The organism is Haloferax elongans ATCC BAA-1513, assembly GCF_000336755.1.
GTDB classification, from domain to species: Archaea; Halobacteriota; Halobacteria; order Halobacteriales; family Haloferacaceae; genus Haloferax; species Haloferax elongans.
The window spans coordinates 1-57,671 of the sequence record NZ_AOLK01000002.1; the positions used below are offsets into that span (position 1 = coordinate 1).

The following is a 57,671-nucleotide window of genomic DNA, read 5'->3' on the forward strand; positions in this document are numbered from 1 at the left end:
GCGAACTCTTCAGAAAACCCGGTCGAGAAGCACTCAAACACGCTGTCAAAGCGACTCTCTGAAATCAACAATCTGCTACACATGAGCGTTGCGACTATTCTTGGACAGACAGACAGCTCCGAACCCAGAGCTTGTGGACGCGATTCGTCGGGTTGTAGTTCCCCACGAGAGCGGTGCGCAGGGATGTAGCGCGCGCTCGGACTGAGCGCTGCACCACTCTCAGCCCCGAGAAAATCGCAGCCAAGCGATTGAGGCCTCGAGTCGAACGTTATGTTTGGTCGAGTATCTGCTCCCACAACCCCGGCAGGTCGTCGATCTGCTGCCACCCGGCGGCTTCGTCGATGTCTTCGTCGACGACCGTAATCTCGGTGAAGTAGTCGTCAAGCACTTCGGCACGCTCCATCGCTAGCGGCGGGGCACAGTAGTCCTCCTCGATCCAGACTGCCTCTCCACTCGCCGGGTCGAATCGTGCGTTCTCTAACGCCGTCGTCATCGCGCGGCCGAACGGCTCCATCGCTTCAATCTCACCGCTTTCGAGTCGGTCTTGGAGGTCTAGGAGTCGCTCGTGCTTCGGGCGGACTCGAACGAGTTCGACATCACCTCACCGGCGACCTCTGGAAGTGGCGCACCCCACGAGACATGGGTGGCCAATTAAACTAATCATTCCCTCCCAGACTGGCTGAATTGGGGAGTGTCTCCAGCGCTAAATTTGTTACCAATTCTATAATTCAGAATATTTAACAAGTAGCGCTTTGATTGGACAAGCGATGACAGGTCGAAAACCTGGAAGTAAGCGTCGTACTGTACTTCGAAATCTCGCAAGTATCGCTACTGGGTCGGCTCTGTTCGCTGGTACTGTCGGAGCAACAAGCAAGCGCCAGCAGAAGGCTGAAACTACGGAATTTGGGGAACGCGTTCCATTTGGACAAGCCAAGAAAGTTGCGACGGCTGCTCGTCAACGATATGCGCACCGGGCGTATCAGTCATGGAAGGGCGCCACGGTTGGGAAGCCACGGAAGTTCTTCACCAAAATCAAACTGAACACACGCAAGCAGTACGTCCCGACAGCCTACGTTTTCCCCGTCCGCAGTTCTCACAGTCCCGTAGGTTACCTCACTATCTCGGCCCGCAAGAAGTGGTCCCCCGTTCTTGAAGCAAGTACTGCTGATCCGCCCGGGTTGGATGAGCACTCCGTGAAAAATATGGCACGTCAGCAAGGAGAACGTCCCACTGGAACATACCTCTACCGAGGAGCAACAACCTACAGTGTTGAACTTGAGTCTGGAAAACAACTCTATCTCAACACTGGTCTAAAAGAAGGGATGACGGCTGAGACACCTCAATTAGAGGTCGAAAAGCACGGAGAGAGTGTCGAAAGCCAGTGGTCGACAGCAGATACAATTCCAACTGGCGATGTCCAGATTCAGGGTAGCTACGGGATAGTCAATGGCATTGAGCCGTGGGATGCTAACGGTGGCTCCGGATCCCTTTCCGGTAGCGACGAGGGTGGGGCAGATACGTCCGTCCCCGAACTCTACGGCAACACACCAGACAAGTGGGAGGAGTGGGACGGGTGTGCACCGTTCGCAGGTGCACAAATCCTCATGTATCACGAAGGTATCTCAGTTTCAGACATTGAGCAACGTGAAGAGATAGCTGACCGGCTTCACGTCTTGATGGAAACTGACCCTGACGGGTGGACAGGATATCGAATGCCGCGTAAGGGGATCACAAAATATCCAACCAGTGAGGTCGAGCATGACTATACAGGTCATGATGAACTGTGGCTCTCAAAAAAGATGTTCCGCAATGAGATCGACGCTGAGCGGCCATTTATGCTGAACATTCCGAGTAACAAGGGTGTGAAGAGCGATGAGAAATCGTATACGGGCCACACTGTTGTCGTCCACGGCTATTACGAGAGTGACAATGGATTCGATGTGATCCATTACAACAGTTGGAACACGAACGAGCACAGGATGCAGTTCGGAAACTGGCCCATCAACACGTGGGGGACACGGGTCGTCCACTAACAATACACCTCCAAACCTACATTCTGTAACAAGTTTTCACTATGACACCACCCCAATCAGGACCACGTGACCTCAGCCGCAGTAGTGTAAAATACGTGGGCATTGTGTGTGTCGCTACAGTTCTCGTCCCGGTGCTCTTCGTCCTCGTAAGCCTCGCTTTTACCCCTGCCCCACTTTGGCTGTATGATAATCGACTCATCGCGGCACTCGCAGTGCTGTTGGCTGCCGGTGCTGGCTATTGGAGTGCGCGAACCATTGGGACGGCCCGTGCAGCGGGCTGGACTGCACTCCTCATCTGTGTGGCTGGGAGTGTTGTTGGATGGGTCACAGTCCATGCATTCGGAGTCTGACCACGTGTTCAGTCCGACCCTTCAGGAAGACGGGGTTGGTGGGGCCACCGGGCACAGCTGCCATATGTGTAGACGTAGCTAGGGCACCGTCTAGATAAGGAACGAGCAGGTCGAAGAGTTAGTTTCCTATGCTACTCTCAAACCTGCTCAAGGGACTTTAGACACTGCTACGATTGAATGTTGGCAGCGTGAGCGGACGGCGACGTGACGAGACGCGTTGCGTCTCGTTCGCATCTCGCATAATCAGAGATTCTGCGGACTCATCGGAAACCGCTGGTTTCCGAGACACCAGAGATCAGAGGTTTCTGGGGACGCCCGTCAGGGCGTTCGCCGACCGCTCACGCTCCCACGTTTCTGCTCAATCCGTCGCAAAGCACTCGCTGAGCAGGTCTGAGAGCATCGTCCCAAACTAACTCAATGACCTGCTCATTCCTCACACTGGCTTAACTAGACAGTGCCAATATCTGATTTCCCCACCACCGTGAGTAAGGCATTTATTCCAAGCCGTATTATGAACAATATGACGCAAAAAGTACGAACCATTATCTCTGGGACTGCTGCTCTACTGCTGGCGGCAGTAGTAGCATGGGGCTGGTTTGAAGGAGTTCAAATTCCAGAATTGGTAGTTGTCAGCGCATACATGATTGTATTTCTTGGGGCCGCAGTATCCTCAGTTTATAACGCAATTCCGAATTACAGAAACATTGCGTTCATTATTGTTGGTGTTGTCAGTGTTTTCTTGTATTTATTTGTATCAGCTAGTAATCTTCTCCTTTTAGCAATTATTCTTGGAATGGCACATTTATTGGATTTTCTGTATCTCATGAGAAAAAGAAAAATTGGCACTAACTGAAATTTATGATGGTCTTGTTCAGAACTAGTATTTAGCAAAGGACAGAACGTGTCATAGAATTCTCCTCATACCCTGAGCATCTCCCGTCCCGGGTTGTCACCTTGTTCGTCGTTGGGTTCGTCCCTGGCTTCCTGTATACTCAGAATCGGACGTTTTCGCCGATTGTTGCTACGGGAGGACTGTTGGGGGGGTAACCGCTTTCTCGACGTGGCAAACTGTTCAGGCTGGAGCCACGCCGGTGGACCCAACCCCCTTCGGATGGTACATGCTGTTCTGGATTGGGGTTCTGGTTCTCGACGTTGCCCTTGGTAGCGTTGAGTTCTGGATGCGACGTTCGCCGAATAGTCAAAATACGATCCTGAGTCCTACCGGATCGGCGTGGCAACGGCGGATGGCGCGCTGTACGTTTCTCACCGCGACATCGGTGGTCTGGCGCGACTCTCAACTGGGTGACACGAGGTTATAATTTATACCTATATCTCATATCTATACTTTCTAGCTATAGTATAGTCCCCCGGAGTCGTAGCATGTCGTCGTCGAGTGGGGCGTTCGAGACGTCAGTGTCGTTTCAGTCACATCCAGTCGAACAGCGTGTCTCGCAGTGACCGGTGGAACTTACGCATTGGACGTTCGTAGTCTCTCCTCATGACCGAATCCCCGTTCGACGTAACAATCCGCGTTGCCACCGTCAAGAAAGCGGAGGCGTTCCCCGAAACGAACAAGCCGAAGATGGTCAAACTCTGGCTGGACCTCGGCGACGAGACGCTTCAATCGGCGGCCCAACTCGGTTACCATCACGACGTCGACGAACTCGTCGGGTTGCAGGTGCTCTGTGCAACGAACCTGGGTTCAGTTCGGATTGCAGGCTTCAAATCCGAGGCGTTGACTGTGGGCGTCCCTGGTGACGATGGCAATCCCGTCCTCGTCACTCCCGAGAAGGAGGTACCGGCCGGTGGGGCGCTTTATTGAACGGGAGCCCTACAGCTGACGACACCGGTTCTCCCTGGTCTGCAACGGGTGGGCGCCTAGCTGTTCCACTGCCACGAGTACGACAAACTACTCGTCGCGTCGTCGGATGCCGTGCTGGTGGTCGCCGTGGTGTCGCCAGTCGCCGTCGTGTTCGTCGATGCCGACGTGGATGTTGTGTTTGTCGAGTTCGTCGAGTTCGTTCCGGTGGTTTTCGTCGCCGGCACTGGTGACCCGGTCTCTGCGGTGACCGTCCCGCTCGTCACCTCACCGAGTGGTGCTTGGATGGCGTAACTCGGCGTCTCGATTTGAATCGTGCTCTGTGCGTCCACTTGGACGAACCGAAGTTCGAGCGTGTACGACCCATCCGAGTCGATTTTGGTCGCTTCGACTTGGCCGGTCCGCGGGTGGAACGCCCAGACCGTTCCGTTCGCGTCACGTTGGCTCGTCGTCCCCTCGATGGTGCGCACATCGTAGGTGTGGCTGGTGTCGCTCCCCGCGAGTGGGTAGTCCCGGTCGAGCCAGGCCTCGTAGCCTTCGTCGATAGCGTACACCTCTTCGAACCCCGCGTTGAGCAGTGCTGCCGCGCGAAGGGAAGACAGGAAGTGCGGGCATTGACAGTAGGTGACGACGCGGTCTGCTTTGTTCCAGTCTTCCGTGGGGTCGTACGCTCGACCATCTGGTGCGGAACTGAGGACCGAGCCGAAGATGTGGGACACGTCGTGGTTGGTCTCGCTGCGTGAATCGACGAATCGGGCTTCTCCTCGCGCATACCAGTAGTAGGCGTCTTCGATTGGCACGAGTGGAACTTCGACGGACGTCTCGTCTATCTCGCGGACGACCGTGTCGTACGAACTCGTGTCGATTGCCCGCTCTTCCGGCACGGTGTCGAACTCCGGTGGATACCCGTCAGCGGGGTTGGTATCCTTCGGCAGGTCGTCACCCTTTCGCGGGCCCTTCTGTTGGTCCTGTGGAGTGGCGGTTGCCGTATCTGTCGATGTCGTCGAATTCGTCTCGGTCGCCGTCGTAGCCTCTGTCGTCTGGCGTTGCTCGGCCGCGCCACCCGAACAGCCAGCGAGTCCTGCGAGTGTTGCTGCACCGGTCAGTTGGAGGAACCGCCTCCGGTTCGACTGTCGTTCTGACATCGACAGGGCATTGCGCTCAACTGGTGTTTATTATTTTTAGAGTAAGGAAATCACCCCTCAGGGGCCGAAATTGTCCCGCACAGATGCTGATAGTTCACTTTCACGAAACAGATGTCGTCAGGCCGTTTGTCTCACGTAGCGTTTTTCCCAGCGCTGACGATTCCTGACCGCTTCGCGTCCCTCTTCTGTGAGGGAATACTCGTTCGTCCGGCCATCCCGACTGCCTTTGTCGATGAGACCACTGTCCACGAGTTCGTTCAGATTCGTGTAGACCCGCCCCGCAAGGAGACTTCGCCCCTGGGTCTGTTCGAGTTCCGATTTAATCGCTTGCCCCGAAGACTCGTCCATCCCGCTCACAACGAAGAGCAAATCGCGTTGAATCGCGGTCAATTTGTGTACATCCATGGTTGCCGACACGGGTCCGTCACACATGAACCACCCAGATTGTTGCCCCGGTTAAAGGACTCTATAAGCTCTGAAACTATCGTTATCGAGCAATTACTCCCCACCCAACCACTGTCGACCCCCGGTTCTAGCCTCCCGATAGTAATGGTGGTGCCTGCAAATCATAGACGTGGGTCGACACACACCGTCCCCCCTCCGGTACGTGCCGACCTGCGAACTGGGGCTGTCGGGGTGCCGGAGCCTGCCCCTGCGCGTGGGTGGGCTACTCTCCCCTCCCGTTTCTTCTCCTTACTGATATCATAGTAAGGAATGCGGAGTTCTTCGTCCGAACCATGTTTGGAACCAGCGGTGTCCGTGGAACAGTCGGCGAAGACATCACAGCGGAACTTGCAGTCGCAATCGGCCGTGCGCTCGGGAGTGAAGGATACGACCGCGTCGTCGTCGGACGCGACGCACGAGAGAGTGGCGTCGTCTTCGAGCATGCACTCGCGGCCGGGCTTCTCGAATGTGGGTCTGACGTTATTCGCGTCGGAACACACCCGACACCGACTGTCGCGCGGGCTGCCGAGTGGTTCGACGCCGACGCCAGCGCCGTCGTGACCGCCTCGCACAACCCGCCAACCGACAACGGCGTGAAGCTATGGACGAATTCTGGCCGTGCGTTCGGCACTGACAGACGGAACGCAATCGAGCGCCGTGTTCGGGAGTCGGACTACGAACTTGCGGCCTGGGACGGCGTCGGCAGCGAACGACACCGAGACATCGGCGACCGCCACCGACAGGCGCTCCGCGAGAGTATCGACTTGGAAGAGTCCCTCTCGGTCGTCGTCGATATCGGAAACGGAACCGGACGACTCACCGCAGATGTCCTCGCCGACCTCGGCTGTTCGGTCACGACGTTCAATGGACAGCGCGACGGGCGGTTCCCCAGCCGACCGAGTGAACCGACCGCGGAGACGTGTCACGACCTTCAGACCCACGTTGCCCTGACCGGCACAGACCTCGGAATCGCCCACGACGGCGATGCAGACCGGATGATGGCGGTCGACGAGTACGGAACGTTCGTCGACGGCGACACACTCCTCGCGTTGTTCGGGCGGGAAGCGGCCACTGAAGGCGACCGAATCGCAGTCCCCGTAAATACGAGTCTCGCGGTCGACGACGCACTCGCGACGGTCGGTGCAGACGTCGTTCGAACCCGCGTCGGTGACGTGTTCGTCGCCGAGAAGTGCGCCGAACCGGACGTGGTCTTCGGTGGAGAACCCTCCGGTGCGTGGGTCTGGAGTAGCGAAACGCCCTGCCCCGACGGCCCGCTCGCGGCCTGTAAGCTCGCCGAACTCGTCTCGAAACGAGGGTCGTTAGGCACGCTTGTCTCCGAAATCGAGACCTATCCCCTCCGGCGCGAAAGCATCGAGACCAATGACAAAGCCGGCGTCCTCGAACGTGTCGAGACGCTCGTTCGCGAGCGGTACGACGACATCGACGACCGCGATGGCGTCCGTGTCGCAACTGACAGTGGCTGGTTCCTCGTCCGTGCGAGTGGGACACAACCCCTCGTCCGCGTCACCGCAGAGGCACGCACCGAGAGTGATGCGGACGACCTCTTCGACGAGGCGATAGGAGTCGTCGAACAGGCGACACAGTTGCTCTCAGTGTAGATACTCCCCGCACCGCCACGCTCAACCCGGGTTCTCCGCACTTCTAACCCATTCTGATGGAATGCTAATATCACACATGGGTATTTCAATGCTGTCCATATGAAGACTGAATTTCACACTCTAGTGTATTGTACATCTAATTGAAGATTCATGGAGCCTAGAACAACTCGCCGAAACATACTGACTGCCGCTGGCGGACTCGCCCTACTGGGCACGGTCGGTACTCGAACTGCAACTGCCGGATTCAGCCCGGGAGTCGTCGGAACTGCACCCACGCTGAGCGACCGTCTCCACCCGACGATGGGGACGAACGACACCAACCCGACGCTCGTCGTCTACGTGAACCTCCTCTCGGAGGAATCGCAGTACTTCGTCCAGCACAACCTCGAAGACATCGTTCGCGAGTACGTCCTCACCGGCGACCTCAACGTCGAACTCCGGTTCCTGTCGTACCAGCCCGGGTCGCCAGACTCCTATCTCGTCGGCGACGACGAGGGTGAGGCCCGTGCTTCTCGTGCCGCCTATGGGGTCTGGGACGTCGAACCGGAGAACTTCTGGCCGTTCTTCGAGTTCATGTTCTGGAACTTCACGACCAAGACCTACACCCACGCCCGGCTGGAGTCCTCCATGGACCAGGCGGGCGTTCGGAACATCACGAAGATTGCAAACCGCGCGTACAGGGGGCGATACAACAGTCTCGTCCGTGCGGCGACCGAGGAGGCTGTTCGGTACGGCATTTCGGACGTGCCCCGAGTACGCCTGCTTCGGGACCACAAACACGGAAACTACGCGGATATCCTGGGCTGGACCCAGACGCGCTTCGACAGAGTCTCCGATGGGAGTGTCGAGATTCACCCGCTCCTCCCGGACACGAAATACGAGACGCCCGTGTACGTCATCGATTCGGGGAAACCCGGTCCCACGGCGTTCGTCGTCGGCGGGATGCACGGTGAAGAGCCACAGGGGTACATCGCCGCCGCACACATGACTCGGTTCCGCCCGACCGGTGGCAAACTCGTCGTGATTCCGCATGCGAACCGGCCAGCGGTCGATATCGCTGCGCGATACACCGAAGACGGCGATCTCAATCGCCAGTTCCCCACCGGGTCGGACCCGACCAGCACGCTCGCGCAGGCTATCTGGGACGAACTCCTCGCGCACGACCCCGATGTCGTCGTCGACCTCCACAGTTCGAGCGGTATCTACAAGCACGACGGAAAAGTCGGACAGGCCATCTTCCCGACTCGTGCGACCCCACAGAACGCGGTCGACGCCTGCGACCTCGCCAACGACCACTACATCGAGCTGTCTGACTACCCGTCGTACTACGACTTCAAGTGCGGAAACACGCTCGATGGGTCTCGACCGCTGTTCATCCACAAGGTGTACGGCGACCTGCACCTCCCGGGATACCTCGTCGAGACGACGCGAAAAGAGACTCACATCGAAGATGCGGTCATGTGGGGGGTCGCTCTCGCCCGCGACCTGCTGTGGCGACACGACGTCCTCCTCGGATGAACCGCACCTACGACGGTCCTAAATTCTCCAACAGTCGGGTTTTCTACCGTCCCAGCCGCTTATATTGCGTATAATAAGGCCGTTCGTTCGACTACGTCAGTCCATGCAGGCTATCGTACTCGCTGCCGGCAAAGGCACTCGAATGCAGCCCCTGTCGAACGAGGTTCCGAAGCCGATGCTGTCGGTTGTGGGGCGTCCAATTGCGGCCCACACGGCCGACGCCGCGGTCGAAGCCGGTGCCGACGAACTCGTGTTCGTCGTCGGCTACGGTGAACAGACCGTTCGGGAGTTCTTCGGGGAATCCTATCAGGGAGTCCCAGTCTCCTACGTCGTCCAGGACGAACAGCAGGGAACTGCTGACGCCGTCCGAGCGACGAGCGACCACATCGACGGCCCGTTCGCGGTTCTCTACGGAGACAACCTCTACGACCCCGAGGGAATCTCGCGACTGTTCGAGGAAGCGCCCAGTATCGCTTCGTTCCGCGTTCCCAACCCCTCGAACTACGGTGTGTTGAGCGTCGAAGACGGTGCAGTCGCGGAAATTATGGAGAAACCCGATGCGCCACAGAATGACCTCGTAAACGGCGGTGCGTACGTCTTCCCCGAGGACGCGCGCGACATGCTCGATGTCCCGCTGAGCGAGCGCGGTGAGCGTGAACTCACCGACGTCCTCGACCGAGTCATCGCGGAGTTCACCGTCACTCCTGTCACTCTCAGTCGATGGATGGACGTCGGCCGACCGTGGGAACTCCTCGAAGCGAACGAGTGGAAACTCGGAACTGTGGAACGCCGCGTTGAGGGCGACGTCAGCGGGAACGCAACCATCCAGGGGAGCGTCGTCGTCGAAGAGGGAGCCACCATCCGCGATGGGAGCGTCGTCGAAGGACCAGCGTACATCTCCGAGGGTGCGACCGTCGGGCCGAACGCCTACATTCGGGGCTGCACGTACGTCGCACCCGACGTGTACGTCGGACACGCCGTCGAAGTGAAAAACAGCGTGCTCCTCGAACGGACCACTGTCGGCCATCTCTCGTACGTCGGTGACAGCGTCGTCGGGCGTGACGTGAACTTCGGTGCTGGAACGAACGCCGCAAACCTTCGTCACGACGGCGATGTCGTGTCGATGACAGTGAAAGGCGACGATGTTCCGACTGGTCGGAAGAAGCTCGGTGCCATCGTCGGCGACGGTGTCAAGACGGGAATCAACACCTCGCTCGACCCTGGCGTGAAACTGTCATCGGGTGCACGAACGAAACCCGGAGAAGCCATCTATCAGGACCGCTAAGGTCGTTTTACCGTAGTAGATTCTTCTCGAAGTAGTTGTCCGGTCGGACCCCGAACTCCCGTCGGCGCAGAAACAGCCCGGCTGGGTTAGAGGTTCGAGAGAAGTTGCTCCGGTGGACAGAGCACGTCGTTCGGCGTCAGGAGCGACGTATCGACGGCGGAGTTCATCCACGTCGTGATGTCGTTGATGCGGAGTTTGACTCTGACCGGGAGTTCGTGGATTCTGGGGTACCCAGGGAAGAGTTTGCGGTCGAGTTCGTTCTCTGCGTACTGGGCGTCCATGTCCGGCCACGGCGTGCTGAACGGCTCGATACCGGGGAGTTTCCGTCGCAGGAACTTCTCTATCTGGTTCTTCCTGAAGGAGTGGTGCGGACGGTCAGGCGGGCGATGTCGGAAGATGTCTGGGTTCAGCTTCCGCATGGCCTCCTTCATCGTCTCCGTGTTCCGCTCTTCGGGCGGCGTCTTCAGGTGCCAGTCGATGAGTTCGGCGTCGGCCGCGACGAACGACTCGATGTAGTTGTCGGAGAGCTCGAAGTGGAACGGAAGCGTCGGCTGGTTCTGGATTCCGACGAGTGCGATGCTGTCGTAGATGTTGTCGTAGCGGTTCGACCACTTGTCGAGTTGCTCGTGGACGACCTCGTCGATGAACCCCATGCTCGTGTCGAACTCGTCGTAACACTCGGGGAAGACGTGGTCACACGCCGGGTGATAGCCGAACTTCGACGACAGCACCTTGGTCGGGTCGGGGTTCGGGTCGAGACCCTGAAGCGGGAACTTGTTCCCCAAGATGTCGACGACGTTCCGGGGGAGAAAGTGCCCCCGAAGGAGCGTGTCGAAGAACAGGCCGTGGAAGACGGTGTCGGCGTCGAGCTTCCCATCGCACCCCGCGTGGTGGACGTGGACTGATTCTCGCGTCCCGAGGCAGTACTTGATGACGCTCTCGTCGACGTTGAGATAGTCCTCGTTCGCGACGAGTGTCTCGTGGTCCGCGCCGTACTGGTTCGCGATGTTCCGGGCGACGACGACTTCTGGATGGTCCGGCGTCCCGAGTGTGTAACACACGTCGATACCGGGATGCTGCGCGACGATTGTCCGCGAATCGTAGCCGCCGCTCAGGAGGACTCCCTGTTTCCCCGGATAGTTCGACCGACGGGTGATGGCACGTTCGAGCCGTGCTGCGAGTTCGTCCACGTAGTCGAATTCGTCGGGGCCTGCCGGGTCGTAGATGAACCGAGACAGGGTTCCAGCCTCGTCGGTGGTCAGGAAGCCGTCGAACGGGACGGCGTTGAGTTGGTCGAAGACGGTTCGTTCGTCGACGACGACCCCCATGTGGACGTATTCGAGCAACCCACGTGTGTCGACGTCCGTGTGCGGAACCGCAGAGACGACTCGTCTCGGGTTCGTTCCGAAGACACGACCCCTCGGCGTGTCGGCGTAGAAACACTGCCACGTTCGAATCGGGTCGGTCGCAACGATTGCGTCGCCGTCCAGTTCGACGAACACGAGGAACGACCCATTGAGTTCCGAGAACGCATCGCGGCCGATTTCTTCGTATCGGTCGAGTGTGTACTCGGCGACCGGGGTCGAAACGTCGTCCGGGGGGAAGACCTCACCCCAGAGGACGCAGTAGCCTCGCTCGTCGCTGTAGGTCGCCGACCGACCGGGGAAGCCAAGCGCAGGGTCGCGAATCGCGACCGTCGCGTTTTCACCCGCACCGACCCAGTCGAAACTCGACCGTGAGGCGAGTTCGTCGAACGCGCCGTCGTCTTCGAGGACGCCAAACAGTTCTTTGTTCATCGTTCGGAGATTCGATATTCGGTCGAGTTCATTCGACGGTGACGCTCTTTGCAAGGTTCCGTGGCTTGTCTATCGCGCGGTCGAGTTCGGTCGCACAGTAGTACGAGAGCAACTGCAACTGGACGTTCGCCAGGAGGTTCGAACAGACGGGATGCATGTCGGGGACCGAGAGGTGCGCGTCGGCCGTATCCACGATTTTGTGGTTCGGTGGCGAGACGGCGACAATCGGTGCGCCGCGCGTCTGGGCCTCTTTGGCGTTCGTCACCGTCTTGTCGCAGTCGTCAGCACAGACTGCGAACACCGGCGTCCGGTCGGTGACGAGCGCGAGCGGGCCGTGCTTGAGTTCGCCCGATGCGAATCCTTCAGCGTGTTCGTAGGTGATCTCCTTGAACTTGAGCGCCCCCTCCTTGGCGACCGAACAGCCGAGTCCGCGGCCGATAAAGAAGTACGCGCTCTTGTCGAGATGTTCCTGAGCCAGGTCGGCGGCGTCGCTCGACTGGAGGATTCTATCGACAGCGCTGGGGAGCGCTCGCAGGTCCGAAAGCAGTTGCCCGACGTTGTTCACGCGGGTCGCCGTCTCGTTGACGCGAGCGATGTGCTGGCTGAGCATCGTGAGCATCACCGCTTGCGAGGAGAACGTCTTCGTCGCGGCGACGCCGATTTCGGGACCGGCACGGATGTAGAGTGGTTCGTCCGCTTCGCGTGCGACGGTCGACTGCACGACGTTCGTCACGGCGAGCGTCGAGGCTCCCACGTCGTTTGCCTGCCGCAGTGCTTGGAGTGTGTCGGCCGTCTCGCCGCTCTGGGTTACTGCGACGAACAGTGTGTTCTCCGGCGGCGTTCCGGTGTTGACGTCGTATTCGCTGGCGCGAATCGCACGCGCCGACACGTCACACCGGTTCAAGATGCCCGACCCGAAGAGGGCGGCGTGGTACGAGGTTCCGCACCCGACGAGGTGAACGGTGTCGATACCGGTGAGGTCCAAATCCACGTCGAGGTCGGTCACGTGCTCGTCGGCGTCGATTCGTCCCTCGATGGTCTTCTGCAGCGACGTCGGTTGGGTGTGAATCTCCTTGAGCATGAAGTGGTCGTACTGGCCCTTGCCGGTCTCATCGGGTTGCCAGTCGACCTCTTGTACCTCGCGCTGGACGTGCTCGTCGTTCTCGTCGACGATGTCGACGCCGTCAGTGCGAACCTCGACGGTGTCACCGTCTTCGAGGTAGACCACGGTGTCGGTGTAATCGAGGAACGCCGGCACGTCGCTCGCCAGGTAGTAGCCGTCTTCCTCGACGCCGAGGACGAGCGGCGACCCCTGTCGGGCAGCGAAGATGGAGTCGTTTTCGTCGACGACCACGGCGATTGCGTAACTCCCTTCGAGGTCTGTGACCGTGTGCTTGAACGCAGCGAGCGGTTCGTTCCCTCGGTCGAGGTAGTACGCGATGAGGTTCGGAATGACCTCTGTGTCGGTGTCGCTCGTGAACTCGTAGCCCTCAGAGAGCAGTATCTGCTTGATAGACTCGTAGTTCTCGATGATACCGTTGTGAACGACCGCGACGCGGTCGCTCTCGTCGGTGTGGGGGTGTGCGTTCTCGTCGCTCGGCGGTCCGTGCGTACTCCACCGGGTGTGGCCGATGCCGAGCGTCGCACTGCTCTCGACGGTGTCGATGGTGTCTTTGAGTTCCGAGACCTGACCCGAGCACTTCCAGACGTCGAGTCCGTTCCCGTTTTTGACTGCGACCCCAGCCGAGTCGTAGCCGCGGTATTCGAGCTTTTCGAGCCCGGTCACGAGCGGACCGAGAGCGCGGTCAGCGCCGACGTGCGCGATGATTCCACACATTTCAGAACACCGCCATGTGGGTGTCGGCGTCTCGACTGTCGTGCGTAACCGAGGGCGTCGAATGGCGCGGTTCGATTGCTGTCGTCTCGTTCGAGTGTTGGGTCCGACGTATCATGGTTTCGGGGTGCCAGTGGGCGAGAGGTTGCCCTTGCAAACCCCCATGTGCTGAAAGTCCCATTACTATAGACGCGCTAAGCCGCGGCTTCGACGCCGAAACCTGGCGAATTCGCGACGAGTCGGACGAGACACACATTTGGCAGTGCGTGCTCGTAGACCCCCTGATTTTCACACTTTACGCTCCCTGGAAACAGTCGAAGGACGGCTTACAGTACTGATAAAATACCGTCACAGCACGTGTTTGGTGTGTCGCGGGCGAGGAGCACCTTCGTCGCGCTTTGTGGGTGCGCTGGGTAGTCGAAACAGAACCACGCCCGGCGAACTGACGGTCTCGGTCAGGGGACCGGACGCGTACAAATCGTGACGTGGCCGTTCGAGTAGACGTAGTTCGTCGCCCCCGGACACACCTCGGTCTTCGATGGATTCAGATTCCGAACCGACTCGGTCTGATTCCGCTCGAAGTACGACGCGCTTTCGGATTGGTACGACCGATACGCCGTGATTCCCTGTGGCATCGGTTTGCCGTCGCTTGTGGGCAGCGGTTCGGCAGGGTAGGCATCTGTTCGCTCCCACACCGTTCCGTACGGGAGGTCGGTGTACAGTTCACCGCCTTCACCAGTCGGGCGAGCCGAGCTGAACGTCTCTACTGCGGCGAGTTCTTGGTCAGTGTACGAGAGGCGTTCGTGCTGGTCGGTGAACACTGGACTGTCCATCGCCCCGTCGTTCGACATAATCATGACGTTCGGGTAGACCAGTGTGAAGAGGAGTAAGACGACGCCGATGACCTTGAGTGTGGTTCGGTTGGCGAGGTGCCGAAATCCGACGACGCCGACGATAGCGAGCAGGGCGTAGAGGAACCCGACCCATCGGCCCGGGACGAAACTCTCGATTCCGAAAAGCGGGAGGCCGAGCACGACGAACAGCATCGTGACGATACTCCCGACGAAGGTGTACGTCGTCTGGTTCGACCGCGACCGCTTGAGTACCGTGAGACAGCCAATGACACCGGCGAAGAGCAGTAGCAGGAACCCCGCTTCGGTGACGTACGTCGATACCTGTGAGAGGAACGTCGGCCCGGCGCTCCCGGTCGTGCCGGATGCACCGGTCGAGCCACCACTTCCACTGACTCCAGTCAAAAACCCGGCGTTGAACAAGTTCACGTAGAAGTAACTGAGCACCGTCTCGAGGAAGGTATCTCCCTTGTACGGAGTCAACGACCACGTAAACACGATGAGCCCGAGGTTGAACACCACGAGTCCTGCGAGATTCACTGGATTCGACCCACCACCTGTAAACGAGAGGGGGTCGGGATTCTCGGTGAAGAAGTCGAATCGGAGGAGAATTTGAGCGAGGAAGCCCGAGATGAGAAGCACCAACATGATGAACGACGACACCTGGTGGGTGAGGATGACGGCGGTGCTGAACAGCACGAGCAGTCCGAAGTCACGCCATCGTTCGCTCGCGTGCGTGATTCGGACGAGGCTGTAGAGACATGCGAGGAAGAACACCAGCCCCATACTCGTCGGGATGAGATGCATCCCCCAGCGGACCACCTGGTCGCCCATCGCGTAGAGCGTGGTCGCGACGAGTGCCCAGCGAAGCGGGACGAGGAGCCGCGCAGTCCCGTAGACGAAAAGCGGGATGAGCGGCATCACGACACCGAGAGAGAGGTACAACCCGTTCCGAAGCGACACGTCGAGCAGGTTCGTCGCCGCGGCCGTGACAAGGTGGAAAAGCGGCGAGGCGTAGTACTTGACGTCGCTGATTGCAGCCAGCGAATCCGCTTCGAGTACCATCTGGACGAACGTCGTGTGCGACCAGATGTCGATTCCGATGTACCCAGTCGTCGTGTAGAGCGCAGCGAATCGGACGACGAACGAGTACACGAGGATTTGGGTGAGGAACACGCTCGGGCGGAGTTCTTCGGCCGGTGAGAGGAGTATCTGGCCGAGCAGCACGGCACCGACTACCCCACCGACTTGCAGGAAGAGGACACTCCGTTCGCCTTGCTTGACGGCGATGACGAGTATCGCGGCCAGCCCCAAGAAAATCCCAGCAGACAGGAGTCTACTGATTGATGGTGCCAGTGTTGGAAGACCAGTTGTCGTTCCTGTCCCTCGGGCTGCGAGCAGATACAGTACACATCCCGTCCCTAGTATGAGCGGCAGCGTCACGATGAAAATCTGTGACGACAGGAACCGCAGTGGGAACAGTCCGATGGCGAGTACGAGACCAACGACTGCCGTGAGTACGTCGAGCTCTGCCTGTTGCAATCGACCGTATAGTGATGAGAGTAGGTTCATATGTAACGAATACGCGCGCCCGAATCGGCGTTCGATGCCGACTCGGGACTGCAATTAGATTGTCGTCGTCTCTCTGCCGCTGGTGGAGAGCACGTCCTGATAGTTTTGCGTCGCGTGGACGCCCCATTCGATGTCAACCTCGGGGAGGTCCTGTCCGAGGGCGTACTGGACACCGAGCGCCGGCATATTGACCCCTGCGTCGATGCAGGCTGAACTAGACCTAGAGACACGGGGACTGAGTTCGAAGAGTTTCGGGTGCCCGGTGGCGTCCTGCTTGAATCGAAACGTGGCGTTGTATTCGATGCCGAGTGCCGAACTGAGTTCTCGCGCATACCGGATGAGGCTCGGGCACTCCTCGATGGTGCTCTCGAAGCGTTCTCGGTCGCTGGTCTCATCGTGAGTGCGCGAAACCGCCACTGGAACGTCGTCCGCTCCGGCGAGCACGTCGACACAGTACTCCTTACCGGGCAGGTATTCCGTCACGACGAGGTTCGGAAACTCGGCCGTCTCTTCGAGGACTGGGAAAGCGTCGTCTAGGGTTGTCACGAGACTGCTGGGCGTCTTCTCCGCCACGGTATCTGTCTGGTCGGCGTCTGGGTCGAGAATTCGAAGCCCGCGCATCTCGCTTTCGACTGGTGGCTTGAAGCAGACGCTCCGAGTGGGATAGCCGAGTGCGTAGACTGCGTCGATGAACTCTTTGGACGTCGAGACGCGGTAAAACTCAGGCGTGATTGGGAGACACTGCTTGACGAGTGCGCCATAGAGTTCCCCGCTATCGCACGCAACAGCGAGCGTGTCCGGGTCGGAGACCATCACTTCGACTCCGAGTTCTTCGAAGGTGTCTGTGGCCTCTGAGAGCGGTCGTAGTTCCGATGCGACGAGTGGAAGCAAGACATCGACTCCCTCGCGACGAGCAATCTCCGCTACAGTCGGGATGAACTCGCCGCTATCGGCCGTCGGTACAGTAGCCGCCGTATCGACGAGACGAAATCCGCACGCATCTGGGTCGGTATCGACACCGACGATACGGGCGTCGAACGCGTCGGTCTGGCGGAGTACACTGATGATGCCCGACGTGGCGGGGTATCCCACGCCGGTCACCAGCACGGTCACGCCGTCGTCCCGACTCGAAGGCCGAGTGGTATCCAGCAGTGTCATCGGCAGATGTGGGTCCCCGGAGGGTCCTTATTATATAGTCGATAAGAAGCGTGAGACAACGAAACTCGGTGCAATTGCAGAACGTCGCGAGAATCCGCGACCCGACAATCGTCAGGGGACGCTCCCCGGAAGTAACCAGGAGATGCTCCCCGGCGGTCGCTAGGAGACGCTACCCGGCAGTCGCCAGGATGCGCTGGACGACAACGTCCGTCGCATCGACTTTCTGCCCGAGTAGTGCGCGCCGACGCCCGTCCCAGTCGATACCGGGCGATTCGAGGATTTTCACCGCCTGCTTCGCTGCGTGTTCGTTTCGTCGCTCGCCGTGGAAGCCGAACAGCAGGTCGAACGAATCGAGGTCACGCATGAGTCCGGGATTCGCGCTGTGGACGTACACAGTCGGCGTTCCGAGCACCGCGCTCTCTGACGCCATCGTCCCGCTTTCCCCGACGAAGAGGTCGGCAAAGGCGAGCACGTGATGGATGAGGTGCGGCTCGATGTTCATCCCATAGCCATCGAGTTCCGGAGGTAGCGCGTCGTCTTCGGCTGAGACGAGGACTTCTGCCCCCGTGTCTTCGATTTGTTCGACTAACGCAGACAGACTGTCGAGTCCTTCGTCGCCGATGTCGTGTGCTGCACCCCAACTGACCAACCGGAGGACGGCGTACGTGTCGTCCGGGTCGACCGGGAGGTCGTCGAGGGCCGACGGATCGGGTTCGAACTGGTCCGGGTGGAGGTACGCCAACTCGTGATAACTCGGGTACTGATAGTGGTTCGGCCCCGCGTCGTCGTGGTAGCAGTCGGGCGTCACGATTTCGTCGGCGAAGGGGAACGTCAACGTGTTCGACAGCGTCGCGTGCTCCGTGTCGGTGAAGACGACACACCGTGCGTCGACGAGTTGGGCGACGTGCGACGCTTCGAAGCCGCCGATAGCCGCAATCACGTCCGGGTCGATGGCTTTCGCGTCACGGTAGAGCCGGTACTCGATTGCGAGCGTGGACAGCGCGACGCGCGGCAGCGACCCGCCACGAGACCCGAGGACGTCGTAGTCGATGTCGTACTCGTCGAGCAGCGACAGCGCCACGTCCTTGTCGAGCGCCCGAACGTGAACCTCGTGGCCGCGGGCGTCGAGTTCCTCGATTGCGTGTTTGAAGAAGTGGACGTGAGCAGGATGCTGAATCGTGATGAGGATGTCCATTGTCAGTGTCTCACAACTGAGCGTACTGGAAGCCGTAGTTGGTGGCGTTCTCGCCGTCGAAGACGTCCGCGACGTCGATCATCACCGGGTCGGTCCCGAGCGCGTCGGCCATCTCTCCGAGGTCGTAGTCGACGAACTCCTCGTGTCCGGTGGCGACGACGACGCCGTCGTACGCCTCGAAATCGACGGTTTCGACCACGTCGATACCGAAGACCTCTCGGGACTCCGCCGGGTCAGCGTGCGGGTCGTAGCCGACACAGTCGATGTCGAACTCTTGGAGTTTCTGCACCATCGTATCGACTTCCGAACTTCGGATATCACCCACACCGGGCTTGTAGGCGAGTCCGAGCACGAGCAATCGCGTCTCGTTCAGCACGCGGCCCGAGTCGTTGATGGTCTTGACCGTCTTTCGGGCGGCGTGGACGGGGACGTACTCGTTGATTTCACGGGCCTGCAACACGAGCTTCGGTGAGAAGCCCTCGCGCTTGGACCGGTACGTGAGGTAAAACGGGTCGACAGGGATGCAGTGGCCACCGACGAATCCCGGCGAGTACCCGTCGTGGAAGTTCCACTTGGTGCCTGCCGCTTCGAGCACGTCCGACGTCGAGAGGTCCATGTGGTCGCACGCGATGGCCAGTTCGTTGACCAGTGCGATGTTCATGTCGCGTTGGACGTTCTCGATAACTTTCGACGCCTCGGCCGTCTCGATGTCCGGTGCGCGGTGGATACCCGCATCGACGACACTCTCGTAGAGGGTTGCGAGGTCCTCGCGAACGTCGTCGGTGTTCGCGCCGACGACCTTGACCACGTCGCGGACGCCACGACCGGTGTCACCGGGCGAGGCGCGTTCTGGCGAGTACCCGACGAATATGTCTTCGCCGACAGTGAACGGTGACGTCGATTCGAGTGCGGGAACGAGCACGGACTCGGTCGCACCCGGGTAGACGGTCGATTCGAGGACGACGGTGGTTCCGGGCGAGATGTACTCGCCGATAGTCTCACCGGCCGACTCGACGAACTGGAGGTCGGGGTTCTCCATGCTGTCGACCGGTGTTGGGACCGTCACGATGACGAAGTCGGCATCAGAGATGTGCGCCGGGTCCGTGGTGAACAGCACGTCGGACTCCGAGACGCCCTCGTCGGTCACGTCTCCAGTTGGGTCGGTCCCGGCGTCGAGCGCGTCGACCTTCGATTGGTCGACGTCGTAGCCGATGACAGACTTTCCGACGCGGTCGAACTCGATGGCCAGCGGCAGGCCCACGTATCCGAGTCCGACGATACAGACTGTCTCAGTCATGGAGACCGATTCCTTCGTAGACGACGTTTTCGTGGTCTCGGTACGTAGTTGCGGCCTGTCGTCCGTCGACGAAGACGACGGGACGTGACTCGTGGCTGAGTGCCGGAATATCGATATCCTCGAACGCCTCGTGGGCTGTCACGAGAACGACGGCATCGACCGTCAGGTCGTCCGTATCGACATCGTCGACGATAGTCGCACCCGCGTCCTCGAAGGCGCTCGTGTCGTCGAGAATTGGGTCGGTCGCGAGCACGTCCACACCCACCTCTGCGAGGTGCTCGACGATGGGGAGCGCTGGCGCTTTTCGAATCTCTTTCACACCGGCGCGATAGGTCAGTCCGAGGACGAGGACAGAGGCGTCTTCGGGGTCGACACCCAGTGTCTGCAGTTCGTCGAGTGCCGACTGGGCCGTAACGTGCGGCATCCCGTCGTTTACGTCCCGTGCGGTCTGCATGAGGGGTGCGTCGGTCTCGAACTCGTTGATGAGGAACTGCGGGTAGTAGGGGATACAGTGCCCGCCGACGCCAGCACCCGGCGTGTGTAGCTCACAGAACGGTTGGGTGTTGGCCACGTCGATTGCCTCGGTCACGTCGATTTCGAACTCGTCGGCGTGGGTGGCCAGTTCGTTCGCGAGCGCGATGTTGACGTCGCGGTAGACGCCTTCGAACACCTTGACAGCCTCTGCTGTCGTCGTGTCCGAGACAGTGATAACCTCGTTCGAGGAAATCTGGTCGTAGACGAGCGCCGCAGCGCGGGTGCTCTCTTCGTCGGCACCGCCGACGACCTTCGGGTATGCGCCCCGAATATCCTTGAGGGCGCGACCGGAGGCAGTTCGTTCTGGGCAGAACGCGAGACCGAACTCGCCGAGTGAGAGGCCGCTCTCGGCTTCGAGCGTCGGCAGGAGAACGTCACGACACGTCCGGGGCGGAAGCGTCGACTCGAAGATGACGAGGTCGCCCTCGTCGAGTCCTGACGCGATGTCGTTGGTGACGGCTTCGATGACCGAGAGGTCTGGATGCCCTCCGTCGTCGACGAGCGTCGGGACGATGACGACGTGGATACCCGCTTCGGCGGCAACGTCGCGTGGCTCGGTAGCCGCCGCGAGCGCGTCGTCTTCGACGAGTTCGCCGACGAGTTCGTCGAGGCCGGGTTCGCCGACGATGTGGCTTCGCCCGGCGTTGATTCCCTCGACTACGTCAGGGTCGATGTCGGCACCCGTCACGTTGCCGGTCGTTTCGGCGTACACGGCGGCGAGTGGCAGACCCATCTTACCGAGTCCGTAGACGCCAACGGGAACGTCACCGGAGGTGAGGGCAGTAATCTGTTCATCTTCGGGGCGGGTGGAACCGTACAGGCGTGTGGCGGAGACGTTCGAACTCATATCGAATTTTCTCCCTGTAACTTCGGTGGGAGTGGGCGGTGTTCAGCGGGCGCTCCAACTGCGAGTGTCTCGGGTGGAACGTCCTCGGTGACGATGGCTCCGGCGGCGACGAACGCGTCCGCTCCGACAGTTACGTCGGGGAGAACCGTCGCGTTCCCGCCGATAGAGGCTCCGTCTTCGAGGGTCGGGCCAGTCATCTCGACGTCCTGTCGAACTGGGTACGGGTCGTTCGTCAGAACTGCACCGGGACCGACGAAGACGTTGCTTCCGATGGTGGTGTTGGTCGGAACGTAGACTCGACTCTGGAGGCTCACATTGGACCCGATGACGGACGTTCCATCGATAACGGTCTTGGTTCCGACGACCACGTCGTCACCGATTTCGGTGTCTTCTCGGACGAGCGCGTCGTGGCCCGTGATGAACCCATCACCAATGTTCACGTCGCTGTAGATTATCGTCCCCGAGCGAATGCGGGCGTCGTCGCCGATGACAGTCTGGTCCGGGTCATCACCTGCAGCGTACCCGATAGTGACGTCGTCGTCGATATCACATCCAGCTCCCGTGACGTACATCCTCATGCAGACGTCGAACTCGCAAGCGCTTCGTCTTCGTCCTCGTCTCTGGGCAGACTACTACTCCCGGTCGAACGGAGCGTGGTGACGACGACGAGCAGTGCAACGAGTATCGCGGCAAGTTTGGTTTTCGTGCGCATAAGTTACCTCCGCGGACCGCCGTGGCCCGCGATTCGAAATTCAGGTCACGCGAAACGGCCATTATTATCGGGCGGATAAGGTGGCTGGCCACCCACGGTCGCGCGATATTTGGGACTCGATAGTGTGTCCGCCGGGCCACCCCGGACTGAGAGTTCGCGATGTATCGAACTATCGCCTCTCGAACGGGTGAGTCGGGAATTCAGAACTGACTTATCAGCCGCGTAAGCTCCGTGATCCGGTCTTTTTCGACCGTGAACGGTCGCCTCCATTTTTGAGCACGGAACGACAAGCCGCGGGCGATGAAGTCGTCTCACCGTCGCTGGACGCTCGATTTGTTCCTCGTCGTCGCGGGGTCGGTTGCCGCACTCGCGGTCCTGCTTCTCGACGTCTCTGGGTCGGTCGTCCGGAGTCTGTTCGTCGTCCCGTTTATCGTCTTGTATCCGGGGTACGCGCTCATGGCTGCTGCCTTCCCCGAGCGACGTTCGGACGTCGACTCGGACACGATGCCGAAAAAAGAGACACTGACGCGACCGACGCCTCACACTGCGGGGCTCCTCTACCCTGTTCGGCTCGTTCTCTCGGCGGCGTCGAGTCTCGCTATCGTCGGCGGTATCGCCCTTCTCACGAACTTCCTCGGGTTGGGGTTTTCTGCAATCAACACCAGTCTGGGTGTGTTCGCGGTGACGATGGTGCTGACGGCCAGTGCGTTCGTTCGCCGCGCGATGCTTCCGGCCGAAGTCCGAAGCGGGCTCCCGCCGTTTTCGATTGCGTACTCAAGTGCAGCGACGGCCGCGGGCCACATCAAGTCACCACTCTCCACCGAGCCCCGAGACTCGCCGGTCCCACTTCTCGTCAACGTCCTCGTGGTTCTGAGCGTCGTCGCGTTTCTCAGTAGTGTGGGCTTTGCGATGGTCGAAACCCAGAACCCCGAGTCGAATTTCACCGAAGTCTATCTCGTGACCGAAAACGGCTCGGAGTACGATGCGAGTGACTACCCTCGAACACTCTCTCAGAGGGACGAGACGCCGATAACGCTCGCAATCGAGAACCACGAACACCGGACAGTAACCTACACGGTCGTCACCGAGATTCAGCGACTCGAGCGCACGAACAATAGTTCGCGGGTCGTCGAAGAACGCGAACTCTCTCGAACAGAGCGTCCGGTCGAAAGCGGTGAGACGGCCTATCTCCAGCGTGACGTGCGGCCGACGTTGTCTGGTGACTCGCTGCGACTCGTCTTCTTCGTCTACGCCGGTGAGGCTCCCGACAACCCGGACCGAACGTCTGCCTACCGAACGGTACAACTCATGGTCGACGTCGGTGACGACGCCACCGGACAGTCGAGCCGGTCGCAGAATACTGGAGGCGCGCGTAGCTGATGTGGCCGTGGGAGCACTTGCTCTTCGGGTACATCTGGTATTCGATACTGAACCGCACCCTGTGGCGAACACCAATCACTGACGGAATTGGACTGACTATCGCTCTCTCTACGCAGGCCCCTGACCTCGTCGACAAGCCCCTCTCGTGGACGCTCGGCCTCGTCACGAGTGGCTACGGGCCAGCACACTCGCTCCTGGTCGGTGTTCCGGTAGTACTCGTCGTCGCAGGACTCGCGTGGACGCGAGACAAAGCACGTGTGGGGGTCGCGCTCGTCGCTGGGTATTGTTCACACCTCGTCGGCGACGTACTCGCCCTTCGCGCGAATGGCCCTATCGTTGGTCGCGTGCTGTGGCCGCTCGTCACCTACGAACCGTACGCCAGCGACCTCGGGTTCGTAGAGCGATTCGCCGTCTATCTCGTGACGTTCGTCGCCCAGATGACGGCCCCTGAAAACACGGTTCTCGTCCTCGGATACGTCGCTCTCTGTGGCGCTGTCGCCGTCCTTTGGATTCTAGATGGAACGCCGGGACTCCGATGGGCCAGACGTATTGTTACCACGAATCGATAGATGGGTGTCACCGAGTGTCGTAAAAACTAAGCGAATCGGAGCTACTCTTCAAGTAAATACTATTCAACTGTCCAGAGATTTCGTAGTAACAACTGAATAATACGATAGACGCCAAAAAAGTTCAAGACACAGAGGTAGAGACAGTTCTCCAATGCAAGACGAGAGTGGAAACACAGACCGAACTATTTTATCACGGAGAAAATTACTCGCGGGAATTGGCGGGTCGGTCGCAGCGACCTCATTTTCGAGGAAGGCAACGGCGGACGGTGAGTGGATAAACGTCGTCGACGCCGGTGCCGACCCGACCGGGGAGGAATCGATTTCTCCAATCTTGGACGCCCTCACGACTGAGGACGGTACGACGTTCTACTTCCCGGAAGGCGAATATTTGATGGACGATATGTTCCGCCACGTCGGCTTCAACGGGTTCGAACTCCGTGGCGACAACGCGACTATTGTCCCCGCACCCGATTACGATGGGCGGTGGCTGTTCAAGTTAGGGACGTACGAGGAACCTGGTGAAGACCTCTACATCGAGGGGTTGACGTTCGACTTTTCTGCCGACGAGACGGGTCTTCGCGTCGTCCAAGCACAGGTCAAGGACGACCTCCTCGTTCAGGACTTGGCAGTCACCGGTAGACACGACAGCGGGAAGTACGGACCTTTTTGCTTCGACGTCACACACCCGGATGGTATCGGGTCGATAGAGAACGTTCGGCTTCCAGACGGCGGGGAGTTCTCCGAAAACACGCCGGGTGATATCAACGTTGGACCGACTGGGATTCTCGTCTCGCAGTACCACGAGGGAAAACTCTGGGTCCGTAACTGCGATGTCGGGCCATGGCCGGACAACGGACTCTACTGTTCGACTGAGACCGGGCGGGTCGTCGTCAAAGGAGGGCTGTTCAAGAACAGTAACATCACGAGTATCCGACTCTCGGGTGACTACAGCTCTATTCACGATGCGACAGTCATCGTGGACAACCAGCGTGACAACGATACCAACCAGCGTGCCATCCGGCTCGATGGTGGTGCGTACAACTGGGTCGAAAACACTGACGTCTATCTGAAACAGCCCAACGGACGCGCAATTAGCATCCAGAACGACGTCAAGTGGGCGCGGATTCAAGACTGTCGCGTCGTCGTCGAGGACGGCGCACCGACACGGGCGATTTGTGTCTCACCACAGGCGGGGAAAGTCGATATCCTCAACAGTGAAATCGAGTTCAACGCACCCGGGCAGGCACTCCACCTCGAAGGACCGAGCAGTGCAGACGCTGACCCAGTGTACGTTCTGAAGACCACTATCACCGGGAGCGGCGACGGCTCGCACGGCCGCCATGCAGTTCGTGCAGAACGCGGAAACTGTCTGTTCGACCGTCTCGATATCGAACAGACCGGAGACGACTATCGGCGTGGAATCAAGATTCTCGGAGACGGGTGTACGCTGAAATGGGGTGACTACAACACGACGCACATCCCCATCGTCAACGACGCTGACGAGACGACGTTCCACGGTGTCTCCGCTCGCTCACTCGACGGCGACCAGGGAATGAAGATTCTCGATGGATCTTCCGGCGTCGAACTCACAGAATCGACAATTCACAACGGAATCTGGGAAGACGGAGAGGTCAGTGTGACCTACGACGGGAATTGGTACCCTGAGCGATAGGACGACGACTATTCGAATGGCGACGGTTGGGACGTTTGGTTCGTCAGGGTACTACCCGGTGCTTCGACGAGTCACGATTACGGTGCTAACGTCGCTTCGACGAGCCGTGAGATAGCACGGCGAATTCGCTGTGAGACCCCCGACTTCGAGATACCGAGGCGGTTCGCAATCTCGCTTTGTGACTCCGTCCGTGGGACGTCGAAGTACCCGTTTTGATACGCCACGACGAGTGCCTCGCGCTGCCCCGGCAGGAGAACCGTCTCGGCCCCGATGTCGGTCTCTCGTGCGACGTGGAGGCGTTTGACGTGGAACGTGATGTTCTGGTCGTGGTAGTGTGATTGGATTCGATGGAGTGCCGAGTGAACTGGGAGGTGCATCTGGACGTGCCACGAGTTTTGGTCGTATTGGATGGAAATGAGCCGAACACCCAACTGCGTCGTCTCTGGCGGAACGAGCGGGACACCTCCCGAGGTGAGCACTTTGAATCTGTGGTCCTCACCAATCGACCCGAGATACGCTGCGCTCTCGACTGTCGGGTCAGAATCGAAGTCAGCTAGCAACGACGAGACGTCACCACCCTCGGCGGTCACGAACACGCAGTCCCACCCCTGGCCCTCGGTGGGTTGGTACTCGAGTTCGAGTGGTTCGGGGCGCTCTGTAGTAAACGACGACAGAACCAGTTGTGGGTCTTCGAAGAGAATCTCCAAATAAATCGGCCGGGGATCTGACGCGGGTCCCTCGTTCATCGATAGTCCGTTATCTCGGTGCGATAGGGGTTATTATGTAGATGATAAGGGTCTAAGCTGGGTGAGACGACGAACGCGCCCTCGACGTCAGTTCGCGGCACTCCCGACTACGGTGCACATAATAACGGCACCCAGACCACCACACTTCGGTACCTCTCCCGACCACAATGTACAAAGACAACTCAATCGCCGTCGTCGTACCAGCGTACAACGAAGAGGGATACGTCGGAGCCGTCATCGACACGATGCCTTCGTTCGTCGACGTCGCGTACGTCATCGACGACGGGTCCACAGACGGGACGTGGGACGAAATCGTGAGCCACGCCGAGGCGTTCAACGCCGAACACACGCCGGAATCGCCCGCCTACGACGACGTCATCGTGCCGATTCAACACGAGGAAAACCGCGGTGTCGGCGGCGCACTCAAGACCGGGTATCTCCAGGCGCTGGAAGACGAGGTCGACATTACGGCGGTGCTGGGTGGTGACGGCCAGATGGACCCAGACGAACTCGCGAAGTACCTCGACCCAATCGCCGAGGGAGACGCTGACTACGCCAAGGGCAACCGCTTCATGAAGCGTGAAGACCTCGAAGCGATGCCTAGTTTCCGCCTCGTCGGTAACTCGATGCTCTCGTATCTGACGAAGATTGCCAGTGGCTACTGGAAGACGATGGACCCGCAAAACGGGTACACGGCAATCTCGTACGAGGCCCTGAAGGAGGCCGATATCGAGAACATGTACGAGTACTACGGATACTGCAACGACCTCCTCGTCAAACTCAACGTCGAAAATCTCCGCGTTGCCGACGTGGCGTGTTCTGCCGAGTATCTCTACGACGACGACTGGAAGAGTCATATCGACTACGGTGAGTACATCCCACGCGTCTCTGGCATGTTGCTCCAGAACTACTTCTGGCGAGTGAAGAACAAGTACTTGCTTCGGGACTTTCACCCCTTGGCGGCATTCTACCTCCTCGGGACCGCAGTTTCAGGTATCTCACTCATGGGGCTCGTCGCGGCGGGCGTAGTTGGGGACGAAGACACCCCGTCAGGGCTCGGTAGTTGGGTGCTCGGCTTCCTTTTCGGTGCTATCTTCCTCCTTCTCGGGATGGTTTTCGACCACGACGACAACGAGACACTCGAAATTCAGGTCGACGACACGACTTACGATACCGCAGTTCCCACTGAATAACGATGGATCGATAGCACGCCCACTAGTCGTTTGGTCTACAACTAGTATTTAAATGCTGGCTATATGAAGGCACAGGCACTGGTTATGATTGGCCGTAGTTCTGATTATGAACGAACCAGATTCGGAGAACCCATCGGGCAGTGGGGGGCCACGTGTCGGTTCGGTCGGGTCGAAAGTCACCAGACGGACGTACCTCTTGGGTACGGTCGGTGCTCTCGGCTTCAGCGGCTACGTAGCGACCTCGACCGAGGCCGTTCGGGCTGATACACTCACCGTGGAACTTCCACAGGAGTACCTCGACCGGTTCGACAACATCGTGAACATCGTCGATGCGGGTGCAGACCCAACTGGCACGGAGCCTATCGACGATATCCTCGCTTCGGCCGTCGCAGACGACACACTCGTCGTGTTTCCCGAGGGGCGGTACCTGATGCACAGCCAACTCCGAAAGACGGGGTACAAAAACCTCGGCTTTTACGGGGATAATGCGACACTCACTCACGGCCAAATCGACGCGATAGAAAACAACGTCGTGACTGACGGTGAGTTCACGGGTGCTGCCCGGTTCTTCCGGCTCGGTGTCATCTACGCGCCTGGAAAGGACTTGCTTTTCGAGGGGTTCACGTTCGACTTCGTCCCGGAACAAACTGGGATTCGCGCTATCGAAGCCTACGTCACCGATGGGTTAGAGGTTCGTGACATCACTATCGTCGGCGAACACGACACCGGAACCTTGGGTCCTGCGCTGTTTAGCGTGACCACAGCGAATGGGTCTGGCGTCGTCGAGCGGTTCAAGGCACCTGACGGTGCGGCGTTCACTAAAGATACTATCGGAGACATCAACCTCGGGCCGACCGGGATTCTCATCGATCCTAACAGCGCCGGGACGCTTCGAATAGTCGACTGTGAACTCGGGCGGTTCCCGGACAATGGGCTCTATGTCTCGGGGGCGAATGGGACGGTTCACGTCGAGGGTGGCACGTACAAAAACAGCACTGTGACGTCGATTCGGCTCAAGGGCTATCGGAGTAGCATCCGGGGTGTCGATATCATCATCGACGAGTTGGTGTCTGGAATTAGTCAGCGCGGAATTCGCCTCGACGACGGTGCGGACTTCCTCGTTGAAGAGACGACGGTCACGGTCACTGGGCCAGCGGAAAACGCGATTCGCGTCCTCAACGACGCCGAAACCTCGACAATCAAAAACTGCTCTATCGTTCTGAACGACGCCAAGGGAAGTGCTCGGGGAATCCAATTGACCGAAAACGCCGGGCGCGTCGAGGTCTTGGATACGACCATCGAGGTTTACGGGTCTGAGTTTGCGGTGTACCTTCAGGGGAACAACGACTCACAGGACTCGATGGCGTTGTTGAGGAACGTCACCATTACCGGGCCCGCACCGGGTGATTCAGCACGCGAAGCGATTCGTGTCGAGCGCGCGAACGGACGATTCGAGAATCTGGTTGTCGACCAACCCGGAGACAACTACCGTCGGTGCGTCGAAATACACGCAGACGACAACCTGTTCATCGGTGGGACCTACCAGTCGACCCACCATCCCTTCATCAACAAGGGGAACAGAACCCGATTCGACGAAGTCACTGCGCGTTCGTACGGTGGGTGGCAGGCGGCCAAACTGTACGCCGAGGGAACCGACGTAGTCGTCATGGATTCCACCCTCTACGGTGGCTACATCGACAAGGGCGCAGAAGGTTTCATCGTCGACAACACCGAGATGCCCCCTGCCTAAACGCGTCTCTCAGTGAGACGAGGGGGCCTTACCCACCCGATAATCATGAGTCGGGAGTGAGCACCGTGCAGTAACGCATGGACACCGACCGGTTAGCCGATAAGAACCTCCTCGTGGTCTCACACGGCTACAAGCACTTCGTCAAGTCGCAGGTAGACGTTCTCGCATCGTACTTCGACACGATTACCGTCTGCGTCAGATACAACTGGTTCGCAGACGTGGCATCGCGACTTCCGATAGACGCCGGTGATGGGTTCGGAAAGGACGCGAAAATAGCACGGGACAACGTCCCTGACAACGTCCACGTCGTCGAGACGCCACTTCTGTACCTCCCGGTCGATATCCAACGCGAGCATCTTCTCGGACAACAGCACGTCCGTAAAGTTCGGAAGAAACTCGAAGACTACCCCATCTCGTTCGACCTGATTCACTGCCACATGTCGTGGACTTCGGGCTACGTTGGTGCGCGACTGAAAGACGAACTCGATATCCCGTATCTCCTCACTGTCCACGCCAACCGCGACTGGTTCGAGCGACAACTCCAGTCCGACAACGACCGACTGGAGACGGCGTGGTCCGCCGCCGACCGCCTCATCCGCGTCAACCGTCGCGACCGCTCGAAGCTCGACCCGTACAACGACGACGTGGTCCACGTTCCGAACGGCTACGACACGGATATCTTCGAGCGAATCCCCACTGACGAGGCGCGAAAGAGACTCGGTCTCGACGACGACACCCCGGTCGTCTTCGCTCTCGGGACGTTGAAGCCGCGGAAAGGATTCCAACACCTGATGCGTGCGATGACGCGGGTCCACGACAGCGACCCCGGCACTCGCCTCGTCATCGGCGGACAGGGTGGCATGCGCGACGAACTCGAATCGCTCGCGTCCGACCTCGGCATCGCCGACCAAACCGCCCTCCTCGGCTACGTGGAGTCGGAGACGCTGAACGACTGGATGAACGCTGCAGACGTGTTCGTCCTCCCGAGCTACAGCGAGAGTTTCGGCGTGGTCCAACTGGAGGCGATGGCGTGCGGAACGCCTGTTGTCGCCACCAAAAATGGCGGGAGCGAAGAGGTTGTCACGAGCGAGGCGTACGGGCTCCTCGTGGACGGGCCGGAATCACACGACGAACTCGCCGACGCCGTCGTCGAGGCACTTCACCGTCAGTGGGATGCCGACGCCATCGAGTCCTACGCGAACGAATTCACGTGGGAGAACGTGTGTGAGGAACTCGCCGACCTGTACGTAGACGTACTCGACGAGTCGCAGAAATCGACCGTCTCGACGGTCCACTAGGGGTACGCGGCCGGAATTAAGAGCGCCGCCGTCTTCTTTCTCACTCTCGTCTGTTCAGTCTCGGACGAAAAGGGTCGCAGTTAGAGCGCGCTCCGTCCGGCGAGTGCGACGACACCGACGAACAGCATCGACTGGTACCACACCGCACCAGTCGGTAGCCACCCCGCCGAAAGCCACTGTATCGGCAGCAAATCGCTTACGGCTGCCGGAGTAGCCATCAACAGCGTCGACCCATCGGTCGAGTCCGTGGGAGTACTCTCCCCCGCTGAACTCGACGTCGTGGAGTCAGTCGCCGTGGTCTCTTCCGTCGATTCGGTCGTCTCGGCCGTTGTGTCACTCGACGTTTCGGTCGTGGTGTCCGTGGCTGTGGTGTCTGTCGTCGTGTCTGTACTAGTGGTCGTCTCAGTGGTCGTCGTCTCAGTCGTAGTCGTCGTGTCGGTGGTGGTGTCTGTGGTGGTCGCAGTGGTCGTGGTGTCCGTAGTTGTGGTGTCAGTCGTCGTGTCTGTACTGGTGGTCGTCGTTGCCGTGGTCCCTGGGGTTCCGGTCGTGGTGGTGGTCGTTGTGGTGTTATTCCCCGGCGAATCAGTCGTCGTTGTTGCGGTCGTGGTCGTTGTCGTCGTGTTGTTTCCGGGCGAGTCGGTCGTGGTGGTAGTGGTGGTTGTTGTAGTGTTGTTCCCCGGCGTGCCGGTCGTCGTTGTCGTCGTGTTGTTGGTCGGCGAATCTGTGGTCGTCGTTGTCGACGTGGGCGCTTGGGTTGGCGTGTCGTCATCGCCACTGTCGTCATCATCCTCATCGTCGTCATCGTCGTCGCCACCACCGCCGAAGAACCCGCCGTCGTCGGTTGTCGTCGTGGTCGGTGAGCTAGTCGACGTGGTCTGGTTGCTCGCTGTCGTCGTCGCTGGGGTCCTTGTCGGGAGCGCTCTGTCTATTATCGACGGCGTGTCTGTCACGGGGGGCATCGGTGTATCCGTGACCGGAGAGGTGTTGTTGACCTCGGGAACCGGTGAGTCGCCGTCGATAGACGGCCCGACGTCGACGCTGGGGACGCCCATCGCGAGTGCGACTCCCGAGAGGGAAAGCAAGACACCGACAGCGAGCAGTACGTACTGAAGCGTGTCTTTGTGGCGTTCGGCCCACGACTCGTTGCCCCACGCCGGGTCGCTCGTCGTTTCGATTTCACCGCGGCGTGCTTGTGCTCTCGTCGCCCACGAACCGAGTGGGTCGGGAAGCGACGCCATCACGTCGAGTGCTTCGTCGACGCCGACAGCGCCGACCATGAATGCCACCGTCACGTACACGAGAAATCCAATCGGTGGCACGACTACCAGCGCGACGAGGCTGTGTTCGAGCGTCATCGAGAGCAGGAATATCGGAACACCGGCGATGAATCCCGTCGCGAAGATTCGACTGATTCGGGCGTCTGAAAACGGTTTGAACCCGAGATACCGGGCACTAAAGAGGTTGAAAAGGGGCAGCGACGAGTAGCCAGTCGTCGTCGCGATTGCCGCGCCGAGAATCCCGTATCGAGGGATGAGAAGCGCGTTCAACCCGAGGTTCAGCGCGGCTGCAGCGCCTGTCGCCGTGATGAGCGGTTTCATGTCCGCTTTCGCGTGGCTAATTGCGAGAATCGGCCTGACGACTGCGAACCCAATCGTTCCGGGAAGAAGGATGAGAAGCGGTGTGACCACTGGCATCGAGCCGTCGCCGAGATAGAGCGGAACGAAGTCCTTCGCGAGCGCCCCGAGTCCAATCGACAGCAGGACGACGACGAGCATCCCGTAGCGCGTGACACGCGATGCGATTTCGTTAATCTGCTCGATGCGGTCTTCGGCCCAGAGATCCGAGACGGATTGAATGAGCATCGACTGAATCGAACGCGGGATGACCCAGAGGAACTGCGTGATGACAAGCGCAGATTTGTAGTATCCGACCTGCGTCTCCGTGACGAACGACGCGAGCATCAGGACGTCGACGTGGTACATCGACGTCAGGAACAACATATAGACCACAGAGAGGTGGTTGAAGCTGAACAGTTCCTTCGTCGGGAACTCCTGTGGCGGCGTGGAGACGACGCCACGAAGCGAGATACTACTTCTGAGCCACCACATCGCGAGGAGGGCCACGAGTCCGTTGACGACGATGAGGCCTACCATCAGCCCCCCGATTTCGAACCCGAGATAGGCGATACCGATGAGTGCGATTCTGGAGCCGACTTTGTTGAACACCCGGAGTGGCTCCGAGAGGTGTTCTTGCTTGAGTCCCATCAGCGACCGTCGCGAGTACTCGCGGAACTGTGTCGCGATAGTCAACCCGGCCAGCCCGTAGAACCCGATGACGTACTCTCTTCCGAGGAATCGTGTGACGAGTCCCGACCACGCCGCGAGGGCAAACGCGATTGCAGTCAGCACCGCCAGAACAGTTCCAAGTCGGAAGTAGTAGCCGAAGACGTGCGACTTCCAATCGCTAATCGACCGGTCCTCGGCGAGGAACTTCCGAGCCCCGCTGTTGATACCCGAACTCATCAATATCGTCGAGATACCGAAGACCGCAGTGAGAGTACTGTACCGGCCGTAGAGTTCGAATCCGAGGGTCGTGATGAGAATTGGCGTCAGAACCACCGAGGAGAGGACGATGAAGATTCGGCCGCCGACGATAGAGAGAAACGCCGTGACCATGTTACGGCTCATAGAGGCCACCCCCTCGTGGCACGCCTGACTCGTGGTCTCAGGTTCACCGTCCACGACTGGTGGCAACGTATCGAACGCAGGTAACGTTTCACTGTCAATCCCATCTGCTGTTGACCACCTATCACACCGACCCATCCTTATTATCGAGTAGATAGTTCGAACTTATCGCTCGGGTAAGACGATACGCAGGCGCACCACCGTCCGAATTGATGTAGATTGACGCCCCGACGAGCCGTTACCAAATCGATAATAAAGGCCACAGAGTGGTGAGTAGCAGTCGATACTCGATGCCGACAGTGAGCGTCATCATTCCAACGTACAACCGAGCGGACGTGTTACCACGGGCAATCGACAGTGCTCTCGACCAAACGCTGTCTGACGTCGAGGTAATCGTCGTCGACGACGCCTCGTCCGACGAGACAGAGCCGGTCGTAACCTCTTACGACGACCCACGCGTGATTTACCGCGCCCACGAGACGAATCAAGGCGGGAGCGCGGCACGCAACACCGGAATCGAAATTGCGGAGGGAGAGTACATCGCGCTTCTCGACTCCGACGACGAGTGGGCGCCGACGAAACTCGAACGACAGGTCGGGACGCTCGAACGGCGCTCCGACGAGTGGGTCGCTGCGTACTGCGGGACGACCATCGTCGACGACGAGGAGGCAAACCCGCTGTGGGAGCGCTTCAAATCGCTCGTCGGGAGACACAGTTCGAGAGAGGGTGCGGAAGGCGGCGAGGAACTCGTCAAGGAAATTCTCATGGAGAACCTCCACACCAGTGCTGGCTCGACGCTCATCGTCGAGAAATCGGTCGTGGACAAAATCGACGGCTTCGACGAGTCGTTCGACCGCTATCAGGACACCGAGTTTCTGATTCGAGTCCTCAAACAAGGCAAACTCGCATACGTCGACGAACCGCTCTTACTTCGGTATCCGTCGGGTGGTCCGAGTGCTGATGCTGTCCGACAGGCGAACAGCCACTATCTACAGACGTTCGCCGAAGACGTCGTCGAACTCGAAACCCGAGGATACGACGTCACAGGCACCCACCACTACGCCCTTGCGTCGTTGTATCTCCGAGAAGGCCGCTTCGAACCCGGACTTGCATTCCTCCGCTCGGGCACGACACCCGGCATCGGTCAGCTTCCGGGTCTCTTATTCAGCGTGGTCAAAGGATTTCAGAATCGAATGAGCGCCTGACTGTCGGGGCTACTCTTCGAGGGGAGAGGCGACTCCTTCGGGCATCGACCCCTTCTCGGCGACGATATTTTGCCTGCCGACGCTAATCTTCTCTATCGTCCCATCGTCACACATCCGGGAGAGCAGCCGACTCACTTTCGACTTCGACCAGTTGTTGCTCTCGACGATTGTGCTCTGGTACACCCAGCCGTCGTTCTCTCGAAGCAACTGCACGACTCTGTCTTCGTCGGTCAAGATTGGTTTCGATGGTTCCTGGGTGTCTGACAACCCCGGGCGCTGTGAGGACTGATGGGTGTCTGGTTTGGTTTCGGGTCTGGGTTCGGATTCCGGTTCGACAGCCGCGTTGTCGTCGGCTTTCTGATTACTCATCACCCTGTTCAGCAACCCACTGGACGGATACATCTCGGCGGCTCGAACCCACCGCGTTCCGACCGTGACGACGCCGAGCAGTGCCCCGCCTGCGAACAGGAGCAATGGTGTGGTTCTGGCATCGTCGATTTTCGTCCCGAGTTTGGTTTCGAGCCCGTCGCGGAGACCATCGCCATCTGTGTCGGCGACGACGGGGTTGCTATCGTGTGCGTACTCGTACGCATCGTTCAGTCCATCGTTGTCGGTGTCGGCCGTGGGGTCTTTCGGTGGCGTTCCGAGGCGGTTCTCGACACCGTCTGGGATGCCGTCTCCGTCTGTATCAGCGTTTGTCGGTGACAGCGAGTTCGACAGCTCCATCGCGTCCCCCAGATTGTCACCGTCGGTGTCGGCGTCTGTCGGTGAGGTTCCGTAATTTTTCACCTCGGCACCGTCTTCGAGACTGTCTTTGTCGGTGTCCATGAGAAACATCGAGGTGTTGTTCGACAGTTCGTTTACATTGGAGAGTTCGTCACTGTCGATGTCTCCTTGCTTCTCGATGATACTGACGTTGACTGTGTCGGTACCGAGTTTCTCGGGCTGGCCGGGATAGTTGTTCCACAGGACGACTGTGACGTTTGTCGATTTCTCGAACGCCGAGAGGTTCTCGTACTCGAACGTCACGCTCTGTGTGCCTTTAGCTGCACTCTTGTCTTGACAGCTAATCTGCTCTCCGTCTTCGTCTTGGACACAGAGCTTGTAGTGGTTCGACTCGTTCAAAGCGTTGAACGTCACTTCGAGGGAGTTAGATTCCGCTTCCCAGAGGTACGCTGAGTCACTAGACTGTTTGACTGGGACCGTATTCGTGAACTCGCCTTCGACGAACGTCGTAGCCCCTGTCCCGTCCGGCGACGCGGCGACAGAGGCTGGAGCGACGAGCGTGGTCAGAATACAGATACCTATCACGAACAGGGCTCGTCTCTGTGTCATCGTCACGGCGAGTGTACTCCAATACTGGCGTATCTACTCTGGAGAGCATGTAATCCGACACCATCATCTATCTCTCGCGTATCGGACCTACTCGGGTCTCGGTCAGTTTGGCGGGGGGTGTCTGTACTCATAGTACTAATTGTGCGATATGTCCCAAAATCATACTTGACCAATATGAATCTCACGGCAGAATGCGCTTGTGACTCAACCGGTGACAGCGTAAACGACACGAACTAATCGGCTCGATGACCGGGCACATCCACAGAATTCTCTGATGAGTGGCTCACAAGCAGTGTCGAATACGCGGTCGGAGCTCGTGAAACGTCAGTTGTCGTCTGCCATCTCGAATTCGTCGAGGACTTGCCAGAAAGTAAGTGCCGTGTAGGCACTCATGATGGCGAGGGCAACAAAGAGGTGCGAGACTGCCTCGAATCCGGGAAGACCGAGCCCGGTCGCCCCGATTGCGACTGCACTGAGGGCGGACACTGCCAGATAGTACGTTCCCCACGAACGTTCCGTGGGTGACTCTTCCGCTTCCTCGTCGCTCTCAGAGTCGTCCGGCCGCTCAAGATACTCGATGAGTCTGTTTGCATGTGGGTTCTTCTCGACGATACCTCGACTCTGGTTGTAATCGATGATTCCTTCCTCGTCGAGTTTTGGAAGGTGGGCCTGATACAGTGCGATGTACACGCGCTGACGCTGGTCGGACATCAACGCCTGTACTGTCGTATCGTGTTCCCACGCAGCGACCTGCTCTGCGATGTCGCGCATCTGGACGGGGCCTTCGCGGCCACGCAGATACCTGAGTACGTTCCGCCGACGCTCGTTCTGGAGGAGATGGTATATCTCGTCTTTCCCGAGGTCGGTCGGCTCTTCGTCCGCATCGGTACGTTGGTTGACTAGCGATTCACCTGGGGCAGTAACTTGGGCAGACATCTTCGCCCAGACCGTTATTTCGGTACCAAATAAATCGGTGACTTCGTTTCTTATTTTCCAAATGTTGCAGCCCACTTACGATTTGAGTTACTACTAATTCTGTTAATTGCACTACTGTTTCGAACTGTTTCACGCGAGAAAATCGACAGACAGCGCCAATGTTTGGCATTTGATGATTGTCTGACGACACTCCTGTGGTCACTAACGGAAATCGAATTGTTGCAGCGGTTATCGGTGGTCCCCTACGGTGAGTGACCCTCGATTACTGGGCGTCGACCTGCACCCGTCGCTTCTGGTCCGGTGTTGATTTCGCTTCCTCGTCGAGTTCCTTCGTCAGTTTCAGCACACGCAACCCCTGTTCTCCATCGACGACGGGTTGCGAGTCTGTCTTCGCAGCGTTCGCGAACGAACTCAGTTCGCTCTTCAGTGGCTCTTTCTGCTCGACGGTGAGCGTCTCGACGAAGTTCTCGTGGCGATGGCGTACGAGCGAGCCATCGTCGATGTGTGCCGGGACCGACGAGCGATGAATCTCGATGCTCTGGTCGATGTAATCGACCTTGACCCGGCAGTCTTCTGCCGAGATTGTGAGTCCCCGGACCTTCTCTTGTGTGACGCGACTCGTCGTGAGCGACGCAGTCACACCAGTGTCGAATCGGAGTGTCGCGTTCGCGTAGCGACAGTCGGGCGTCCCGACGGCGTTGTACGAATCGACGTCGCCATCGACGATATCCAAGACGATGTCGAGGTCGTGAATCATCAGGTCCATCACGACCGAGTCGTCGATTGCGCGGTCGATTGGTGGACCCACCCGTTCGGTCGAGACAGCATAGATATCGAGGTCCTCGACGAGGTCTCGGAGCGTCTGTACGACTGGATTGAACCGCTCGATGTGCCCGACCTGTAACGTGAGGTCACGGTCGTCCGCGATATCGATGAGTTCCCTTCCGTTTTCGGGGTCGTCGACGAACGGTTTTTCGACGAGAACGTGGACGTCTGATTCCAGCGCCCGCTTGGCGTTCTCGTAGTGGAACTGCGTCGGCACGGCGATAGAGACGATATCGGCGGCTTCGAAGAGACTCTCCATCGACCGGGCGGTCGTTCCGTACCGTGCCGCCACGCTCGACGCGCGCTCGTCGTCGACGTCGAAGACTCCGACGAGGTTCGTTCCCGGGAGTTCGTCGTAGACGCGAGCGTGGTTCTGCCCCATGCTCCCGACCCCGATGACGCCTGCGTTCACGACTTCGTCAGTCATTGGTCACCTCCATGATTTCCTTCGTCGGACTGCTCGGTGGCTCGATGGAAACCTCCTCTCGAAGTACGGTTCCGACTCGTTCGATTTCGTCGTCGTCGAGCGCTGGGTGGACCGGAAGCGACAGCACTTGGTCACAGACAAGTTCGGCCACGGGCGCACGCACGTCAATGTCGGCGTATGCGGGCTGGTCGTGGATGCACCGCGGATAGTACACGCCACTTCCGATGCCGTGTTCGTCGAGTTGGTCGGCGACCGCATCTCGGTTTCCGACACGGATTGTGTACTGGTGATAGGAGTGACCGTATTCGTCTGGGGCCGTCGGGGTCACAGCATTCGTCTTCGCGAGCGCGTCGTCGAGGTGCATCGCGTTCTCACGACGGCGTTCCACAAAGCCTGGGAGGCGTTCGAGTTGCGCTCGCCCCATTGCGGCGGCGATGCTCGTCATCCGGAAGTTGTGCCCGAGGGAAACGTGCCGGTAGCCATCGGTCTCGCGGCCGTGGTTGATGAAACTCGCCGCGTTTTCGGCGACGTGTTCGTCGTCGGTGACGACGATTCCGCCTTCGCCGGTCGTCATGTTCTTCGTCGGGTAAAACGAGAAACACGCGGCTTCGCCGAGCGACCCGACTGGACTTCCGAAGTACGTCGCACCGTGTGCTTGTGCAGCGTCTTCGATAATCGTCACGTCGAACTCGTCTGCGATTTCGCGTAGCTCTCCCATCGGTGCCGGGAGTCCATAGAGGTGCACGACGACCATCGCTTCGACGTCGCCGTCGAGCGATTCGAGTTTCGCAGCCACAGCGGCCGGGTCGAGGTTGAACGTCTCTGGGTCGATATCCGCGAATACAGGTTCTGCACCGGCGAACCGAATCGCGTTCGCGGTAGCGACAAACGAAAACGGGGTGGTGAGTACCCGGTCACCATCGCTGACGCCGATTGCTTCGAGGGCCGTGTGAAGCGCGGTGGTACCATTCGACGTCGCAACACCGTGGTCGACGCCGCAATCGTCCGCGAACTCCGATTCGAACTCCCGAACTTCTGGGCCGTCCGCAATCATCCCGGACTCGACGACAGTCTTGATTCGAGAGAGTTCGTCGTCTCCAAGTATGGGGGCGGCAATGTTGATATCATCGCTCATCGGTCGTTTCGTCCTCCCATCGTACTATTCACAGCACAGCTAGACCATTGCGTGTGGCTATCGAGGGTCTGGTGTAGCTCTTTCATAGGGTATCCCGCGGTTCTGTTACCGCTGTGGGTAGCCAGACACTATCAGGGCATTATTATGGGCAAGATAAGGGGTTTGAGGAGCTGAAAGGACAGAATCCCGGTGTCGACGCTTCCGAGGCTACGACTCTGGTGTTTCCTCGCGTGGCTTATCACATCTGTAAGGCCAGCGTGCTCGACTGTAAGATCCATTTGTTCCCGACTCGAACGTTCTTGGTGGGTGTCTAGGACAGCGACTCGACCCACGATATGGTTCTTCGACGGACTTACACCCAACATAAGCAAGTAGTGATGGACTCAATGAACGTTCATGAACGATACGAGGGAACTCGGCTGTGTCGATACACAGGAAGCAACCATCCCAACGAGGTGTGACTAATGCTTACAGGACAGTTTGTTCCGGTGAGTGCTGCTTTCGTCGGGCTTGCGCTGGTCACGTCGGGTTTGGGACACGCTCGTCAGGTCGACCTATCGATGGTTCGAGCCCGACGCTTCGTATTCTTATTTCTACTCTGCGGAACGGTGACGCTCGCTCTTTGAACGGACACGCTGACGTGGTTTCCCACGACTTTGCGGAAGGAAGACTCGCTTACCATTCCCCTGTCGATGTCGTTCGATTCGTTCTTGGGTTTCCATCCGGCAGAGCGTTCGGCTAATCGTCGATTCAGACCAACGAGTGTGCTCGACCAGTGCAGACTGTTCGAGACTTCCTCCTTCGATGTGGAGGAGTTGGAGGATTCGCCGTTCGGGATTGAGTAGCTCGGGGTTGACCCCTAGCAGCGGATGGTCAGAGTCGCCCTCGACGTGATTCGGACCCGAACCGAAGTGGTTGCCAGATTGGTCGCGACCGGGTGTGTCTGACCGAATCTCTGTTTGAGGCTGCTCTGCCTCCGATTTTGTCGCCGAAACCGACTCTCCTTTTGACTTCGAACTCGTTCGAGAACTAATTAGTCCGAGACAGAACAATACAACCTTGCAGAGTCTCCGACTGAGTTTCGCGATAGGAGAACGTGGAGAAAGACGCTGAGCCGTGAAACGAGAATCGCTCTCTGTCCGTTCGGTCCCCTGGACAGAAGATTGGGTGTCATCTTCAGTTCGATTCGACATGGAGAAATTATCTCTCACTCACTCTGATAGATGGTATCCCAATCATATTTGGGTTCCATTCGTTCACCTGCGTACTGTCATCCGATACTGTGGGCTTTCGCATAGTCAGATTCACCTTGGTAAAGTCACCTTCGCACGCTCCGTACGCGGTTGAGGGTAGAGAGAATGGGTACCGTCGAGAGCGAACAGCCTCCAACTCTGTTTGAATCCTCTGTGTTGGCACGCGATTCAAGACTGGCGAGATGGCAGCCAAACGGACTGCCGGTGGGAGTCAGCGATTGGGACACACTGGACACAACGCCAGGGGCAGGGAGTGTCGAGTCTGTCGCCGCACGTTAGGTACCCATTCCGGTTCCATATTGATACGGTGGGACCCTCGTAGTTGGGGTTGCATGTGCAAGGTATCAAAATGGGAATTCTGGAGTGAGGCGTTGGACGAGTGCGTTCTGAACGAGTCGTTCGTGGCCTCTACGGAGTCGTTGCGACGTCGCCTGATGACTGACACCTAATATACTAGCCACGTCGGTTATATCCGAGTCGCGGGGGACCTCGTAGTATCCCTCTCTGAACGCAGTTACGAGTGTTCGATGTTGTGCCTCAGTGAGTCCGAAGCGGGACGAGTCCGAGGCCTCCGTACAGTCGGAAATGCGCTCGACAGTGTGTGTAAGCCCGTTTTGTTCCCACGTTTCTATTAGCGCGCGCAGCGAGTCGCGCTTTTCGGCGAGGACGTGAAACACCCACTCACTACCTTGCGCATACGAATCGACGACCGTCAGCCGTGTATCCGCGAAGAGTCGAAGGATTGGGTCCGAAAACGCCTCGAATCCGATGCGGTAGACACCCCCTTGTTTCGACGAAAAGACCTTCGAGTGAGCCGAGACACTCGGGTCGCTACGGAGCGCCGGTTCGACCGATGTCGCGTCATCACCTCGAACCCAAATCGATGGTGTCGTACTCGCGCTATCCACCTGTACAGACCGGAGTAGTCGTGCTTCGATGCTCGGATGATGGGCGAGGGTATCGTCGAGGATGAACGTCGATGCGGGAACACGGAGGGTAGCAACAGTGCTCACACGAGCACTAGGTTCTTTTCCGTCGTTATTATCGGGGCAGTAAGCGATTCGAGCGACTTCGCGGCTTCTTGTGGCAGAGAAACCACCAGCCGGGGGCCGATTTCGTCTCTTGCATAACGGACAGTATACAGTCTGAAACTGTTGATTTGGTTGGTGCTAAGGACTACTATCGCACATTACCCGGGCGATAGTAAACATCTCAAGACCCGATGTTGCAGTATGTTCGCACCCTCACGCATTCGCGGTCCATACGGTTCCCACATGACCGCTGAACTTGCTCTCAAAGCCGGCCGGGCACTTGGTGACTGGCACGAAGCGGTCGCGCTCGGACACGACCCGAGAGAGAACGCTCGACTCCTCGCAGACGCTGTCGCGACAGGCATCCGTGAAGCTGGTGGCACCGTCTATCGACTCGGTACAGTCGCGAGCCCCGCGGTTTCGACTGCCGTCAGGCAACAGGACCTCGACAGTGGAATTGCCGTCACGGCGGCACCTGACCCCTCCGAAGACGTCGGGTTGAAACTGTTCGACAGCGACGGGTCGCGCCTCTCGTGGGAACGCCAACGGCACCTCGTTCGGCGCGTCAACGGAACGACTGCCGATTTGGCATCGTGCGACAGTATCGGCACTGAGCAGTGGCTGGAGGACGCAGCAGAAGACTATATCGAACGTCTCTGTGACGGACAGCCGTCGTTCGACGAGACACACGCCGTCGTCGATGCCGGTGAACATCGTGTCGATACCGTCGCTGAGACGCTCGAACGGCTGGGGTGTACTGTCGACCGTGTCACCGAATCGTCTTCCGACGTATTCCCGCGGCGACGGGTCGCCCAAGGTGATTCTGTGTGTTCGGCACTCTGCGATGCCGTTGCAACGTCTGCTGCGGACTTCGGTGTGGCTCACGATCCCGATGCAGACCGAATCGTTGCAATCGACGAGCGTGGGACCGTCATCAGCGGGGATACCCTGTTAGCCCTCCTCGCGAAACAAACGGTCGAACAATCGGACAAGTGCGGACGGGTCGCGGTTCCTCTCGAGGCAAGTCGACGTATCGAAGAAGTCGTCGACGACGCTGGCGGCGAGATTGTTCGAACACAGATGGACGGGATGCCTGGTTCGGGACCAGCGTCCTCGACTGATGTCGTCTTTGGTGGTGAACCAAGCGGCGTTCATCAGTGGCCTGCCGAATCACCCTGTCCAGACGCTGCACTGTCGGCGATTCACCTCGCACGCCTCGTCGACGATAGGGTGCGTCTCTCTAAGCAGGCCCAACGAATCAACGACAGTTCTCTGTATTTCGACTCGTTTTCCGTCGAAAAGCCAACCCGAGCGATGTCTCGAATCACTGACGATGCACAGGACCAGTTCGAAGACGTTCAGACAGACGATGGCCTCTTCGTCGAGGTCGACGAGGCGTGGTTCGTCGTTCGACCGAGTCGGACGACAGGTGAACTCCGGGTAACGGTCGAGGGGACGTCGAACCGGAATGCAAAGCGGCTCTTCGACCGAGTGACCAGACTTGTCTGTACCGGGGAACCCACTGCTGTCGTGTAGATTTGACCACAGAACATTCACAAACGCAGACACATTATCGAAGATACAAAAATCAGCAAGAAGATTTGGGAGTGGACCTGTTCTAATCAGTCACAAATCAGTCAGTTATTCCTGCAAGTGGGTGGGCATTACAGGTGTACGTGTGTAACGATTGTTGAGACAAATCCTAATTGCTGTCAATAGTGTGGAAACCACTGTAATCGGTCGAAAGTCAGAACAACAACTCGTCTTTACTGACGCTGAGGTTGCTATTTGTGGGATACAATCACATACCTCTCCGGGAAATATTTCTCATAAGTCTGCCAAATCACGCTCGGTTTTTATTTCTAAGAACGCCAGATGCGCTACTAACACTGTGGCTAGTGGGTGCAACATTCCACGATCGAAACGTCGATGACTGACTCTTGTCACATCAGTCATCAATACACAAGATTGTCGAGCTTACTCCACGACTTCAGTTAGTGTCTTTTATCTGGAATCTCGATAGAATCGTCAGTCTTCGCTTGCGCAAGCACTGACGCACAGAAATCATTCTTCGCGGCATTATACTCGTTGAGATTATTTGGATGGGATTCCGCAGCTTTCTGCTTTATAGTCCCGTACTGATCTCGTACGTCTGGATTAGCACGCAAGTATTCTCGGAAACGGAGGTCGTTTTTCCACTGCTCGTTGGATTCTCGGATAAGATGGAGATTATACGATTGACTGAAATCATCGGTACGGAACTGGCCGGTATCACCAGTACACTGAAGGAAAAGCCAGTCGGTTGGGATGTGACTCAGTTGATACCCAAGCCCAGCGCTAAGTTTATCCAAATCTCCCCATAGTCCTTCCACATCAGTCACAACCGCCGTGATGTCGATAATTGGTTTCGCACTCAACCCTTCGACTGACGTACTCCCGATATGCTCAATTCGGCTCGTGTACTCATCTAGTACTTTGTTGAGCCGTTGCCGCTCGGGTTCGAACTGATTGGCCCAGTTAGGATTGTACTCGACGATTCTGATTGGTGTTTCATCCATAACAGGCTACTCACATACTGGAAAGAAAAAGCTCTGTGGATGTCAACAATTCACGATTTCTATTTGGTATTGATACAGACTAGATTTGTTTATAAGTGACATTATTAGTGAAGGAAATAGCTGTACTTTCGCATCTAAACAACGCCCAGTACCCGAGTTCTCTCATGAAGATGATACTTGATGTCGGCAACAATCATGTCATATATTGTGAGTTATATCCAACTCCAAGATCTCGCAACAGAGCAATTACGCACCTCTCACCATTCGAACTGGTGAGCAGAATCAGTTTTCGCAGTAATCCGACTATAATACAGTATATATGATATTACAGCAGTACTTGTGTAATTGTATATTGGACATCAATATGTATGTGGATTGACGACGTGGTAGACAATTGAAATGTAAAGTTAAGACACTCGCTCGTATTCAGCAGGCGGTTGTCTCCGAGATACGTCGAAGCGTCTCGCTTCTGCACTTGAATTGGTTCGAACTCCCGCTCGTTATCGAAGTCGTTTTTCCACAATTATCCTCTCGTAATGTCGATATTCTGGAGGGCATACCAACCCCCTCGTAGCCGTGCCGTCGGTACATCTTCGGAAGAAATGGATGCTCCGGTGGTGTCACCAACCAGATGGACTCGTACCCTTCGTCTCGGAGCAGCGTCTCTGTGTGTTTGATGAGTCCCGTTCCAAGTCCGGGCTCTGTCGCGTCCCCGAAACCAGCACCCGACTGAACTTCACACGACCGTCTCCGGTCCGGTCCAGCCGAGCACTGCCCCGGATAGTCTACAGATGAGCAAGGCGAGTTCCCTTGGGTAGTTACGACCCAATACCATAGTAGATGTACGCTGCACCGACAATTGAGATACTGATGAGTCCGAGACCGGCCGCTGCCTGTACAGTCTGAATTGCCTGTGGACCGTTTTGTACCACGGAGACGATGAGGTCACTCTGGGCGCTAGACAAGGCCACGGCCGAGAGGAGGAGGGCAATAGCCACTAATGTCTGTTCGCGAACCATACCCCAGATAAAAAGAGACGGAACATATGCCTTGCGTGATATACGCTATTTCACGTTCCATATGATGTCCTATCGTGTTCTGATATCCAAAAATTGATAACAACATGACTATTTGTGAAAACCGCATGAAAATCGACGTGGTTGACTCCCTCCATCAGCCGGAATACACCGGGGACAACCGGTGTGAACCGTGTACGGTGTTGAATCTCGTTATCGCTGGACTCCTTGGCTCTCTGGTGGCTCGGAAGTCCAAGCTTGGCGGGCTCATCGCGGTTGGCGTTTCGATAGGTCTCATCTACCTCCGTGGGTATCTCGTCCCGGGGACCCCGACGTTGACGAAACAGTATCTCCCGTCAACCGTTCTCGAATGGTTTGGAAAAGACCCGGAACCGAACCTTGCATCTGGGTTCGGTTCGACCACGACGGAGAGTGACTCGACGACCGACTCTCACACGACTTCGACCTCTGAGTCGATGTCGCAGACACCACCGGCGTCAACGTCGGAACCAGTCGCCGACGAGCGTGACGAACCCGACTCCGCACAGGACGCCCCCGGTGATGACCTCGAAGAGTTCTTTATGAACCACGACATTCTCGAACCCTGTGCGGACTCCGACGACCTCTGTTTGACCGACGACTTCGAGAACGCGTGGACTGACGAAACCGAAGCACTCGTCGACACAGATCTCACCGCAGAGATGGTTGCGGACGCCTTTGGGATCGACGAGTCGGACCAGACGTTCGAACTCATCACCAACGACGAAGCACGAATCCTCAAATCGGAGACTGCGTCTCTCGGACAATGGCCCTCCCGTGCAGCGCTTCTTGCAGATGTCGCAGCGAGTCGCGTCCTCCAGGCTCGAATCCTCGGCTGGAATGAGTTTGCTCCCGAAGATCGAGGGCCGATTCTCAACAGTCTGCGGATGTTCATCGAGACGTGTCCGACGACGGGTGGTGACATCGAACTCGGCGAGGAAGTCGTCGAGTCGTGCTGTAGCTCTCACAAAGTCATCGCTGTCAGCTGTGAGGATTCGGGTGAGCGTCTTTTCGAACACCCGCTTCCAGATTCTGAGTAGTCTACGAGGAGAGATTTCATACACTTCGCTTTTCGCTCGGCTTCGGCGCGCCTTTGGAGAGATACAAAGACGTAGTTGACCATTTCACCCTGCCAAAAGGCACTTGTGACAATAGTATAACAGATACTCGAATGACGTCATCGCCCGACAAGTCACGCGAGACGATGACACTCCCTGAAACGTTGCCGCCCCCTCAGGAGTCGATGCAGACGTTTCTAATTGGGTTATTGATGGGGACTGCCGACGGCGTACCTGGCGTTTCAGGCGGAACAATTGCTCTCATTACAGGTATCTACGAACGGCTTCTGGCAGCGATTACTGCCGTTACTCCCAGCCGTGTCGGAAACTGCCTTCGTGCAGTTTCTCCACTGCACGGTGGCATCTCACCAGCCCAAATCACTCGAGTTCTCGACGAAGTCGACGGCTGGTTCCTGCTTACCTTACTCGGGGGAATCAGTACAGCGATTATCCTCGTCGGTCAAGCAGTCGAGTGGGCAAACGAACACACGCCAGTTCTACTCTTCGGACTATTCTTTGGTTTCATCGGTGCATCGGCAGTCATTCTCCTTCGAGCAGCCGCAATCCGTACGCTCCCCGAAGCAACCGCAGCTGTCTTGGGTGTGACTGCTGCCTTCGTTATCTCGGGGCAATCGCAAGCACTACTTGAAACAGGAAGTCTCCCCGTACTCTTCGTCGCAGGGGCAATTGCCATCAGTGCGATGATTCTTCCCGGGCTTTCCGGGTCACTATTACTCGTAATCCTAGGCCAGTACACATACATGTATGGGAAGTTAGGAGAGTTTCTCGATGGGATTGTTACAGCAGCGACGACTGGCTCTCTCGATACCCTCGTTACTGCGAGTGACGAGGTGACGATATTTATTCTTGGAGGCCTCGTTGGCCTCTTTACGGTCGCCAGAGTAATTCGCCGCGCCCTCGACGCATACCAGGACATCACCTATGCGTTTCTCATCTCGCTTGTCTTAGGCGCACTTCGAGCGCCAATTACGACACTCAACAGCGCTGAATACTCGGTGACGTGGAACACTGCTACGATACAAGCCTTCGCCATGACTGCTCTCTCTGGCGCACTCATCGTGTTCGTCCTCGACTGGTACGCCGTCGATATCGACCTCGAAACTGTCTGATAGTCGCTATTGTGCTCATTGGTGGGTGGACACATCTAGCATGTCATCGTCACGAGTAGGATGGTGCCGTCGTGACTACTCCACAAATGATAATAAATCAATAATTTCATATAATGTCACCCAAGATGGATTACCGAAGTTAACAGATCAACATGTCTGATAACAACGATTCAAGTAGCAGTTTCAGCCGCCGCAACATTCTCAAATCAGCCGCTGGAGGTGCTGCAGGTCTCTCCGGTCTCAGTCAGGTTCCAGTCGCGTGGGCACAGCCCACGGAATCGGAACTCGACGAGCTAGAGGCCAAACCAAACGTCCAGGCTGTCCTCTCCGAACTTGGCTTGGATTCCCTCCCCGACGACATGCAAAAGCTCTCCAATTCCTTCGGTGATGGTGAGGATGTGGTGGAGTTCGAAATTTGGGAAGGTGAACTGTCATATGGGACCCTCCACGTCGGACAACTCGATGACCTCACGAACGTTGTTGTCGAGTTCTCAACGGACTTCAGAGCTACGGCACCGCGACGATACCGGTCGATTCCCGACGGAACTGAGCCACTCGTCTCAGCCAGTGAAGGCGAAGCATTCGTAAAGCGTTCACCGACAGAGGGTGAAAAAAGAGCTATCAGTGACCTTCTCCCAGAATCTGGGTCGATGGTTGCTTACACCGCAACGAATCAGGAAGGTTTTCAGGTTAATCTCGTCCGCTACAACGAGAGCAAAAATGAGCTCGAGCAACAACAGTTCAGAGCGCCTGTCGATACCAAGAACGGCGTACACCCTGTGTTCAAAGAGTCTACGGGTGCACTGCGAAACGCTTCGCTAAACAAGGTTATCCAACCAAAGGGAATCATCGACGGTGCGACGGAAGTAGTGCAAGACGTCGCAAAAGGAATCCAAAATGGATACTTCGATTGGGACGGTGATTTGGGCGATGCCAGGTGGCATCTCGAAAATACCCACAAACCGTGGAAGAAGATTCCAGACGACGTGAAAAATATCGATAATCTTGGAAAAGGTGCTATCAAAAGCATCATTATCGCAGAAGCCGCCGAGGAAGGTGCAGAAGAACTCTTTGGCCAGTGTGGTGAACCGTGCTCAGACTGCGCGATGACTGCTTCAGATATCCTTCTTAACTGCCACAAGTGTCGGTTCTTCCTTGGGGCAGGAATCTCTTCGACCGGACCTGCCGGTTTAGTATTGTTTGTCGTCTGTGTCTGGAGTTTCTGTAACTTCCCAGGGGCGATCAACAAGTGTTCAACTTGTATAGACTGTTACACTAAGTAGACAGAACCATAGCAATTTCTTCAGCAGATAGGGCTCTGGTTCTCTTCGATGGTCGTCCCTTGCTCGTTTGTGTCGGTGCCACTACGCTTGCGTACCATTAACAGTAGTTGGTCATACGGATTCTTTATTCAGATTCGATTGTGGAATAAGCCCCTGAGAATTCATCGCGGAGTGTCCGGTTTTTTCTCTACTGTCGTTGAACAACCCGACTATATAATAGATGCCTTCTTCCCATAATAACCTTTAATAGAGTATGTAAAGACTTCTTTTACAATGATAACAGAATCGAACAGTAACATGGGAGACAGGATTCGGATAACGCTCGATATACCTCTCCAAGACAGTCGCTTATTCAAAGGAAAGGCCACAGATGACATCCTTTTATTTTTAACCCGACATCCCAGCGAGTCGTTCTCAATAACCGATATATCAAATATAGTCAACTACAGCAGACCGACAATCACCAAAACGGTCGATGTTCTCTCTAACAATGGCCTCGTTGTCGAGGAACGAGACGGGGCAAGTCGTCTCATACAGATCAACCGCGGCCGACTAACCATCCCGGACAACCCCTACCTCGAAATCCCACAATCTGAGTTCCAACCCCCAGTAAAAGCGGCAACTGAGGCGATACTGGACGAGCTTGATGGCGTTCTTGGTGTTGTCCTCTATGGAAGCGTCGCCCGTGGGGATGCCGACAGACGCAGTGACATTGACCTCTGGGTGTTGGTGCGTGAGGACAGGATGCGCAACCAGCGGAAGGCAAACCAAGTCAGGAAATCACTTGAAAAAGACACATTCGACAGTAACCGCTATGCCTTCGAGATTGATGTTGAGGGTGTGAAAGCAGTTCCGAACTACATGGAGGACCTGCAAGAAATACTCCGAGATAGCATCGCAGTCCACCAAACAGAGGAGTTCAAAACGGTCTGTAACATGGTCCTGCACGGTAATATTGATGAGTGACCCAAATGCCGTCAGAGAGGCGCTTGACGCGGCTGTTGACGCCTTCAACGAGGAGGGTCACGGCATACCAACACGAGAGCCGGAAATTGATACGAATGCTGACTGGAAGACACAACTAACCAAAGGATGTCGTCTCCTTGCTGCCGTTGAGGAAATCGAGGGCGGCGGCTATTACACCGCTTCCGTCGAGTTATGTTTCGGCATAATCGAGCGGTCTCTGGAAGCGTTTGCCATCGTGGAGGGCGGCGATACATTGCGAGACTTCCAGACAGATTCACACGACCGTTGCTATGACCGGACGGCACAATTGGGTCTCTTCACGCGAGAGTTGACGCGTGAACTCAAAGACTTGTACGGAGATAATCGGACGGACAGCTACTACGGAGGTCGCCATCCAACGAAGCGGCAAGCCAAAACGATGTATAAGCTGTCGCGTGAAATCCACCGACACGTCACCAACCAGATTCGTGAAGGTGGCGTCTGTAGTTGCGGCGATTAACTGTGAAATTACGGTGGCTTCTTCCACAATCGAATCTGAATAAAGAATCCGTATGACCACCTACTCTTAATGTAAGCACACCATAGAACCATCACGTATGAGTGATTTCCTGACGCGCGTTAAGTTCGGTGTCGCGGGTGGACTTTCGATTGCTATCTTCGCTGCAGCCATGTTCGTGGGGCTGTCCGATACCGGTCCCGGGCCGGTCAAAGCCTTCGTGGGGGCAATCCTCCTTATCGGATACGCCGTACATAGGGGAGTACAAGAGTACCTCTCGCGTCGACAGGAGAACGTTCTCACAGGCGGGGTCTTCCTTCTCGGTTTCGGGGCTGTCGCGTGGGGTGTCTTCGTTAACGGCGCGAAAGTGAGTCAGGAAGACCTCATTGCTTGGGGCGGCCTCGTGGTCGCTATTGTGCTCATTGGCGGGTGGACGCTTCTAGCACGTCGTCGTCCCGAGTGAAGTGTCGCCGTTCACGCGAAATCGTCGTCATTTATTGTCGTGAGCCGTCGGGACGACAGTATGAAAAAGGATCTAACGCGCATCAAATTCGCTGTCGTCGGGGTGATTTCGCTCTTGATTGTCGGTGTACTGATGCGCTCTGGTCTCGCTGAGGGTGGCCCGTGGGGGCCATTCGAGGCCGCTGCAGTCGCGATTACCATGGTCGCTATTCTGCTGTTCAAATCGACCGAGGCTCACCTCTCTACTCGGCAGGAAGGTGTCGCACTTGCGGTGCTAATCTTGCTGTGTCTCGGAATCGTCGCTGTGGATGCACTCATCACTGGTGAGGCGATATCCGGGGACTTGCTCGGCAAGATTGGTATCGGTCTCCTCGTCGCACTGGCGTTCGTCGTATGGCCGTCTCTGTCGCGTCGCGGTACTGAGTGAGAGGCATGCTCTCGCTCCCGTCGGTCTAACTCAGTCGCTCTGTGGAATGTCGAGCAGGTGTTGGGCGAGTTTCTGAGGGACAGATACCATCGGCCAGTGGCCGGTCTCCAATTCAGACAACTCCCACGCTCGTTCGGCACAGAGTTGACGGACCATCTCTAGTACACTCTCGTCCATCCCGTTGTCTCGACAGAGGATGTACGAATGCGGGACAGCCTGTGTCTCCGGGTTCTCGGCCGCCACTGTCTGTCTGAACGTATTCAGTGGATGGGGTGTCGCCTTTTTTCGCATCCACGCCGTGTCTTCGTCCGAGATACCGACCCAGCCAGGGTGGTCGTCTAGCAGTGGCCACCCGCCGTCGTTGTCGTCCGCGACTTCTTCCATCGCCGTCCACTCCTCCGGTGGGTAGAAGTCAGCGGCTGAGACGGGGTTGTCGTCCATCGGGACCAGCGCGTCGAGGTAGACGACGTGCGCGAGTCGTTCCGGGACTTCCTCGGCGACTCCCAAAACCACCAGTCCAGCGTAGCTGTGGCCAACGAGAACGACATCTTCGAGGTCTTCGTATGTGAGGACGTTTACGATGTCGCGAATGTGTGTGTCGAGGTCCGTGCCAGGGCGAGCGAGGTGTTCTCGTTCACCGAGTCCCGTCAGTGTCGGTATGTACACTTCGTGTCCGTCTTCCCTTAGGAGGGGAGTGAGATATTTCCAACACCATCCCCCAAGCCACGCACCGGGAACGAGTACGAACGACGTCCCACTATCAGTGCTGCCACCCTGTGCTGGTGATTCTTGGATCATTGGTTCGGTCGATATCGACTGTGGACAGTTGTCTTCGGGTCGAAAGGTGGAGTCGGTGAGGACCTACCAGGGGCGAATATGTTTGCGTTCATCGGTTGTTTGTCTGTAGTGTTGTCGACGAATCCGCCACGTAAATACGCGAGCCTAGTGGGGTGGAAGTGGTCGTTCCAAGGTCCATATATTTTGGAGGCGACCGTCACCGTCGCTATCGGTTTCTCTCAACGTAAATCTCTCTCCTCGAAAGAACTTCTCTACGTTGCTACTCAATTGTCGCGGCTATCAAACGGTTCTAACAGCATCCCCTCTTCGACGTTATCTATACCGTCAGAGTGCATCGCAGCGTCGAGTCGAGTGACCGCTTTACAAACGTCCGAATCAAGATTGAATTGGTATCGTTGTGGCTTCGTTCTTTGGACCTTATCGAGTACCCCTATCTCAATGAGAAGGTCAATATGGTTGAGCACCGACTGCCTGCTCACACCTGAAATATCTGCTATCTCTGATTTATTCATCTCACGACGGACTTTTTTCTTGATAAGGGCATCAATTATTTTCGCCGCGCTATCGTTTTGTGTCAGGACCAACCACCCAGCTGGATCCTCGGCTCGCGTGCGATCTACAACGTTGTTGGGGTCGTTCGAAGTATCACGTGACATTATACTACACTGGGTCTCGGTCGCTCATACCTATGATAGCATAATAACACTTCAAAGTTAAATTTTTTGAGTAGGTGGAATCCAAGTGGGCATAGTATCGCTTCCATCAATAATCTGGAGCGCAGTTGTCTCTCTTTCCCATGAGAAGCGCGATGTTCTTCTCTCATCTCTGTGCGCTTCAGACTTCGTTGTCTGAATCGGATGAGAACCTGCGTAGTTGATTTTGAACTAACTGGCCACAGTGAATGTACGCGCTTTGCTTCCGTTCTGCGTCTCTATCTCGGTCCTCAACAGCGATTTCAGTGAATTGGAATGGGAGGCTCATCGAAAGATAGAACCGGGGGTTGTCCTGAACCTGGAAGTGAAGATGTGGTTCGGTTGAATTTCCAGAGTGGCCACACCGACCGATTACCTCGCCGCGGCTTACTGTGTCGCCCTCGGACACACAGACACTCCCTTGCTTAAGATGTCCAAGGAAACTGTACTCTGCTGGAGCGTGCTTAATAATAACACAGTTTCCAGCTAAGCGGTACTGTAGCGGGTCAAGCCAGCCGGTCGTACGGTGATGGTCCCTGTGACCATCCAGCGACCTAATTACAGTACCATCTGCAGGTGCAGTAACGGGCTCGTCAAAACAGTAGAACGATTCTGGGCCACCAGTTCCATCATGCGTATTTCCTTGCTCATCGGTTTTCACGAAGTCGTATGCATACCGCTGCTGGACCGGGAACCACGAATGTGAATATTCAGGATCTGGGCTACCGGAATGCACCGTCCATTTACCTCGGAATGGTAGTGTATAGTCCACCGCCGTCTCGTATTCGGATGGGATTGGTAGGTGACCTCGATATCGAATGAACACGACGAGGCTGCCAAATAGTTGCACGGTGCCTCTTACCACCGTGTTCGGGTGGAGCATGAAAACAAACGTCTGGAGTAATTTGAGAGGGTTCGGCTCGTAGCCGGTTGTCATCCAGTCTGTGGGGTCATCATCGTTACTGGCCTCAGCCTGCTCGATCTTGGACCGACTATACTTCCACATGTATTGAGCAGATCCCAAGATTGGGGGGACAAGAAAAAACAGAAACAGAGCGTTGAAGACCTGCGCGAGTTCGAGGGGTTGCCAGAGACTTTGAAGGTGTTCCAACAGACCAAGGAATCCCAAAAAACCGAGTCGCCAACAAGCGTTCCCAATTCGGGAGATTGTTCTGTCGATCGATGAACCACTCGTGCCAAATGGGTGTGATATACTGGTGGACATGTACGGAAAGTTCTATTGTAGATTCCTAAATTCTCTGTTGACTTAGTAGAACTCTCTACCAAAAAATTCTGTCGAGGTTGGGTCTTAGTTCTTCGTCTGCTTGTGAGCCGACAGAAGCTCTTCAGCCGACGAATGCTTGGAAACACCGGAGTCGAGGTCGTTTTCCGAGATTTCAGAAATTAACCGCCCGCCAGAAACGGCGTCAACCACTGCGTCACCAGCGGCCTCACCGACGGTCGTTCCTGCCGCATACGCAAACCCTGCCGCGCCGACGTACGCAACGGCCGCAGGGTAAACGTCGGGTTCTGGGTCCGGGGCCGAGAAAACCGCACCTTCCATGTCATCTGGAATTGAGGTGGACGCAACCTCTTGGACCTCGACATTGCTGGTTTCAATCAAATCCATTCCTCCTTTACTGTCGTCGGCAGCTGACCTATTGTCAGACATGCAAATGTGTTCTCACCCACACTTAGCATGAATTTATTGTAATAAAATTGACATTAGGTGTACGAAATAATTCGATTTTGAAAAGCGTGTAAAATAAAATTGTGATTGGTGTATAACTCGTTTGGAGCTATTTTCTGCTTCCTGCGGCAGGTTTAACATCTCACCATATAATGTTGTTTTTATGAGTAACTCGGGCTCTGACGCGCACAAAGACATCGACGCGCCGATTGTGCTGTTTGATGGAGTCTGTAATCTCTGTAATGGCTTCGTTCAGTTTCTCATTGAGAACGATGAAGATGCAAATCTTCGGTTTGCATCACTTCAGTCAGAAGTTGGTCAAGAGCTCCTACGATCCATAGACCTTCCAGATGATAAGAACGACTCAATCGTGCTCATTGAAGACGAGACGTACTATGAGAAGTCCGACGCCGCGTTAGCTATCGCTGGGTATCTGGATGGTCTGTATGGTCATGCCCCCTATCTTCGATTCATTCCACAATCAATCCGAGATAGAGTGTATATGCTGGTAGCAAATAACCGCTATTCGATATTTGGAAAACAAGACCGGTGCATGATGCCAACGCCTGACCGACAGGGCCGGTTTTTAAGTTCGAGTGATATCTGAGTACCCAATTACCTCTGTCCAGTGTGAGTACCTACTCGCTTTGCGAGAGGTCTTGTGTGTTTAGGCATGCTAAAGAGATATCGCCCATACTTGAGTGTTGATCTGTTATTTATTGTTGAACCGGTTCAGCACGTTGATTGTCTCCAATGTGAATCGACCACAACTGTGCGTACTTTCCATTTTGGTTGATCAGGTCCTGGTGTGTCCCCTGTTCAATAATCTCGCCGTCATCAAGAACAACGATCTGGTCTGCATTCCGAATCGTCGAGAGCCGATGTGCGACTGCAAACGTCGTCCGGTCCTGAACAACAGTTTCGAGACTGTCTTGTATCTGCCGTTCAGTCTCATTGTCGACGTGCGAGGTAGCTTCGTCTAATAGCAGTATGTCTGGGTCGGATACCAGCGAGCGAGCTAACGCAATACGCTGTCGTTGTCCGCCGGAGAGCTTTGCTCCACCTTCCCCTACATTCGTCTCGTACCCATCGGGGAACTCCATAATGAAATCGTGTGCATTCGCTAACCGAGCTGCTCGTTTAATGTCTTCTTCGGTCGCTTCGGCTGCTCCGTATCCTAGGTTCTCTCCGATCGTACCGGAGAATAGATGCGTGTCTTGGTGAACAATTCCGATTCGTTTTCGAAGGTCGTTGATTTTTATGTCTTTGATATTGTGATCGTCCACCCGGATTTCACCTTTGTCTGGCTCGTAGAAGCGTAGCAATAGTTTCAGTAGGGTAGATTTACCGGACCCCGTGGAACCGACGATCCCAATGAAGTCGCCAGCGTTGGCAGTGAAGTTGACATCAGTAAGTACCGTGTTATCGCGATATCCAAAGGACATATCATCGAACTCGATGTGACCGTCGAAGTGGTCGACTGTGATAGCATTCTCCGAATTATGCTCCCGTGCCTCATGATCATGCAGTGAGAGCACACGAACTGCCGATGCGCGGGCACCATAGTATTGGTCGATTAACTGGCCAGTCTGGATGATGGGTTGAATAAGGCGTTGCTGATAAACTAGAAATGCCACCAGTGTCCCCTCTGAGAGTGGCTCAGAGAACAGTAGCGGAGGACCCTCGACGATCCAGATCCCACCCAGAACCAGCATGAGCGTGAAGCCAGCAGTGTTCAAGACATTCAGGCTCGGTTGGAATCGAATCCGAAGATCGATGACGTTCCAAAACTTATCGTAAAGTCCTCTCGAAACCGAAGCAACGCGGTCACGCTCTTGAGTCTCGCGAGTATACGACTTGATTACGTGCATCCCGCTAAGATTGTTTTCTATCTTGGAGTTCACAACCCCAATACGCTGCTTCACGGCTGCGTGCTCAACCTTTAGTCGTCGAATGAAATACCGAGTTACGAGGACAATTGCTGGGACAAAGAAGAGCGAAATCAGTGCAAACTCCCAGTGTAAGATGAATAGCAGCACAGTCACACCAACAATCGTCGCTGAAGTGCTCACAACTTGCCCAATGAACTTGCCCAGAACATTGTTCAGACTCCTCACGTCGTTATTTAACACAGTCATTATCTGTCCCGTCTGTTCGGATTCGTAGAATGGCATCCCGAGCTTCTGGGCTTTCGTATAGGTATCTACTCGAACCTTGTGTTGAACTTCCTGGGAGAATCTCCCCCAAACCCATCCCGCAGACCAGCTTAGAATAGCACTGACGATTCCGATTATTGCAAGGATGCCTCCGAGTAGATACAACTGGTCAGCCTGACCGACGGGAAACAGACCTGATCGAAGTCCGAATAGGGCGAACGGGCGATTATCTAATAAGACCGAGTCAATTGCTGTTTGCAGGATGTATGGTGGAAGAATACCGATAATCGGCGCGACTAGGGAGGTCAAGACGCCAAATAGTATCCACCATTTGTGCTCTCTACTGTAGCGAGAAAACAACTCAAGTAAGGGTCGTTTGACGTTGCTGATTCCACTTGAGAGCAACATCCGGTCTCCTGATTCTTCTGACATGCTTACACAAGCAAATGTGGAACACTTTATACTTTTGCACCAAATGAAAAGTGTTGATAAAGAACCTTGAACCAACCTTGGTGTGAATCACCGTGGCATATGTCTATCTAGGATTTAAACCTAAGAAAAGCTTATCAAGTGTGATACAACATTGAATCGTGTTGGTAGAATAATGAGTGTGTTTCAATCACCTCAATGGTTGCAAAGTATCTTCACGTGGGCGGTAATTTCCACGTTGACAATTTGGACAGTGGCGACCTCCACGCGGGTTTTTGATCCCGTCCGTGAGAGACTCAAAGCCGTTATCGGGGAGCCCGGTCTATCGCTTATTCCATCATATCGGTTCTTTGCTCCAGAACCCGCTAGGTATGACTTCCACCTGCTATACAGAACAAAGACAGAGGATGAACGTGTCACAGACTGGCAACACTGCGACGAATTCATCGACTTTCCGTCTCAACTTCACTGGGCCTGGAATCCACAATTATACGATACGAAAGCGATGTTCGACTATGCCCAGTCGCTGTACGAAGCAGTAAAAGACGAGAAGGAGAAAGACGACGATGCTGAGGTGACTGATGATGTCTCCACCTCATCTTTACAGCAAATCGATATGGAGGATTACGTTGTTTCCACACCATACATTGCCTTGCTGAATTACGTGTCACATTTACCTGGGGTATCTGACTCAAAAGAGGTTCAGTATCTGATTGTACGGGGTTCTCTCCGAGAAGAGGAAAGTAAACCGTTCTTCCTCTCGTACTTCCACGAGGTGTGAGATGATCAGTACAGGTCTCACCATTCGGCTTGTTGCAGGGATCATCGGAATCCATGCGGTCTACTCCGGGTTTGAGATGATCAGTGTCAGAGAACGCTATGGAAAAGCGGGGATTATGAGATGGGAACCCACGCGTCTGTACATCGAGCACATTCCGGGTTTCTCTCTGATTGAACCCCTGTTGAATCGAATAGTTGGTGTCGCAATTGTTCGTGTCGTAGTTGGGGTTGGGTTGGCCATCG

The 57,671-nt window shown here is 56.7% G+C and carries 51 protein-coding genes and 1 pseudogene (1 of these 52 running past the window's edge); 25 read left to right on the forward strand and 27 right to left on the reverse strand.

Annotated features, from left to right (window positions below; genetic code table 11):
- Nucleotides 1-268: 268 nt before the first annotated feature.
- On the reverse strand, nucleotides 269-514 hold the full coding sequence (locus C453_RS00205) for a hypothetical protein (RefSeq protein ID WP_008321948.1): 246 nt from the start codon (nucleotides 512-514) through the stop codon (nucleotides 269-271).
- Between the two features lie 253 nt (nucleotides 515-767).
- Here C453_RS00205 and C453_RS19325 point away from each other — a divergent pair, with 253 nt between their 5' ends.
- From C453_RS19325 to C453_RS00215, 4 genes and pseudogenes are all read left to right on the forward strand, one after another.
- Nucleotides 768-2,033 carry a C39 family peptidase gene (locus tag C453_RS19325; RefSeq protein WP_083881549.1) on the forward strand — a complete coding sequence of 422 codons (1,266 nt, stop codon included), beginning with the start codon at nucleotides 768-770 and terminating at the stop codon, nucleotides 2,031-2,033.
- 478 nt (nucleotides 2,034-2,511) lie between these two features.
- Nucleotides 2,512-2,588: pseudogene (locus tag C453_RS21060) on the forward strand (IS6 family transposase); the annotation flags it as partial.
- A gap of 315 nt (nucleotides 2,589-2,903) precedes the next feature.
- Nucleotides 2,904-3,236 carry a hypothetical protein gene (locus C453_RS19725; protein ID WP_139198498.1) on the forward strand — a complete coding sequence of 111 codons (333 nt, stop codon included), beginning with the start codon at nucleotides 2,904-2,906 and terminating at the stop codon, nucleotides 3,234-3,236.
- Between the two features lie 645 nt (nucleotides 3,237-3,881).
- Nucleotides 3,882-4,205, forward strand: a complete 324-nt coding sequence (locus C453_RS00215) for a t-RNA-binding domain-containing protein (RefSeq protein ID WP_008321950.1) — start codon at nucleotides 3,882-3,884, stop codon at nucleotides 4,203-4,205.
- 56 nt (nucleotides 4,206-4,261) lie between these two features.
- Here C453_RS00215 and C453_RS00220 read toward each other — a convergent pair whose 3' ends face one another.
- Nucleotides 4,262-5,347: a rhodanese-like domain-containing protein gene (locus C453_RS00220; RefSeq protein ID WP_008321951.1), complete on the reverse strand. Its 1,086-nt coding sequence runs from the start codon at nucleotides 5,345-5,347 to the stop codon at nucleotides 4,262-4,264.
- Nucleotides 5,348-5,464: 117 nt separating this feature from the next.
- Nucleotides 5,465-5,752, reverse strand: a complete 288-nt coding sequence (locus tag C453_RS00225; RefSeq protein ID WP_008321952.1) for a PadR family transcriptional regulator — start codon at nucleotides 5,750-5,752, stop codon at nucleotides 5,465-5,467.
- Between the two features lie 332 nt (nucleotides 5,753-6,084).
- Between C453_RS00225 and glmM the strand changes: the two genes are divergently transcribed.
- From glmM to glmU, 3 genes are all read left to right on the forward strand, one after another.
- On the forward strand, nucleotides 6,085-7,410 hold the full coding sequence (glmM, locus tag C453_RS00230) for a phosphoglucosamine mutase (RefSeq protein ID WP_008321953.1): 1,326 nt from the start codon (nucleotides 6,085-6,087) through the stop codon (nucleotides 7,408-7,410).
- Between the two features lie 150 nt (nucleotides 7,411-7,560).
- Nucleotides 7,561-8,928: a M14 family metallopeptidase gene (locus C453_RS00235; protein ID WP_049907309.1), complete on the forward strand. Its 1,368-nt coding sequence runs from the start codon at nucleotides 7,561-7,563 to the stop codon at nucleotides 8,926-8,928.
- Nucleotides 8,929-9,031: 103 nt separating this feature from the next.
- Nucleotides 9,032-10,213, forward strand: coding sequence for a bifunctional sugar-1-phosphate nucleotidylyltransferase/acetyltransferase (glmU, locus tag C453_RS00240; RefSeq protein ID WP_008321955.1), 1,182 nt, complete (start codon nucleotides 9,032-9,034; stop codon nucleotides 10,211-10,213).
- Between the two features lie 86 nt (nucleotides 10,214-10,299).
- On the opposite strand, the gene C453_RS00245 is transcribed toward glmU, so the two are convergent.
- The 9 genes from C453_RS00245 to C453_RS20090 form a co-directional block, all read right to left on the reverse strand.
- A complete protein-coding gene (locus C453_RS00245) occupies nucleotides 10,300-12,009 on the reverse strand; it encodes an asparagine synthase-related protein (RefSeq protein ID WP_008321956.1) in 1,710 nt (569 codons plus the stop codon).
- 28 nt (nucleotides 12,010-12,037) lie between these two features.
- On the reverse strand, nucleotides 12,038-13,846 hold the full coding sequence (gene glmS, locus C453_RS00250) for a glutamine--fructose-6-phosphate transaminase (isomerizing) (protein WP_008321957.1): 1,809 nt from the start codon (nucleotides 13,844-13,846) through the stop codon (nucleotides 12,038-12,040).
- A gap of 452 nt (nucleotides 13,847-14,298) precedes the next feature.
- Nucleotides 14,299-16,266 (reverse strand): DUF2206 domain-containing protein, encoded by a 1,968-nt coding sequence (locus C453_RS00255; protein ID WP_049907311.1) that lies wholly within the window; start codon nucleotides 16,264-16,266, stop codon nucleotides 14,299-14,301.
- Between the two features lie 54 nt (nucleotides 16,267-16,320).
- Entirely contained in the window at nucleotides 16,321-17,424 is a 1,104-nt protein-coding gene (locus C453_RS00260) for an ATP-grasp domain-containing protein (protein ID WP_241430632.1), read from the reverse strand.
- A 169-nt stretch (nucleotides 17,425-17,593) separates the two neighbouring features.
- Entirely contained in the window at nucleotides 17,594-18,619 is a 1,026-nt protein-coding gene (locus tag C453_RS00265; protein ID WP_008321960.1) for a DUF354 domain-containing protein, read from the reverse strand.
- A gap of 10 nt (nucleotides 18,620-18,629) precedes the next feature.
- Nucleotides 18,630-19,916: a nucleotide sugar dehydrogenase gene (locus C453_RS00270; RefSeq protein ID WP_008321961.1), complete on the reverse strand. Its 1,287-nt coding sequence runs from the start codon at nucleotides 19,914-19,916 to the stop codon at nucleotides 18,630-18,632.
- On the reverse strand, nucleotides 19,909-21,297 hold the full coding sequence (locus C453_RS00275; protein WP_008321962.1) for a nucleotide sugar dehydrogenase: 1,389 nt from the start codon (nucleotides 21,295-21,297) through the stop codon (nucleotides 19,909-19,911). Before C453_RS00275 ends, C453_RS00270 begins: the two co-directional genes overlap by 8 nt.
- Nucleotides 21,294-21,875, reverse strand: a complete 582-nt coding sequence (locus C453_RS00280; protein WP_049907313.1) for an acyltransferase — start codon at nucleotides 21,873-21,875, stop codon at nucleotides 21,294-21,296. Before C453_RS00280 ends, C453_RS00275 begins: the two co-directional genes overlap by 4 nt.
- The gene (locus C453_RS20090) at nucleotides 21,872-22,009 is read right to left on the reverse strand and encodes a hypothetical protein (protein WP_160163374.1); all 138 of its coding nucleotides are present in this window, start codon (nucleotides 22,007-22,009) and stop codon (nucleotides 21,872-21,874) included. Before C453_RS20090 ends, C453_RS00280 begins: the two co-directional genes overlap by 4 nt.
- Nucleotides 22,010-22,309: 300 nt before the next feature.
- On the opposite strand from C453_RS20090, the gene C453_RS00285 reads away from it, so the two are divergent.
- The 3 genes from C453_RS00285 (at nucleotide 22,310) to C453_RS00295 (ending at nucleotide 25,630) form a co-directional block, all read left to right on the forward strand.
- Nucleotides 22,310-23,389, forward strand: a complete 1,080-nt coding sequence (locus C453_RS00285) for a DUF1616 domain-containing protein (protein WP_008321964.1) — start codon at nucleotides 22,310-22,312, stop codon at nucleotides 23,387-23,389.
- A complete protein-coding gene (locus C453_RS00290) occupies nucleotides 23,389-23,958 on the forward strand; it encodes a metal-dependent hydrolase (RefSeq protein ID WP_008321965.1) in 570 nt (189 codons plus the stop codon). Before C453_RS00285 ends, C453_RS00290 begins: the two co-directional genes overlap by 1 nt.
- A 151-nt stretch (nucleotides 23,959-24,109) precedes the next feature.
- Entirely contained in the window at nucleotides 24,110-25,630 is a 1,521-nt protein-coding gene (locus C453_RS00295; protein WP_008321966.1) for a pectate lyase family protein, read from the forward strand.
- 77 nt (nucleotides 25,631-25,707) lie between these two features.
- On the opposite strand, the gene C453_RS00300 is transcribed toward C453_RS00295, so the two are convergent.
- Complete coding sequence (locus C453_RS00300; RefSeq protein ID WP_241430633.1) at nucleotides 25,708-26,376, reverse strand: helix-turn-helix domain-containing protein; 669 nt, start codon at nucleotides 26,374-26,376, stop codon at nucleotides 25,708-25,710.
- A 167-nt stretch (nucleotides 26,377-26,543) separates the two neighbouring features.
- Here C453_RS00300 and C453_RS00305 point away from each other — a divergent pair, with 167 nt between their 5' ends.
- From C453_RS00305 to C453_RS00315, 3 genes are all read left to right on the forward strand, one after another.
- Nucleotides 26,544-27,569 (forward strand): glycosyltransferase family 2 protein, encoded by a 1,026-nt coding sequence (locus tag C453_RS00305; protein ID WP_008321968.1) that lies wholly within the window; start codon nucleotides 26,544-26,546, stop codon nucleotides 27,567-27,569.
- Between the two features lie 106 nt (nucleotides 27,570-27,675).
- Nucleotides 27,676-29,319 (forward strand): right-handed parallel beta-helix repeat-containing protein, encoded by a 1,644-nt coding sequence (locus C453_RS00310; RefSeq protein ID WP_008321969.1) that lies wholly within the window; start codon nucleotides 27,676-27,678, stop codon nucleotides 29,317-29,319.
- A 77-nt stretch (nucleotides 29,320-29,396) separates the two neighbouring features.
- The gene (locus C453_RS00315; RefSeq protein WP_008321970.1) at nucleotides 29,397-30,617 is read left to right on the forward strand and encodes a glycosyltransferase; all 1,221 of its coding nucleotides are present in this window, start codon (nucleotides 29,397-29,399) and stop codon (nucleotides 30,615-30,617) included.
- 80 nt (nucleotides 30,618-30,697) lie between these two features.
- Here C453_RS00315 and C453_RS00320 read toward each other — a convergent pair whose 3' ends face one another.
- Nucleotides 30,698-33,304 carry an oligosaccharide flippase family protein gene (locus tag C453_RS00320; protein ID WP_193788042.1) on the reverse strand — a complete coding sequence of 869 codons (2,607 nt, stop codon included), beginning with the start codon at nucleotides 33,302-33,304 and terminating at the stop codon, nucleotides 30,698-30,700.
- A 287-nt stretch (nucleotides 33,305-33,591) separates the two neighbouring features.
- On the opposite strand from C453_RS00320, the gene C453_RS00325 reads away from it, so the two are divergent.
- Entirely contained in the window at nucleotides 33,592-34,506 is a 915-nt protein-coding gene (locus C453_RS00325; RefSeq protein ID WP_008321972.1) for a glycosyltransferase family 2 protein, read from the forward strand.
- A gap of 9 nt (nucleotides 34,507-34,515) precedes the next feature.
- Here C453_RS00325 and C453_RS00330 read toward each other — a convergent pair whose 3' ends face one another.
- From C453_RS00330 to C453_RS00355, 6 genes are all read right to left on the reverse strand, one after another.
- Entirely contained in the window at nucleotides 34,516-35,841 is a 1,326-nt protein-coding gene (locus tag C453_RS00330; RefSeq protein WP_008321973.1) for a helix-turn-helix transcriptional regulator, read from the reverse strand.
- Nucleotides 35,842-36,165: 324 nt separating this feature from the next.
- Nucleotides 36,166-36,777, reverse strand: a complete 612-nt coding sequence (locus C453_RS00335; protein WP_008321974.1) for a DUF7344 domain-containing protein — start codon at nucleotides 36,775-36,777, stop codon at nucleotides 36,166-36,168.
- A 262-nt stretch (nucleotides 36,778-37,039) separates the two neighbouring features.
- The gene (locus C453_RS00340; protein WP_008321975.1) at nucleotides 37,040-38,029 is read right to left on the reverse strand and encodes a Gfo/Idh/MocA family protein; all 990 of its coding nucleotides are present in this window, start codon (nucleotides 38,027-38,029) and stop codon (nucleotides 37,040-37,042) included.
- Nucleotides 38,022-39,164: a DegT/DnrJ/EryC1/StrS family aminotransferase gene (locus C453_RS00345; RefSeq protein ID WP_008321976.1), complete on the reverse strand. Its 1,143-nt coding sequence runs from the start codon at nucleotides 39,162-39,164 to the stop codon at nucleotides 38,022-38,024. The genes C453_RS00340 and C453_RS00345 overlap by 8 nt, the downstream gene beginning before the upstream one ends.
- A gap of 593 nt (nucleotides 39,165-39,757) precedes the next feature.
- Complete coding sequence (locus C453_RS21065) at nucleotides 39,758-40,357, reverse strand: helix-turn-helix transcriptional regulator (RefSeq protein WP_449404883.1); 600 nt, start codon at nucleotides 40,355-40,357, stop codon at nucleotides 39,758-39,760.
- 404 nt (nucleotides 40,358-40,761) lie between these two features.
- The gene (locus C453_RS00355) at nucleotides 40,762-41,430 is read right to left on the reverse strand and encodes a helix-turn-helix domain-containing protein (RefSeq protein ID WP_049907317.1); all 669 of its coding nucleotides are present in this window, start codon (nucleotides 41,428-41,430) and stop codon (nucleotides 40,762-40,764) included.
- A 219-nt stretch (nucleotides 41,431-41,649) separates the two neighbouring features.
- On the opposite strand from C453_RS00355, the gene C453_RS00360 reads away from it, so the two are divergent.
- Nucleotides 41,650-42,984: a phosphohexomutase domain-containing protein gene (locus C453_RS00360; RefSeq protein ID WP_083881550.1), complete on the forward strand. Its 1,335-nt coding sequence runs from the start codon at nucleotides 41,650-41,652 to the stop codon at nucleotides 42,982-42,984.
- Nucleotides 42,985-43,442: 458 nt separating this feature from the next.
- On the opposite strand, the gene C453_RS00365 is transcribed toward C453_RS00360, so the two are convergent.
- Together C453_RS00365 and C453_RS00370 are read right to left on the reverse strand one after the other, a co-directional pair.
- Nucleotides 43,443-44,006 (reverse strand): GrpB family protein, encoded by a 564-nt coding sequence (locus C453_RS00365; RefSeq protein ID WP_008321979.1) that lies wholly within the window; start codon nucleotides 44,004-44,006, stop codon nucleotides 43,443-43,445.
- Nucleotides 44,007-44,824: 818 nt separating this feature from the next.
- The gene (locus C453_RS00370) at nucleotides 44,825-45,025 is read right to left on the reverse strand and encodes a hypothetical protein (RefSeq protein ID WP_008321980.1); all 201 of its coding nucleotides are present in this window, start codon (nucleotides 45,023-45,025) and stop codon (nucleotides 44,825-44,827) included.
- Between the two features lie 125 nt (nucleotides 45,026-45,150).
- Between C453_RS00370 and C453_RS00375 the strand changes: the two genes are divergently transcribed.
- From C453_RS00375 to C453_RS00405, 7 genes are all read left to right on the forward strand, one after another.
- A complete protein-coding gene (locus C453_RS00375; RefSeq protein WP_008321981.1) occupies nucleotides 45,151-46,101 on the forward strand; it encodes a hypothetical protein in 951 nt (316 codons plus the stop codon).
- Nucleotides 46,102-46,232: 131 nt separating this feature from the next.
- On the forward strand, nucleotides 46,233-47,249 hold the full coding sequence (locus C453_RS00380; protein ID WP_049907319.1) for a DUF368 domain-containing protein: 1,017 nt from the start codon (nucleotides 46,233-46,235) through the stop codon (nucleotides 47,247-47,249).
- Between the two features lie 152 nt (nucleotides 47,250-47,401).
- Nucleotides 47,402-48,532 carry a hypothetical protein gene (locus C453_RS00385; RefSeq protein WP_008321983.1) on the forward strand — a complete coding sequence of 377 codons (1,131 nt, stop codon included), beginning with the start codon at nucleotides 47,402-47,404 and terminating at the stop codon, nucleotides 48,530-48,532.
- 273 nt (nucleotides 48,533-48,805) lie between these two features.
- Nucleotides 48,806-49,498, forward strand: coding sequence for a nucleotidyltransferase domain-containing protein (locus tag C453_RS00390; RefSeq protein ID WP_008321984.1), 693 nt, complete (start codon nucleotides 48,806-48,808; stop codon nucleotides 49,496-49,498).
- Nucleotides 49,491-49,997, forward strand: a complete 507-nt coding sequence (locus C453_RS00395) for a hypothetical protein (RefSeq protein WP_008321985.1) — start codon at nucleotides 49,491-49,493, stop codon at nucleotides 49,995-49,997. Before C453_RS00390 ends, C453_RS00395 begins: the two co-directional genes overlap by 8 nt.
- Nucleotides 49,998-50,094: 97 nt before the next feature.
- Nucleotides 50,095-50,457: a hypothetical protein gene (locus C453_RS00400; RefSeq protein ID WP_008321986.1), complete on the forward strand. Its 363-nt coding sequence runs from the start codon at nucleotides 50,095-50,097 to the stop codon at nucleotides 50,455-50,457.
- Nucleotides 50,458-50,517: 60 nt separating this feature from the next.
- Nucleotides 50,518-50,883, forward strand: coding sequence for a hypothetical protein (locus tag C453_RS00405; RefSeq protein ID WP_008321987.1), 366 nt, complete (start codon nucleotides 50,518-50,520; stop codon nucleotides 50,881-50,883).
- 30 nt (nucleotides 50,884-50,913) lie between these two features.
- Here C453_RS00405 and C453_RS00410 read toward each other — a convergent pair whose 3' ends face one another.
- The 4 genes from C453_RS00410 to C453_RS00425 all read right to left on the reverse strand — a co-directional run bounded on the left by C453_RS00410 (nucleotide 50,914) and on the right by C453_RS00425 (nucleotide 54,045).
- Nucleotides 50,914-51,681: an alpha/beta fold hydrolase gene (locus C453_RS00410; protein WP_049907321.1), complete on the reverse strand. Its 768-nt coding sequence runs from the start codon at nucleotides 51,679-51,681 to the stop codon at nucleotides 50,914-50,916.
- A gap of 263 nt (nucleotides 51,682-51,944) precedes the next feature.
- The gene (locus C453_RS00415; protein WP_008321989.1) at nucleotides 51,945-52,337 is read right to left on the reverse strand and encodes a winged helix-turn-helix domain-containing protein; all 393 of its coding nucleotides are present in this window, start codon (nucleotides 52,335-52,337) and stop codon (nucleotides 51,945-51,947) included.
- A 178-nt stretch (nucleotides 52,338-52,515) separates the two neighbouring features.
- Complete coding sequence (locus C453_RS00420; RefSeq protein ID WP_241430635.1) at nucleotides 52,516-53,484, reverse strand: M23 family metallopeptidase; 969 nt, start codon at nucleotides 53,482-53,484, stop codon at nucleotides 52,516-52,518.
- Between the two features lie 198 nt (nucleotides 53,485-53,682).
- Nucleotides 53,683-54,045 (reverse strand): hypothetical protein, encoded by a 363-nt coding sequence (locus C453_RS00425; RefSeq protein WP_152417950.1) that lies wholly within the window; start codon nucleotides 54,043-54,045, stop codon nucleotides 53,683-53,685.
- 181 nt (nucleotides 54,046-54,226) lie between these two features.
- Here C453_RS00425 and C453_RS00430 point away from each other — a divergent pair, with 181 nt between their 5' ends.
- Nucleotides 54,227-54,670, forward strand: coding sequence for a thiol-disulfide oxidoreductase DCC family protein (locus tag C453_RS00430; protein ID WP_008321992.1), 444 nt, complete (start codon nucleotides 54,227-54,229; stop codon nucleotides 54,668-54,670).
- Between the two features lie 109 nt (nucleotides 54,671-54,779).
- Here C453_RS00430 and C453_RS00435 read toward each other — a convergent pair whose 3' ends face one another.
- Nucleotides 54,780-56,651 (reverse strand): ABC transporter ATP-binding protein, encoded by a 1,872-nt coding sequence (locus C453_RS00435; RefSeq protein WP_049907325.1) that lies wholly within the window; start codon nucleotides 56,649-56,651, stop codon nucleotides 54,780-54,782.
- Between the two features lie 250 nt (nucleotides 56,652-56,901).
- Here C453_RS00435 and C453_RS00440 point away from each other — a divergent pair, with 250 nt between their 5' ends.
- A complete protein-coding gene (locus C453_RS00440) occupies nucleotides 56,902-57,429 on the forward strand; it encodes a hypothetical protein (RefSeq protein WP_152417951.1) in 528 nt (175 codons plus the stop codon).
- 1 nt (nucleotide 57,430) lies between these two features.
- Nucleotides 57,431-57,671 carry the 5' end (the start) of a hypothetical protein gene (locus C453_RS00445; RefSeq protein ID WP_008321995.1) on the forward strand. Its footprint extends 569 nt past the window's final position, so the window shows 241 of its 810 coding nt (coding positions 1-241); the start codon lies at nucleotides 57,431-57,433; its stop codon lies beyond the right edge, outside the window.

Bases quoted from the DNA above. Each gene is read 5' to 3' on its own strand.
- C453_RS00205 (WP_008321948.1), bottom strand. From the start codon at position 514: ATGGAGCCGTTCGGCCGCGCGATGACGACGGCGTTAGAGAACGCACGA.
- C453_RS19325 (WP_083881549.1), top strand. From the start codon at position 768: ATGACAGGTCGAAAACCTGGAAGTAAGCGTCGTACTGTACTTCGAAAT.
- C453_RS19725 (WP_139198498.1), top strand. From the start codon at position 2,904: ATGACGCAAAAAGTACGAACCATTATCTCTGGGACTGCTGCTCTACTG.
- C453_RS00215 (WP_008321950.1), top strand. From the start codon at position 3,882: ATGACCGAATCCCCGTTCGACGTAACAATCCGCGTTGCCACCGTCAAG.
- C453_RS00220 (WP_008321951.1), bottom strand. From the start codon at position 5,347: ATGTCAGAACGACAGTCGAACCGGAGGCGGTTCCTCCAACTGACCGGT.
- C453_RS00225 (WP_008321952.1), bottom strand. From the start codon at position 5,752: ATGGATGTACACAAATTGACCGCGATTCAACGCGATTTGCTCTTCGTT.
- glmM (WP_008321953.1), top strand. From the start codon at position 6,085: ATGTTTGGAACCAGCGGTGTCCGTGGAACAGTCGGCGAAGACATCACA.
- C453_RS00235 (WP_049907309.1), top strand. From the start codon at position 7,561: ATGGAGCCTAGAACAACTCGCCGAAACATACTGACTGCCGCTGGCGGA.
- glmU (WP_008321955.1), top strand. From the start codon at position 9,032: ATGCAGGCTATCGTACTCGCTGCCGGCAAAGGCACTCGAATGCAGCCC.
- C453_RS00245 (WP_008321956.1), bottom strand. From the start codon at position 12,009: ATGAACAAAGAACTGTTTGGCGTCCTCGAAGACGACGGCGCGTTCGAC.
- glmS (WP_008321957.1), bottom strand. From the start codon at position 13,846: ATGTGTGGAATCATCGCGCACGTCGGCGCTGACCGCGCTCTCGGTCCG.
- C453_RS00255 (WP_049907311.1), bottom strand. From the start codon at position 16,266: ATGAACCTACTCTCATCACTATACGGTCGATTGCAACAGGCAGAGCTC.
- C453_RS00260 (WP_241430632.1), bottom strand. From the start codon at position 17,424: ATGACACTGCTGGATACCACTCGGCCTTCGAGTCGGGACGACGGCGTG.
- C453_RS00265 (WP_008321960.1), bottom strand. From the start codon at position 18,619: ATGGACATCCTCATCACGATTCAGCATCCTGCTCACGTCCACTTCTTC.
- C453_RS00270 (WP_008321961.1), bottom strand. From the start codon at position 19,916: ATGACTGAGACAGTCTGTATCGTCGGACTCGGATACGTGGGCCTGCCG.
- C453_RS00275 (WP_008321962.1), bottom strand. From the start codon at position 21,297: ATGAGTTCGAACGTCTCCGCCACACGCCTGTACGGTTCCACCCGCCCC.
- C453_RS00280 (WP_049907313.1), bottom strand. From the start codon at position 21,875: ATGAGGATGTACGTCACGGGAGCTGGATGTGATATCGACGACGACGTC.
- C453_RS20090 (WP_160163374.1), bottom strand. From the start codon at position 22,009: ATGCGCACGAAAACCAAACTTGCCGCGATACTCGTTGCACTGCTCGTC.
- C453_RS00285 (WP_008321964.1), top strand. From the start codon at position 22,310: ATGAAGTCGTCTCACCGTCGCTGGACGCTCGATTTGTTCCTCGTCGTC.
- C453_RS00290 (WP_008321965.1), top strand. From the start codon at position 23,389: ATGTGGCCGTGGGAGCACTTGCTCTTCGGGTACATCTGGTATTCGATA.
- C453_RS00295 (WP_008321966.1), top strand. From the start codon at position 24,110: ATGCAAGACGAGAGTGGAAACACAGACCGAACTATTTTATCACGGAGA.
- C453_RS00300 (WP_241430633.1), bottom strand. From the start codon at position 26,376: ATGAACGAGGGACCCGCGTCAGATCCCCGGCCGATTTATTTGGAGATT.
- C453_RS00305 (WP_008321968.1), top strand. From the start codon at position 26,544: ATGTACAAAGACAACTCAATCGCCGTCGTCGTACCAGCGTACAACGAA.
- C453_RS00310 (WP_008321969.1), top strand. From the start codon at position 27,676: ATGAACGAACCAGATTCGGAGAACCCATCGGGCAGTGGGGGGCCACGT.
- C453_RS00315 (WP_008321970.1), top strand. From the start codon at position 29,397: ATGGACACCGACCGGTTAGCCGATAAGAACCTCCTCGTGGTCTCACAC.
- C453_RS00320 (WP_193788042.1), bottom strand. From the start codon at position 33,304: ATGAGCCGTAACATGGTCACGGCGTTTCTCTCTATCGTCGGCGGCCGA.
- C453_RS00325 (WP_008321972.1), top strand. From the start codon at position 33,592: ATGCCGACAGTGAGCGTCATCATTCCAACGTACAACCGAGCGGACGTG.
- C453_RS00330 (WP_008321973.1), bottom strand. From the start codon at position 35,841: ATGACACAGAGACGAGCCCTGTTCGTGATAGGTATCTGTATTCTGACC.
- C453_RS00335 (WP_008321974.1), bottom strand. From the start codon at position 36,777: ATGTCTGCCCAAGTTACTGCCCCAGGTGAATCGCTAGTCAACCAACGT.
- C453_RS00340 (WP_008321975.1), bottom strand. From the start codon at position 38,029: ATGACTGACGAAGTCGTGAACGCAGGCGTCATCGGGGTCGGGAGCATG.
- C453_RS00345 (WP_008321976.1), bottom strand. From the start codon at position 39,164: ATGAGCGATGATATCAACATTGCCGCCCCCATACTTGGAGACGACGAA.
- C453_RS21065 (WP_449404883.1), bottom strand. From the start codon at position 40,357: ATGTCGAATCGAACTGAAGATGACACCCAATCTTCTGTCCAGGGGACC.
- C453_RS00360 (WP_083881550.1), top strand. From the start codon at position 41,650: ATGTTCGCACCCTCACGCATTCGCGGTCCATACGGTTCCCACATGACC.
- C453_RS00365 (WP_008321979.1), bottom strand. From the start codon at position 44,006: ATGGATGAAACACCAATCAGAATCGTCGAGTACAATCCTAACTGGGCC.
- C453_RS00370 (WP_008321980.1), bottom strand. From the start codon at position 45,025: ATGGTTCGCGAACAGACATTAGTGGCTATTGCCCTCCTCCTCTCGGCC.
- C453_RS00375 (WP_008321981.1), top strand. From the start codon at position 45,151: ATGAAAATCGACGTGGTTGACTCCCTCCATCAGCCGGAATACACCGGG.
- C453_RS00380 (WP_049907319.1), top strand. From the start codon at position 46,233: ATGACGTCATCGCCCGACAAGTCACGCGAGACGATGACACTCCCTGAA.
- C453_RS00385 (WP_008321983.1), top strand. From the start codon at position 47,402: ATGTCTGATAACAACGATTCAAGTAGCAGTTTCAGCCGCCGCAACATT.
- C453_RS00390 (WP_008321984.1), top strand. From the start codon at position 48,806: ATGATAACAGAATCGAACAGTAACATGGGAGACAGGATTCGGATAACG.
- C453_RS00395 (WP_008321985.1), top strand. From the start codon at position 49,491: ATGAGTGACCCAAATGCCGTCAGAGAGGCGCTTGACGCGGCTGTTGAC.
- C453_RS00400 (WP_008321986.1), top strand. From the start codon at position 50,095: ATGAGTGATTTCCTGACGCGCGTTAAGTTCGGTGTCGCGGGTGGACTT.
- C453_RS00405 (WP_008321987.1), top strand. From the start codon at position 50,518: ATGAAAAAGGATCTAACGCGCATCAAATTCGCTGTCGTCGGGGTGATT.
- C453_RS00410 (WP_049907321.1), bottom strand. From the start codon at position 51,681: ATGATCCAAGAATCACCAGCACAGGGTGGCAGCACTGATAGTGGGACG.
- C453_RS00415 (WP_008321989.1), bottom strand. From the start codon at position 52,337: ATGTCACGTGATACTTCGAACGACCCCAACAACGTTGTAGATCGCACG.
- C453_RS00425 (WP_152417950.1), bottom strand. From the start codon at position 54,045: ATGTCTGACAATAGGTCAGCTGCCGACGACAGTAAAGGAGGAATGGAT.
- C453_RS00430 (WP_008321992.1), top strand. From the start codon at position 54,227: ATGAGTAACTCGGGCTCTGACGCGCACAAAGACATCGACGCGCCGATT.
- C453_RS00435 (WP_049907325.1), bottom strand. From the start codon at position 56,651: ATGTCAGAAGAATCAGGAGACCGGATGTTGCTCTCAAGTGGAATCAGC.